This window comes from Curtobacterium sp. MCSS17_007, from assembly GCF_003234175.2.
GTDB lineage: Bacteria > Actinomycetota > Actinomycetes > Actinomycetales > Microbacteriaceae > Curtobacterium.
In genome coordinates this window covers 1-56,496 of the sequence record NZ_CP126257.1, presented here as the reverse complement: position 1 = coordinate 56,496, position 56,496 = coordinate 1, and the positions used below count along the sequence as shown (strand labels likewise).

The window sequence follows — 56,496 nt, the reverse complement described above, 5'->3', positions numbered from 1 at the left end:
ACGCCACGACGTCGGCGTACGACGCGACCGCGACCTCGGTCCCGGGCAGCTCGGGGGCGCGAGCGGCGTCGCGCACGACCATGCGGAAGGACGCGCCCGCCGCGGCGAGGGCGCGGGCGACGGCGCCGCCGATGTTGCCGGTGGCGCCGGTGATGGCGATGGTCATGGTCGCTCCTGTCGTGTGGTCGTGCACGGGGCTCGGATCGGTGGTCAGGTGCGGGGCGCGGATCGGTGGTCGGGTGCGAATCCGTCGGGTCGGTGGTCGGGTGCGGATCCGTCGGGTCGGGTCCGTCAGGTCCGGACCGTCCGGGAGGCGCGGGGCAACGTGGCAGCGACCCTCGCGGCGTTCACGCCGTCGACCTCGAGTGCCCAGGCGCGGGCCGCCCCGTGGTCACGTCCGTGCCGCATGTGCCGACCGACCAGGCGGTCGACGCGGACCCCGTCGTCGACGACGCACGCCCACGTCTCCGTGAACAGGTCGGACAGCGCGGACCAGGGCGTGTCGCCGTCGAGCAGGTAGTTGCCCTCGGAGACGACGAGTCGGGTCGCGCGCGGGACGGCGATGCTGCCGGCGACGGGCTCGTCGACGCGGCGGTCGAAGTCGGGAGCCCAGACGACGTCCTCGTCCGCGGCGACCAGGCGGCGGACGAGCGCGACGTAGCCGGCGGCGTCGAAGGTGTCGATCGCACCCTTGCGGTCGCGGCGACCGAGGGTGTCGAGCGCGGCGTTCGCCAGGTGGAAGCCGTCCATCGGGACCTGCACGGCGGTGCCCGGCCCGTGTGCGGCGTCGACGGCCGCGACCACCCGGCGGGCGAGGGTCGACTTGCCCGCTCCCGGTGCCCCGGCGATGCCGAGCACCGTGCGTCCCGCACCCCCGGCGAGCGCCACGGCCCGCGCGACGGCGGCGTCCACGGAGCGCTCGGTCGGGGTCACCGCTCCATCCTGACAGGGACGGTGGTCCAGCGTGCTCGACGTGCTCAGCGTGCTCGGCGTCCGACCCGGTCCCAGGTCTCGCGCACCGGGCCGGGCGGCAACAGCGCGTCGAGCTCGGCGCCGAGCGTGGCCAGGGCAGCCAGGTGGTCGGGCAGCAGCAGGTCCCACGGTGGTGGCGCGACGCGTTCGAGGGACCGCAGTGTCGCGGTGTCCGGTGCGGTTCCCCACTGCTCGGCGAGGGCGTGCACGAGGACGTCCTGCTCCAGGCGCAGGCCGCGGAGCCGGTCGAGCAGGGCGCGCGCACGGTCGGCGTCCTGGGCGGCCTCCACGAGCTCGCCGAGCAACGCCCGCTCGTCCCAGAGCCGGGCGGACAGGTCGGTGGCCTCGCCGCTCACGGCCGTCGCGCCCATCCGAGGGCGATCGGCACGAGCAGACCGTGCCGGCGGTGGGGCAGCTCGGCGATCGGCACCCACGCGGCCTCGTCGGTCGAGCCGTCGGCCTCGCTCCGGAGCGTGCCGCCCGTGACGGTCGCGCGGAACACGACCTGCACCGCCTTCATCGGTCGGCCGTTGTCGTGCATCCGGCGCTCCTTGGGCACGATGTGGTGCCGGATGCCGAGGAGCGGTCCGCAGGTGGCCTCGTACCCGGTCTCCTCGAGCACCTCGCGGACGACGGCCTGCTCGACGGTCTCGTCGAACTCGACCCCACCGCCCGGCAGCGTCCACGTCCCCGCTTCGGGCACCCGCAACCGGGCCAGGAGCACGCGGTCGCCCTCGGTGATCACGCCGTAGGCGGCGAGCCGGGTGTCGTAGTCCGTGTACTCCATGCGCCGACCATGCCAGGGACCTCGGACGAGGACACCCAGACGCGCCGCCTCCGGAGGGGTGGTGCGGTGCTCGTGCGGTCCTCCGCACCACCGGCGGGCCATCATCGCCTGGCCGGTCGGACAGGCCCCGACCGTCACCCGGCCACGTCCGGTGCGGGGTCGCTCAGGGTCAGCCGGGAACCCGCCGGGGAACCCGGTCGCGGAGGCGTTCCGGTCACCTGCGCTCGCTACCGTCACGTGACCACGACGCTCCCGCCCGTCCCCCCGTCGGCCTCCCGGGAGCGACCCGACCACCCGGACGTACCCGTGACGACCCTGCCGCTCCTCTCTGCCCACGTGCTCGTGCCGCTCTACGCGCTGACCCTGGTGGCCGCGGTCGTCGTCCTCGCCGGCGTCCGCCGGTCGTGGCGCTGGTGCGTGGTGGCGGTCCTCGCCGGCGCCGTGGTCGGGACGCTGCTGTCGTGGTTCCTCGGCGACGTGCTCGACGTCCTCGGGATCCCGCCGACCTGGGTCGACCGCATCTGGACCGGGGTCGTCTGCGCCCTGCTCGGCGTCGCGGTCGTCGGACTGGTCCGCGGTCGACGGCTGACCCGGGTGGTCGCCGCGCTGGTGGTGCCCCTCGCCCTCGTCTCCGGCGGACTCGCGGTCAACCGGGACGCCGGGCTCTACCCGACGATCGCGGACGCACTCGGCCAGTCGCACGTGCCGCCGCTCCGGCTGCCGGACGACCCGGATCCCGGAACACACCGAGCCGACGCTGCGACCTGGCGGCCGCCGCAGGACATGCCCGCACACGGTCGCTACGGCTCGGTGCGGATCCCCGGCGAGGTGTCCCACTTCCACGCCCGCCCCGCGATCGTCTGGCTGCCACCGGCCGCCCTCGTCGAGCACGCGCCCGAGCTGCCCGTCGTCGTCATGCTGTCCGGACAGGGACCCGGGGCCGCACCGGCGAACATCATCGAGGCCGGCCGGATGGCGGACCGGCTCGACGCGATCGCGCACCGGAACCGCGGCCTGGCCCCGATCGTCGTGATGCCCGACCAGCTGGCCCGGGCCTCGAACAACCCGATGTGCGTGGACGGCCCGCTCGGCAACAGCGCCACCTACCTCACCCGCGACGTGCCGGACTGGGTGCACGACCACCTCCACGCCGCTGACCCCGGTGCGGACTGGGCGATCGCCGGGTTCTCGCAGGGCGGCACGTGCGCGCTGCAGCTCGGGGCCGGTCGCCCCGACCGCTTCGGGTCGTGGATCGACGTCTCGGGGCAGATCGGTCCGGTCCTCCAGGGCGGTGACGACACCGTCTCGAGGGGTTTCCGCGGCGATCGTGCAGCGTACGCGGCGGCGCAGCCCCTGCGGGTCCTCGCCGAACGGGCGCCGTACCGTGACTCCGCCGCCTTCGTCGCAGCCGGTTCCGACGACAGTCGGTACGGCCCGGTCGTGCCGAAGGTGGTCGCGGCGGCACGGTCCGCCGGCGTCACCGTCACGGAGCGGGTGATCGAGGGCGGAGGGCACGACTGGCACACCGCCGGCGTCGCCCTGGCCGAGGGGGTCGAGTGGTTCGCGCACCGCACACACCTGGCCCGATGACGAGGACGTGACCGGCTCTCCGCGGTCAGGCACGCGGTCCCCCTGGCCGCGGTCGTCGTCCTGGCGCTGACCGTCGCCGCACGGACGCTCGTCGCCGGCGGTGTGGTCGGCGGCGCTCGAGCGGTCGTTCAGACGGCGGCCGCGGCGGCCGACCACCCGGCGCGCATGCGCGCGACCGCGCGGTCCCACCCGTCGAGCAGGTCGGCGTCGTCCCGGAGCATCGCCTGCAGCTGCAGTCCCTCGAAGAGCGCGACGAGCTGCTCGGCCGCGTGCCGGGGTGCGGCTCCCCGGGGCTCGCGACCGGCGACGACGTCCCGCACGAGGGCGAGGGTCACGTCCTCGAAGAGCATCGTGTACTGCTGCCGGAACCACCCCGACGCCGGGTGACCCGGGGTCGATGTGGCGCTGAGCAGCGCGACCCGGAGCCGCACGAGCGCGGGGTGCTGCTGGCCGCGGTCGAGCCGGGCCCGGAGGTACGCGACGGCCCCCTCCTGCTCGGCGACGCCGCGGAGTGCCTCACGCCCGACCCCGGCCCACCGGTCGACGACGGCCACCACGAGCAGCTCCCACGACGGGAACACCCGGTGCAGCTCGTCGACCGTGACCCCGGCGGACCGGGCGACCTCCTCCGGTCCGACCGCGTGGAAGTCGCCGTCGCGGAAGGCGTCGGCGGCACCGGAGACGATGCGGGAGCGGAGGTCGGCGTCGGGCACGTGGTCGATCCTGCCGACCGGACCGTGCGGGCGCGACCTCCCCGTCCGGGGGCGGGCGGTGTCACGGAACGTCACCGTCGGACACAGTCCGACACAACCCTTCCGAGGCCCCCGCACCGCTGTCACGGTCGTCGGCATGGCGTACATCTGCTTGGTCCTCTCGGGGGCAGCACTGCTCATCAACGGGCTCACCCTGCTCGGTCGGGTGCCCGGCCGCGACAGCGGTGTGTTCAACGTCCTGGTCGGCGGCGTGCAGCTCGTGCTGTGCACGGCCGTCGCCGTCACGGCCGACGGGTCGCTGCCCGTCCTGCTGTCGATCGCGGGGACGTTCCTGTTCGGCCTCACCTACCTGTACGTGGGGCTCGACACGCTCGCGAGCCTCGGATCGACGGGACTCGGCTGGTTCTGCGGCCTCGTCGCCGCGATCGCCGTCGTGTTCGCGGTCACGAACGCCACCGTCGACCCGGTCCTCGCCGTGCTGTGGGCGACCTGGGCCGGGCTGTGGACGCTCTTCTTCCTGCTGCTCGCACTCGGCCTCGACGTCGGCCGCTACACGGCCTGGGCGCTCGTCCTCGCCAGCCAGACGACCACGACGGTGCCGGCGCTCCTCGGGCTCTCGGGTCGGTGGCCGGCCGGGCCCGCGTGGACCGTCGGCGCCGGCGCCGTCGCGGTCATCGTCTTCGTCGGCGCGGCCGTGCTCGCCCGTCGCGGGGCGCGACCGACGGAGGTCCAGCCCGCGCAGACCCCGGTCGTGGCCCAGCCCGCCGCCGCCTGACGACACTCCCCCTCCACGCAGACCGACCCGCACGACGACACGCAGACCGACCCGCAGACCGACCCGCACACCGGAAGGCACACGACATGACCGACACGACCACCGAAGCGCTCGGCACCCACCAGGCCGACGCGCCCGTCGACTACGAGACCCTGGCCGGACGCTTCCGGCCGATCTTCGACCGCATCGCCGCCGGTGCCTCCGAGCGGGAACGGGACCACCGGCTCCCCTCCGACGAGATCCGCGAACTCGCAGCCGCCGGGTTCGGCGCCGTCCGCGTCCCGACCGGGTTCGGCGGCGCCGGCGCCACCCTCCCGCAGCTGTTCCGCCTGCTGACCGAGCTCGCCGCCGCGGACAGCAACATCCCACAGGCACTCCGCGGGCACTTCGCCCTGGTCGAGGACCGCCTCGTCGCCCGGTCCGGCGAACGGGACGCCTGGCTCGAGCGCTTCGGTCGCGGCGAGATCGCGGGCAACTCCTGGACCGAGGTCGGCGCCGTGCAGATCGGCGACGTCATCACCAAGGTCACCCCGCAGGACGACGGCACCTTCCGGATCAGCGGGCAGAAGTACTACTCGACCGGCAGCATCTTCGCGGACTGGATCGACACCTACGCCGAGCGCACCGACACCGGCGAGCGGGTCATCGCGATCGTCGACGCACACCAGCCCGCCGTCACCCACACCGACGACTGGGACGGCTTCGGTCAGCGCACCACCGGCTCCGGGACGAGCACCTTCACCGACGCCGTCGTCCAGGCCGACGCCGTCGTGCTGTTCGACGACCGGTTCAAGTACCAGACCGCGTTCTACCAGGCGGTGCTCCTCACCGTCCTCGCCGGCTCCGTCCTGGCCGCCGAGCGGGAGATCGCGCTGCAGGTCCGGAACCGCAACCGGGTGTTCTCGCACGGCAACGCCGACACCTTCGCCCAGGACCCGCAGATCCTGCAGGTCGTGGGCGAGGTGTCCGCGGCCGGCTTCGCGGCGACCGCGATCGTCGACCGGGCGGCCGAGGCCCTGCAGGCGGCGTACGAGGGGGCCGCCCTCGACGTCGCCGAGGACGAGCGGCGCAACGACCGCGCCGAGCTCGCGACCGCACAGGCGCAGGTCGCGCTCACGACCCTCGCGACCACCGCGACGTCACACCTGTTCGACGCCCTCGCGGCCTCGGGCGTGAGCACGGCGAAGAACCTCGACCGGCACTGGCGGAACGCCCGCACCGCGGGCAGCCACAACCCGTGGGTGTTCAAGGCCCGGATCGTCGGCGACCACGCCGTCAACGGCGTCGAGCCGCCGCGTGTCTGGGCGATCGGCGCCACGCGCCGCGGCTGATCGGGCGACGGCGGGACACCACGTCGAGGAGCCGGGACCGACGGTCCTGGCTCCTCACCCGCGGTCGAACACCAGCGTCTCGTCGTCCGGCGCGGTCACCTGACCGGTGCGCGCGAAGTCCGCCCAGATCGCCCGCAGCGCGCGCCCGCGCCGCTCGACCACCGGCCAGTCCCGCTCCGGCACGAACCGGCTGCCGACCCACGCCGCCCGCCCGCCGAGCAGCAGCGGCAGGTCGCTCATGTGCACCGCACCCACCGGTGCCACCGACGGGTGCCGCAGCAGTCGGTAGACCGTCGCCCGACCGCCGGCGTCCCGGTGCCGTGCGGCGAAGCGCCGGGCATCGCGCCCGTAGATCACCTCGGACAACGGCCGGACGAGCAGCCAGCGCAGCAGCGACCGCAGCGGCCGGGACCGCGCCGCCGTCCGGAGCCCGGGGACGAGCGGCACGTACATGCCCGCCTCGTCGGAACCGGACCCGATGAGCACGTCCACGTCGTGCGCGACGGCGCGCCAGGCCCGGTCGGTGTCGTGCTCGGCGGGCAGCGGCGCGAAGCCGTACTGCGTGCCGAACGGCATCCCGCCCGCCAGGCCGTACCGGCCGCCGGCCTTCGTCGCGAGGGCCTGCCGCTCGAGGACCTCGTCGAGCGACCTGTCCGCCGCGACCGTCCCGACGGCCCGGACCATCGCCCGGTTCATCCGCGCCCGCCCCCGCGAGAGCCCGAGGGGCGCACTCTGCACGATCGCACGACGGAAGAGCCCGTGCGCACCCTCGCTGATCATGAGGTGCGCGATGGCGTCCGCCCCGGCGGACTGTCCGAACGCCGTGACGGAGTCGGGGTCGCCGCCGAACGCCGCGATGTTCCGCCGCACCCACCGGAACGCCTCGACCAGGTCGAGCAGGCCGAGGTTCGCCGGCACCGTCTCGCCGTCACCGAGGAACCCGAGCACCCCGAGCCGGTAGGTCACCGTGACGACCACCACGCGCTGCTCGGTCACCAGGTCGTGCGCGTCGTGGATCGGCAGGTCACCGCCGCCGAGCACGTAGGACCCGCCGTGCACCCAGACCATCACCGGCAGGCGCTCGTCGGGTCCGACGTCCGCGGGCACCGTGATGCTCAGGCGCTGGCAGTGCTCGTCGACCCGCAGGTGGTCCATCGACGGCAGGAGCTGGTCGACGAACTGCGCGCTCGGCTGCGGCGGGACGGGTGCCGGGGTGTCGGCGCGGAACGGCTCGGTGAACGGCGGCTGCGGCGCCGGCGGCGCGAAGCGGTCGGCCTGGGCGTACGGGATCCCGAGGGCGCGGGTCACGTCACCGTCGACCACCGCCTCGATCGTGCCGGCCGGGGTGTCGAAGGAACGGGTGTCGGTGGATCGCACCGGCCCACGCTAGCGACGTGGCCTTGGACGGACGGGCGCGCCCCGCTCAGCGGCAACGCGGAGCGTTGCGCGGGGCGCGCCGACCGAGCCTGCGAGGGAGGACGGTGCCAGCTGGCACCGCGCCTCCCGTCCGTCGTGGCGCGGGCTGTCAGCGGACCCGCTTGATCGGGATGACCACCAGGGCGCCCAGCAGGGCGACGATCCCGGCGGCCCAGCACATCAGCTCGTAGTTGTCGGCGTGGTCGCTGCCGATCTTCAGGAAGAAGAGCGAGATGGCGGGCGCGAGCGACTGCGGCAGCGCGTTCGCGATGTTGATGACGCCGAGGTCCTTGCCGGGCCGGTCAGCGTTCGGCAGCACGTCCACGACGAGTGCGGTGTCGATGGCCGAGTAGATGCCGTAGGCGAAGCCCATGACGACCTCGGCGACGTAGAATCCGGTCACGGTGTCGGCGTGGGCGAGGATCACCAGGCCGACCGCGAACAGTGCCGTCGAGCCACCGACGAAGACCTTCCGGCGACCGATCTTGTCGGACGCCCAACCGGACAGCGCCGCGCTGACCAGGAGCGCGATCGTGTAGAGGAGCACGCCGAACGCGACGGCCTCGGTGGCGTCCTCGAGGTTCTCGATCCCGAGGTGCTCCTGCATGTAGAGCAGGCGGTACGTCGTGAACATGAACGTCGCCAGGATGATCAGGAAGCGCGACCACCACGCGAAGGCGAAGTCGGGGTTCTTGATCGGGTTCGTCCAGAACGACGAGATGAGGTTGATCCAGGTGAACGGCTTGAGCTTGTAGGTCGGCAACTCGTCACGGGCGACCAGGGCGTAGACGACGACCAGGACGATCGCCAGGATGCCCGGGGCGATGAACAGGACCGGCAGGTTCGCGACGAAGAACACCGACAGGTAGGTGCCCGCGAGCACGGCGATGTTCTGCGCGAGGGCGATGATGCTCGACGCCCGGCCGCGCTGGAGCTGCGGCACGTTGTCGGCGAAGCTCGCGAGCAGGGTGGCGAGCGTGGCGTTCGCCGCGACCTGCGCGAGCAGCCAGCCGAGCGTCAGGTTGAGGACGTCGGGCGCGTAGGCGATCCAGGCGAGCGCGATCGCGAAGACCACCACGCCGCCGAGCAGCCACGGGCGGCGACGACCCCAGCGGGTGCGGGTGCGGTCGGACAGCGCGCCGGCCAGGGGGTTCATGAGGAGCGCGCCGAACGCGCCGATCGGGAGCGCGGAGCCGATGACGTTCGCCGCGTCGTCGCCGACCAGGGCCTGCGCCTTGATCTGCATGCTCACGTAGACCGGGGCCATGAGCGCCACGAACAGTCCGAACTGTCCGAGGAACAGGGCGACCTGGTAGCCGATCCCCACCTTGACGGTGCTGACGGGCTGGGTGATGCCCTCTTCCGGGTTCAGCAGTGCGGGGCTGCCGGGTTCGGGTGTGCTCATGACGCCTCCTTGAGTCGATCGGAAACCTTGTGCTGCAAGGTTTTCCGACGGCGAGCATACATCGACCGGGCTGCGTGCGACACGTGTCGTCCAGATTGCCCGCGAACGATGCGCGACAAAAACTACACAGCGGGTGGTTTTTGGGGTAGCGTCGGTCTCGATCTCGCCGGGGAGCATCGATCCTCGACGGGCCCCGACAACCTGACAGGACCGAAGGAGCCCTCTGCCATGCCCACCACCTCTGTGCAGCTGTACTCGCTGCGCGACGCCATCGCCGAAGACCTCGACAAGGCCATCGCCCGGGTGCGCGAGATCGGCTACGAGAACGTCGAGCCGTACGCGTTCGTCGAGCGCGCCGCCGACCTCGAGAAGGCCTTCGCCGCCACCGGTCTGCAGGCGCCGTCCGGTCACGTCGCCGTGATCGACGCCGAGGACACCGCCCCGATCTGGGACGCCGCGGAGCGCCTCGGCATCCAGACCGTCATCGACCCGTTCATCCCGACCGACCGCTGGCAGACCGCCGACGACGTCGCGAAGATCGCCGAGCGCGTCAACGAGCTCACCGCCGAGGCCAGCGCCCGCGGGCTCAAGTTCGGGTACCACAACCACCAGTGGGAGTTCACCAACAAGGTCGACGGTCGCACCGTCTACGACCTGTTCGTCGAGCAGCTCTCGCCGGAGACCGTGCTCGAGGTCGACACCTTCTGGGCCACCGTCGGCGGCGCCGACGCCCCGGCCGTCCTGCAGGCCCTCGGTGAGCGCGTCGTCGCGATCCACGTCAAGGACGGCAAGGTCGACGGTGACATCCTCACCGCACTGCCCTCGTCCGAGAGCGCCCTCATCGTGCCCGAGGCCCTGCAGCGCGCCTTCGAGAACCAGACCCCGGCCGGCCAGGGCGACGTCGACGTGCGCGGCATCCTCGCCGCCGCACCGCAGGCCATCCGCGTCGTCGAGTTCGACGCGTACTCGGGTGACGTCTTCCAGGGCATCACCGAGTCGCTCGAGTGGCTGAAGGGCAACGACAAGTGAGCCGCGTCGGGATCGGCATCATCGGTGCCGGCAACATCTCCACCCAGTACCTCGAGAACCTGACGAAGTTCGCCGACGTCGAGGTCCGCTTCGTCGCCGACGTGCTGCTCGACCGTGCGGCGGCCCAGGCGGAGGCCTACGGCGTCGCCGCGTCCGGCACCGTCGAGGAGCTCCTCGCCCGCGAGGACATCTCCATCGTGATCAACCTGACGATCCCGGCCGCGCACGCCGAGGTCGACCAGCAGATCATCGACGCCGGCAAGCACGTCTGGAGCGAGAAGCCGATCGCGACCGACCACGCGTCGGCCGCAGCGGTGCTCGCATCGGCGAAGGAGAAGGGCCTGCGCGTCGCCACGGCTCCCGACACCGTGCTCGGTGCCGGCATCCAGACCGCACTCCGCGCCATCGCCCGTGGTGACATCGGCGAGCCGCTCACCGCGACGACGCTGTTCCACGTGCCCGGGCCGGAGGCGTGGCACCCGAACCCGGACTTCCTGTTCGCGAAGGGTGCCGGCCCCCTGTTCGACATGGGCCCGTACTACGTCACGACCCTCGTGCACGCCTTCGGTACCGCGTCGCGCGTGCAGGCCGTCTCGTCGAAGTCCCTCGACCGTCGCACGATCGCCTCGGGTGACCGCGCCGGCGAGACCTTCCCCGTCGAGGTCCCCACGCACCACGCCGCGCTCATCGAGTTCGCCGCCGGGCAGTCCGCCCAGTCGACGTTCTCGTTCCAGCACGCGCTGCCGCGCATGGGCTTCGTCGAGATCAACGGCACGCTCGGCACGATCTCGCTGCCGGACCCGAACACCTTCGAGGGCGCCTCGCAGCTCTGGCGCTACGGCCAGGAGGAGCCCGAGACCCTCGAGGCCGTCGGCTCCACCTGGGGCCGCGGTACCGGCGTCGTCGAGATGGCCCGCGCCATCGCCGAGGGCCGTCCGGAGCGCGCGTCGGGTGAGGTCGCGCTGCACGTCCTCGACGTGCTGCTCGGCATCCGCGACGCCGCCGAGTCCGGCCAGGCCGTCACGATCGAGTCGACCGTCGAGCGGCCCGCGCCGCTGCCGGAGGACTTCGACCCGGCTGCCGCGGTGCTGACCGCGGGTGTCGACGCGTAGGTCGCGACCAAGCGTCGGACGGGAGGCGCGGTGCCGGCTGGCACCGCGCCTCCCGTCCGACGCGCTCAACCCTTCACCGCTCCTGCCGACATGCCGGAGACCAGGTTGCGCTGGATGATCATGAAGAACACGACGACCGGCAGCGAGAACAGCACGGACGCGGCCATCTGCCCCGTGAAGTCGGTCCCCGTCGTCTGCGTGGTGAAGGACGCCAGCCAGACCGGCAGCGTGTAGTGCGCCTGGTCCTGCATGAAGGTGTACGCGACGATGTAGTCGTTCCACGCCGCGATGAACGCGAAGACGCTCGTCGCGATCATGCCGGGCATCACCAGCGGGAACAGCACCTTCGTCAGCACCTGCCACGTGCTCGCGCCGTCGATGCGCGCTGCCTCCTCGACCTCCATCGGGATCGCGAGGAAGAACCCGCGCATGACCCAGATCGAGAACGGCAGCACCGCGGCGACGTAGGCCAGGATCAGCCCGGCGTAGGTGCCGGTGAGCCCGGTCTGGTTGAAGATGAGGAACTGCGGGATGAGCAGGGCGGTCCCCGGGAGCATCTGCACGAGCAGGATCACCACCAGGATCGTCCGGCGTCCACGGAACCGGAAGCGCGAGAGCGCCGCCGACGCCAGGATCCCCAGCCCGAGCGACAGCACGACCGCCCCTGCGACGACGATCGTCGAGTTCCCCAGGTAGACGAGGAAGTCGGCCCGCGTGAACGCCGTGACGAAGTTCTCGACCGTCGGGTGGGCGGGCACGAACAGCGGCGTGCTCGTCAGGGCCTCGGACCGTGGCTTGAACGCGGTGTTCACCATCCAGTAGACGGGGAAGATCCACACCACGCAGAAGACCACGGCGATCGTGCTGCTGATCCACCGGACCGGCCGACGACGGCGCCGGATCCGCTTCGTGGCGGCCACGCCCTCCCGCGTCGGGACGGCAGCGGGGACGTCGGCCTCGACGGGCACGCCGGTCGGCATCGCGGTGGTCACAGCTCTTCTCCCGATCGGACGAGGTTCCGGATGTACAGCGCGCTGAGCGCCATGAGGATCAGCGCGGCGATGACGGCGACGGCGGACCCGGTGCCGATGTCGTGCCCGACGAACGCCGTGACGTAGGTGAAGACGCCGAGGGTCGAGGTGGCGCCGTCCGGACCGCCCTGCGAGACGAGCCAGATCTGGTTGAAGACGTTGAAGTCCCAGATGATCGAGAGCATCGTCACCAGGAGCAGCGTCGGCCGGAGGTACTCGACGGTGACGACGCGGTACACCGTCCACTCGGAACCGCCGTCGAGCCGGACGGCCTCCTTCACCTCGAGCGGGATCTGCGTCTCCGCCGCGTACAGCGTCAGGGCGATGAAGGGGACCGCCTGCCAGACGACGAGCATCCAGATCGACGTGTAGGCGAGCCCGGCGCTGTTGCCCCAGTCGGTGTCCGTCACGTCGCCGAAGACGCGCAGCTGGGTGAGGGCCCAGTTGACGACGCCGTAGCCCGGCTGGAACAGCCAGTTCCACACGAGCGACGATGCAACGTTCGGCATGCCCCACGCGCAGATGAGCACGATCGTGACGGCGTACCGCAGCACGACGCCGAGTCGGGTCATGAGGTGCGAGACCCCGGCGCCGATCAGGATGCTGCCGAGGACCATCGCCGCGGTGAACAGCACGGTCCGGACCAGCGAGGCCCAGAACGCCGGATCGCCGAGGATCCGCCCGTACTGCGCCAGTCCGACGGCGTCGTACGCACCGGTGAAGAGCGAGCGCTGGTCGTAGTCGGTGAACGACGTGACGACCAGGAAGACGATGGGGGCGATCGTCACGAAGACGAGCACGAGGCCCGCCGGTGTGAGGAGCCACAGGGGCGCGAACGACCGGGCGGCCCGACGGCGCGGGGTCCGTCCGGGTCCGTCGTCGGGTGAGCGGGTGGGACGGCCGTGTCGCTCCAGGCTCGGGCGGGTGGCTGAGACGGTCACGTCTGGCCTTTCCGTGAGGGTCGGGCGGTGCGGGTCCCGCGGGGCGTGCCGCGGCACCCGCACCGTCCTGCTGGGGTCGTCCTACTGCTTGTTGAGCACGTCGTCAGCGGCCTCGTCGAAGGTCGCGGCGGCTTCCTCCGGACTCTTCGAACCGGAGACGATGCTCGAGAACAGGGTGTTGATGCTCTGGTCGCCCTCGAGGTCGGCCCACCGCGCGTTCGCCGGGGTCGCCTTCGAGTTCAGGGCTGCGGTGAAGAACGCCTTGTTGATGTCGCTCAGGCTCGAGTCCGCGGCCTTGATGCCCTCGGTGCTGTTCGGGATCCAGCCGTTGTCGCCGTAGACGTACTCGCTCTGCACGTCCGGGCTCGCCGCGATCTCGACCCACTTCAGCGCGAGGTCCGTGTTCCTCGACTTCGCCGCGATGCCCCAGTCCGACCCACCGAGCATGACCGGCTGCGTCTTCCCGGACTTCCCCGGGAACGGGAAGGTCCCCATCGTGTCCGCCGTCATCTCCGGGTTCGCCTGCTCGATGAGCCCGAGCGTCCCGCTCGTGCTGAGGATGGCCGAGGTCTTGCCGTCCGCGAAGACCTGGTTCATGTCCGGGCTGTCGGTGTTGAGCGTCGCCGAGGCCTTCGTCGAGTACGCGTTCGCGAACTCCTTGAAGTCCTGCAGCCCCTGCTGCGCCTTCTCGTCACCGAAGCCGGCCTTCCACTCGCCGCCGTCCTCGGTCGCGATCTCGCCGCCGGCGTCCCAGACGAACTGCATGCCGGCGTACCAGTACTGCCCGGGCATGTAGAAGGCCGAGAAGTCCTTCGCGGTGTTCGCCGCCTTCACCTTGTCCAGGGCATCGGTGAGTTCCTCGTAGGTCGTCGGGACGGCCGTGATGCCGGCGTCCTTCCACATCTGCTTGTTGTAGATGACCGACCGGGCACCGGCGAAGCCGGGGACGCCGTAGAGCGATCCCTCGACCGTGGCCGGGTCGGAGAGCCCGTCGAGCCAGGTCTGCCCCTGCGCCAGGTCCTCCTCGTACGGGCTGAGGTCGAGGAGTGCCCCGTTCGCCGCGTAGCTGGCGACCTGGGTGTTGCCGAGGTCGAGGACGTCCGGCGGCGTGTTCGTGGCGAGGGCCGTCGAGACCTTGGTCGTGATGCCGTCCCACTGCTGGACCTGCACCTCGACCTTCGCGCCGGTCTCCTTCTCGAACCGCTCGTTGATCGCGGCGATCGTCTCGTCGGAGTAGTCCCCGGTCATCGCCCACACGGTCAGCGTCTTGCCGTCGCCCTTGACGTCGCCGATCTCCTTGGTGCCGCCGCTGCCCCCGGGACCGGCGTTGCCGGCGCTGGAACAGGCGGTCATCCCGAGGGCGACGGTCAGGGCCACGGCAGCTGCTGCCGCGAACTTCGTCGTACGCATTGCTTCTCCTTGGTGGTCGTTCTGCTGTGGTGGTCGTTCTGCTGTGGTGGTCGGTGCTGTGGTGCTTCAGCTCACGCCGAGCTCCGCGGCGAGCAGGAAGGCTGCTGCACCCCGGAGGATCAGGTCGCTGTTGGTCGATGTGGCCGTCACGGCGAGGTCGTCGCCGACGCTCGCGAGCGTGCGGGCCGAGACGGTGGCGTGCACCGCGTCGACGAAGGGGCCCTCGACCAGGTCGGCCGGCCCCGTCACGACGATCTCGGTGATGTTCACGGCGCTGATGATCGGCGCGAGCACGCCGCCGAGCGTGCGGCCCGCGGAGCGGAGCACGCGCTCCCGCTCGCCTTCGGGTGCGGTGGCGACCCGGTGCGCCAGGTGGTCCGCACCGATCAGCAGTTCGAGGCAGCCCCGCCGCCCGCACGGGCAGGGGTCGCCGTCCTCGTCGATGGTCAGGTGCCCGATCTCGCCGGCCGCGTACCGCTCGCCGAGCACCAGCCGGCCGCCGAGCACCATGCCCGTGCCGACACCGTGCTCGAGCGCGACGACGAGCAGGTCGCTCGCCGGTTCGACCTCGAACGCGTGCACGCCGAGCGCCGCGACGTTGGCGTCGTTGAGCACGTGCACGGGCAGTCGGAAGTGGTCGGCGAGCTGCCGCTGCAGGGGCAGACCACCACCCAGGGCGACCGAGTCGAGGACGGTGCCGGTCTCGTCGATGACGCCCGGGCAGCCGACCGCGATGCCGAGCAGGCGGCGCGGGGTCATCGCGGCCAGCCGCTCGACCAGGCGGATGATGCGGTTGAGGGCCTGGTCGCCGGTCGCACCGTCGACCTCGATCTTGGCGCTGTTCACGACGTCGCCGCGCAGGTTCGTGACGGCGCCGACGAAGTGGTCGGGGAGCGACAGGTCGACGACGACGATGTGGAACGCGTCCACGTTGAGGTTGATGAGGGTCGCCGGCTTGCCGACCCGCAGGTCCTCGCGCGGGCCGAGCTCTGTGACGAGCGCGTCGGCCTCGAGCTCGGCGACGAGGCCCGACACCGTGGGGCGGGTGAGGCCGGACTGCCGCGACAGGTCGGCGCGGCTCATGGCCCCGTCGGTGAAGAGCGTCTGCAGGATGAGCGAGCGGTTGTGCGCCCGGCTGTGCTGTGGCAGCGCTTTGCTCCGCTGGCGTCGGAGCTGCGCGCCGAACGCCACCGGAGCGTCCGTCTCGTTCGTCATCAGTTCTCCCTCGTCGAGCGGTTGCCTTAGTAAAGAGCCCTTCCCAATCCGCTGTCAACCCTCTCTTCAGACCCGTAACAACCGCGTCATACCGGGGAAACACGGCCCAGAAGGACGCTTGCCAGCGTGGAGTAAGACGTGTTTACTAACCCGCATGCGCAGCTTCGACGCCGCGTCCTCGACGCCGAGGCCGGGCACCCCGACGACGGGAGCACCATGAGGATCGGCCTGGACATCGGCGGGACGAAGATCGACGCCGTCGCGGTCTCGCCGTCCGGCACGGTGCTCGACCGGGTGCGCGTCGCGACGGGGTTCGGACCCGAGGTGGTCGTCGCCACGACCCTCCGTGTCATCCGCTCCCTGACCGACCACACCGCGCAGTCCGCCAGCGCCGTCGGCATCGGCATCCCCGGCCTGATCGACCACGAGACCGGCTGGGTCCGGCACGCGGTCAACCTCGGTCTGTCCGAGGTCGCGCTCGGCCCCCTCGTCGCCGCGGCGACCGGGCTGGTCGTGCAGGTCGAGAACGACGTCAACGTCGCGGCGCTCGGAGCCGCACAGGCGATGGGCCTCGACGGACCGCAGGCCTACCTGAACATCGGTACCGGGCTCGCCGCCGGGCTCGTCAACGACCGCCGGCTCTGGCGCGGAGCACGCGGGAACGCCGGCGAGGTCGGGCACATCCCGGTCCTGGTCGACGGCCCGCGCTGCGTCTGCGGCCAGTACGGCTGCCTGGAGACCGTCGCCTCCGGTTCGGCGCTCGCGGTCGCATGGCCAGGCCACGCCGGGAGCACGGCGACGCACCTGTTCGACAGCGCCGACGCGGGCGACCCGACGGCCGTCGCGGTCCGGGACCGCTTCGTCGCCGGCGTCGCCTCCGCGGTGCGCATCCTCGTGGTCACCGCCGACGTCGAGTCCGTGCTGATCGGCGGTGGCCTCGCCAGCCTCGGCGAGCGCCTGCTCGCGCCGCTGCGTGCGCACTTCGACGACGCCGCCCGCACCTCACCCTTCGTCGCGTCGCTCGACCTGTCGGCTCGCGTGCTCCTCGCGCCCACCGACCAGCCGCTCGCCGCACTCGGTGCCGCGTTCCTCGCACCCGAGTCGGCCGTGACCGCCGCCTGACCGCGGTCGTCCGGTCGCCCCTGCACCTTCCAGAGTCCTGTTCCACCGATCGCCGCACCACCGCGGCGGGAGTGAGCACACCATGACCGAGCCGTACCGTCCCTCCGACCCAGCCGGACCGCGACCGCGCGACGGCCTGGTTCCTGCTCGCCGTCACCCGCACGCAGCCGTTCCGCCGGGCACGGGTCCGGTGAGCCGGCGGGGCCTCCTGTTCGGGACCGCCGGTGCTGCCGTGGCACTGGCGGTGTCCGGCTCGCTCGGGACCGCCCGACCGGCGGCAGCAGCGACGGCGGCGGCAGCGGCAGCGCCCTCGGCCACGTCGATCGCCGCCGCGTCGGCGTTCCTCGCCGCCCGGATGGACCAGTACGGCTCCGGCTCGACGCTCCGGGTCCCGCAGAGCTACACGGGCGGTGCCGAAGGGGCGTCCGGGTTCGTGTCGAGCTTCGCCTACGACGACGCGATCGTGATCATGGCCTGGGTGTCAGCGGGCGACGCGACGAGCCTGGGGTACGCGACCGTGCTCGCGGACTCGCTCCTCTGGGCGCAGGCCAACGATCCGTACCGCGACGGACGCACCCGTGCGTCGTACCAGCCGGATCCCTTCCGGACCGCGGACGGCCCGTACATCGGGTCGCCCGCCGCCAACACCGGCAACCAGGCGTGGGTGGGCATGGCGTTGCTCCGCCTGTACCGCGCGACGCAGCAGCCGCGGTTCCTGCAGGGCGCGCTCCGGCTCGCGCAGTGGATCCAGTCGGTCGCGTGGGACGGGCAGCGGTCGCCGGTGGGCTACACGGGCGGACGCGACGGCGGCGACGCCGCGATCACCTACAAGGCCACCGAGCACAACATCGACGTCGGCGCCTTCTTCACGATGCTGGCGAGCATGTCCGGCGACCCGGTGTGGTCCTCCCGAGCACGGTCGGCGTTCTCGTTCGTCGCGGCGATGCGGGACGGCGCGACGGGACGCCTCTGGACGGGCACCGGAGCGGACGGCGTGACCACCAACCGGTCGCCGGTGCCGGGTGACGTGCAGAACTGGGCGTACCTCGCCACGCTCGACTCGCAGTACTCCCCCGCGGTCACCTGGGTGATCACCACCCTCGCGGCGTCGGACGGCGGGTACAGCGGCTCCGCCTACAGCACCGCCGACGTCTCGAAGGTGTGGTTCGAGGGCACGGCGCACCTCGCCCTGGCCGTCCGTGCCCGTGGCGCGACCGGCGACCCGGCCCGGTACACCGCGCTGGTGACGAGCATCGAGGACGCCCAGGCACGCGCACGGAACGGTGACGGTCGCGGGATCGTGTCCGCCTCGAGCGACGGGCTCGTCACCGGCTTCGGCGACACCTACAACCAGACACTCCACCTCGGCGCGACCGCCTGGTACCTGCTCGCAGCCCGCGGCACCAACCCGTTCCGTCTCTGACCCACCACCGGAAGGCAGCTCGCCCATGCTCATCCCCCAGCCTCGATCCCGCGTCGACGGTGTCGGCTCGTTCACGCTCGACGAGCGGACACGTGTCACCGCGGACCCGGCAGCGGAACCCGTCGCCCAGTACCTGCAGCAGGTGCTGCGCGCCTCCACCCGACTCCCCCTGTTCGGCGCCGGTGGTGCGACCGACGTCCCCCTGATCGCGCTGCGGATCGCCGCCGACCCCGCCGATCTGCCGGCCGGCCCCGGCGGCGACCGCAGCGAGGCCTTCCGGCTCGAGGTCACCACGGACGGCGTCACGGTGACCGGTGGTGGGCCCGCCGGTGTCTTCTACGGCGTCCAGGCGCTCCTGCAGCTGCTGCCCGCGGACGTGTACCGACGCGGGCAGGTCCGCACCGACGGGTGGACCCTCCCGGTCACGGTCGTCGAGGACGCACCGGCCTTCGCCTGGCGTGGGGTCATGCTCGACGTTGCCCGGCACTTCCGCACGACGGCCGAGGTCCTCCGCCTGGTCGACCAGCTCGCCGTGCACCGGATCAACCGCCTGCACTTCCACCTCACCGAGGACCAGGGGTGGCGCATCGAGATCAAGCGGTACCCGCGGCTCACCGAGGTCGGATCCTGGCGCACCGAGTCCCAGGTCGGTGCACACGTGCCGGACGCCGACGGCACGCTCCGGGTGGCGGGGAAGGACGGCCGACCGCACGGTGGGTCCTACACGCAGGACGACATCCGCGAGATCGTCGCCTACGCCGCCGACCGGTTCGTCACCGTCGTGCCGGAGATCGAGACGCCGGGGCACGTCCGCGCCGCGCTGGCCGCGTACCCGGAGCTCGGCGTGCACCCGGAGCGGCAGCTCGACGTGTGGACCGAGTGGGGCATCGCGCACGACGTCATGAACGCCGAGGAGCGCACCGTGCAGTTCTTCCGCGACGTCCTCGACGAGGTCGTGACGCTCTTCCCCTCGGACTACATCGGGATCGGCGGTGACGAGTGCCCGAAGGACCAGTGGGAGGACGACCCCCGGACGCAGGAGCGCATCCGGGAGCTCGGCCTCGCCGACGAGGAGCAGCTGCAGGCCTGGATCGTCGGGCAGCTCGCGGCACACCTCGGGTCGCACGGGCGTCGGGCGTTCGGGTGGGACGAGATCCTCGAGGGCGGGACGCTGTCCCCGTCGGCGACCGTCGTCTCGTGGCGCGGGCTGCAGGGCGCGATCACCGCCGCCCGACGCGGGCACGACGTCATCTCGACCCCGGACGACCAGGTCTACCTCGACTACCGGCAGAGCGACCTGCCGAACGAGCCGATCCCGGTGTCGATCGTGCTCACCGTCGACGACGTGTACGCGTTCGACCCGGTGCCGGCGGAGCTCACCGAGGAGGAGCGGGCGCACGTCATCGGCGGTCAGGCGAACATGTGGACCGAGCACGTCGACACCGTCCGGCGGCTCGACTACCAGCTGTTCCCGCGCGTCGTCGCGCTCTCCGAGGCCCTGTGGTCCGCGGACGTCGCTCGCCCCCGGGACGTCGAGGAGTTCCGCCAGCGGCTCGAGCGGCACCTCGAGCGGCTCGACGCACTCGGCGTCGAGTACCGGCAGGAGTCCGGCCCGCGTCCGTGGGAGGAACGGCCCGGCGTCCCCGGTCGTCCGCACAGCCGCGAGGAGCGCGCTGCGTACATCGACGCCGTGACCGCGAACATCGCGGACGGCGCGTAGAGCATCCGGACGGGAGGCGCGTCGCGGGGCCGACACGCGCCTCCCGTCCGTCGGTGGTGTCGGACCGGTGTCGCGGGCGACGCCCGAGGCGGGTTCAGTCGGCCGCAGCGGGGATGATCGACTCGAGCAGCCGGAGCACCCGCTCGCTGTCGACCGCCTCCGGGTCGAGCAGCCACTGCACCTGCAGCCCGTCGGACGCGGCGATGCCGAGGCTGGCGAGGTCGACGGGGTCGAGGTCGGCGCGGATCCGCCCGGCGGCCTGGTCGGCGGCGATGAGCTCGGCCAGGTCGGCCCGCAGGCGGGTGAACCGCTCGCGCATGAAGTCGCGCGTGGCGGGGTGACCCTCCTGCACGGCGTCGGCGGCGAGGGTCGTGTAGAGCTGCACGAGCCCGGGGACGCCGCGGTTCCGCGAGGCGCTCTCCCGCATGTCGCCGATCGCCGAGCGCATCCGGTCGGGGGCGTCCTGCTCGCGGACCTCGTGCTCCCGGTAGACGGCGAGGAGCAGCTCGTCGCGGCTCGGGAAGTAGTGCCGGAGGGCGGCGTGCGTGATGCCGAGGGCGTCCGCGACGGAACGGAGCGACGACGCGTCGACGCCCTGCGCGGCGACCATGCGGATCATCTCGTCGAGGATCTGCGCACGGCGTTCGGCTCCCTTGCGGTACCCGCCGCGCCGGGGCGGGGTCGCGTCGTCGTCGACCTCGTGCGTCATCCCCCCAACTTACCGCTGGAAGGTTTTCGCGCCACCCCGGGGCGCGGGCCGGTCAGGCGTCGTTCGGCTCGGCCGCGCCCTCGGGGTCGACCGTGTACTCGTCGACCGGGGTCGGCGTGCCCTCGGCGAGCGCGTCGGTGATCTGCGACAGGCACCGCGCGAGGATCTCGTTCTCCTCGCTCGACAGGTGGTCCATCACGCCCACCACGGCCTCGTGGAAGCGCGCGTAGGACGAGTCGATCTTCTCGGCGGCCTGCACCGTGGGCTCGAGCACCTGCGCCCGGCGGTCGGTCGGGTGCGGCACCCGCACGATGTCGCCCTTGGTGACGAGGCCGTCGACGATCTTCGTCACCGAGGCGTTCGAGACGTTGAGCATGACGGCGAGGTCCTTCGGGCCCATCGCCCGGCCGTCCCGGTGCGCCTGCAGCATGTAGCGGACGGTGAGGAACTCGTTCTTCGTCAGGCCGCTCTCGGCGCGTGCCTGCTCGAGCTGCTGCTCCTCGGCGTGCTGCAGGCGGAGCAGGGCGTCGACGGCGACCTTCGCGGCCTTCGACCGCGGCTCCCGGGCGTAGAGGTGCACGTGCTCACGGCGGACGACGGTCAGTGGCATCTGCTGGTGGGGTCTCTCTGTCGGGCGGGTCCGGTCGGAGCGGGCGGCTACGCGGTGGGCGCCGTGAAGAAGTCAGCGTACGACGGTTCGCTGCGCGTCGACAGGAGCGAGGGGTCCTGGACGCGGCGTGCCACGTAGGCGTCGATGACGGCCGGGTCGGTGAGTCCGACGCGCGTGTGGGTCGCGGAGACCCGTGACGAGCGCGGCATCCCGGAGTACGTGCTGTGCATGAGTGATCCCGCCTTCCTGCTTCGTTGCCGTCCTGGTCGGACAGCAGGAACTGTTTCACAACGCGAACAATCAGCGCAACGAACCTTCAGTCTTCTGTACGGTTCGCGCGGCCGGCCGGGAGTGCGGGCCGCGGGGACGGGCCAGGATGGGACCCATGGCCTACACCGCCGCGGACGACCGCTACGACTCCATGCCCTACCGCCGGACCGGCCGCTCCGGTCTCGACCTGCCACTGCTCTCCCTGGGCTACTGGCACAACTTCGGCGACGACAAGCCGTTCGAGACGCAGCGGGCGATCAGCCGCCGGGCGTTCGACCTCGGCATCACCCACCACGACCTCGCCAACAACTACGGCCCGCCGTACGGCGCCGCGGAGGTCAACTTCGGCCGCCTCATGCGCGAGGACTTCCGCCCCTACCGCGACGAGATGGTGATCTCGACGAAGGCCGGCTGGGACATGTGGCCCGGGCCGTACGGCCAGGGCGGAGGGTCGCGGAAGTACGTCCTCGCCTCGCTCGACCAGTCGCTCGAGCGGATGGGGCTCGACTACGTCGACGTCTTCTACTCGCACCGCCTCGACGCCTCGACGCCCCTCGAGGAGACGATGGGCGCGCTCCACACCGCCGTGCAGCAGGGCAAGGCGCTCTACGTCGGGATCTCCTCCTACGACGCCGAGCGCTCCCGCCAGGCCGTGGAGATCCTGCGCGACCTGGGCACGCCGCTCCTCATCCACCAGCCCTCGTACTCGATGCTCAACCGCTGGATCGAGGACGAGGGCCTGCTCGACGCCGCCGGCGACCTGGGCTTCGGCGTGATCGGGTTCACCGCGCTCGCGCAGGGCCTGCTCACCGGGCGCTACCTCGACGGGGTCCCGGAGGACTCGCGGGCCGCGGCCGGCAAGTCCCTCGACGCCGGGTCCCTGACGGACGAGGTCGTCGAGCACCTCCGGGCGTTGGACGACATCGCGTCCGAGCGCGGCCAGAGCCTCGCGCAGCTCGCACTCGCCTGGGCGCTGCGCGACGAGCGGGTGACCTCGCTCGTCATCGGTGCGTCGCGGGTCGAGCAGCTCGAGCAGAACGTCGCGGCGCTCGGCAACCTGTCCTTCACGGAGGACGAGCTGCGTCGCATCGACGAGCACTCGGTCGGCGTCCTCGACGTCGACCTCTGGTCGGGGGCCCGTTCCGGTCAGGTCAGCTGACGCCTCGACCCCTCCGACTCGGGTCGGATCGCGGAACGCAACGTGGGCGGTTGCTCGCAGCGGTAGGACGCTGCGTGCTGCCGCCCACGTTGCGTGTTGCGGAAGGGGCGACCGTCAGGACAGGCCGAGGCGCTCGTCGAGCAGCGCCAGGAGCCGCTCACGGAACGGGACCGACGACCAGCCGTGGTCCGCACCGTCGACGACCGTGAGTCGCGCGCCCGGCAGGAGTTCGGCGTAGCGGCGCCCGTACGACACCGGCACGATCGCGTCCTCGCTGCCGTGCACCACGTCGGCCGGCCCACGGTAGCCCGACACCGGCCCGTACACGTCGAGGTCGTCCTGCACGTCGGCGATGAAGGCGCTGCCCAGTGGCATCCCGCCGAAGTCGAACCAGCCGCGCTCCCGCACCGGGGCGAGCGGCTGCCCCTGGATCTCGTCGTGCTTCGTGATGTCGTCCACGACGACACCGGCGGGCGACCAGAGCGTGAGCGTCCTGACGAGCGACGGCACCCGCGCCGCGGCGAGCGCCGACTCCACCGCGCCGAGGCTGTGCGCGACGACGTGCACGCCCTGCCCGCGGTCCGCGGCCCGCACCATGGCGACGACCTGCTCGACCTCGTCGCGGATCGTGATGTCGGCGAACTCCCCGTCACTGACGCCCTGGCCCAGCCGGTCGTGGCTGCGGACGACCGCGCCGCGGGCGACCAGGTGCCGTGCGGTCTGCACGAACAGTTGGTGCCCGCCGAGCGCGCTGTCGCTGAAGCCGTGGACGAGCAGCACGGCCGGTGCGTCGGCGGCGGCGCCGTCCTCCGGCTCCCACTGCCAGCCGCGGATCGTGCGGCCGCCGTGGTCGAGCGTGGTCGGGGTGGTACGGGGGTCGACGCCCCGCAGTGGCGCGGCGGCCATCAGTTCGTCCGGTCCGCCCAGCCGGCCGGCAGGTCGCCGGGAGCGGTGTCGACCACGGTCTCGTCGTCCTCGCCCACGTGCTCGAACAGCGTGATGTGCGCGAACTCCGGTACGACGTAGATCGGGTACGTGGGGCCCTCGTCGCGGTACCGCTGCATCTCGTCCAGGTGGTCGTTCTGGAAGAGCACGGTCTTCGACCCGTCGAGCTCGATCCAGCGCGGGAAGAAGATCGTGCCGTGCAGGACGCGCTGCTCGGGGAGCACGTTGACGACGACGCTCGTGCCGGTCGGCTCGTTCCAGGAGACCTTGTAGACGCCGGCGGCGAGCGCCACGAGGTCGACGGTCTGGTCCTTGACCCAGCGACCACCGACGTGTCCGGTGTGGATGCGGTAGTCGATCGTCGTGGCGTTCTTCACGTACATCTCGTACTGCCAGCCGTTGGCGTACGTGTACACGAAGCGGTGGCCGACGATGCCGGACAGGTCCTGGGGCGGCTCGGGGTGCTCGACGGAGGTCTGGATGGTCATGCAGTCGAGTTTGCTCCCGAATTGGTTTTGTTGCAAACATCCACCGCTGCTAGGTTGCCGTGTGTGCAGGGGACGGACGGCTCGGACGCCACGACACAGGTGGCCCGCAGGCTCAGCGACCGCATCGGCCCCTTCCGCCGAGCGCTCCTCCGGACCTCCCGGGCCGTCGCCGACCTCCCCGACGTCCCGGACGCCCAGGTCGAGGTGATGCGCGCCCTGTCCGACAGCACCACCACTCCCTCGGCCCTGGCGCGGCGCCTGGGCCTCGCCCGGTCGACCGTGAGCAACCTCGTCTCGGCGATGGAGTTCGCGGGCCTCGTCGAGCGCCGGCTCGCGCCCGGCGACGGACGACGGACGGAGCTCCGGCTCACCCCCCTCGCCGAGGAACGCCTCACCGCCTACGACGAGGCCTCCACGACCGTGCTCGTCGAGGCACTCGGACGCCTGTCGAGCGAGGACCGGGACGCCCTCGCCGCCGCGCTCCCCGCTCTCGAGCGCCTCCACCGCGAGATCGCGCACCGCGACGTCTGACAGCACGGGCGCACTCCCAGCGGTCTCCGAGCGGCTTCTTGGCACTCCTGAGGGGAGAGTGCTAGAACGGACGGCAGTTGAGTCGAGGGGACTCAACGAGGACCACGAAGGAGTTGATCTCGATGACGATGCAGTTCGACCCGTTCCGCGAGCTCGACCGACTCGCCGGCTCCCTGCTCGGTGCCGGCGCCGGTGCTCCCCGCTCCATGCCGATGGATCTCTACCGCACCGGTGACCACTACGTCCTCGACGTCGACCTGCCGGGCATCGACCCCGGCTCGGTGGACGTCGACGTCGACGGCTCGGTGCTCACCATCCGCGCGGAGCGCACGCTCGGCGCCCCCGAGGGATCGCAGTGGCTCACGCGCGAGCGCCAGCCGGGCACGTTCGTCCGACAGCTGACGCTCGGTGACCACCTCGACACCGCGCGCATCAGCGCCGCCTACGACAACGGCGTGCTGAGCGTCACGATCCCGGTCAAGGAGTCCGCGAAGCCGCGCAAGATCGACGTCACCACCGGTGGCGGGGCGCAGCAGCTCGCGGTCGGCAGCGGTTCCGCCGAGTAGTCCGGAGGGCGCCGGTGACGACAGTCCTCAACGCGCTCCTCGCCGTGGTGGTCGTGACCGCGGGCCTCGTGGTCACGAGCCTCGATCGCCGGACGGCCGCCCTGCTCGGTGCCGGTGGCAGCACGGTGGGCAGCTTCCTCACCTGGGTCGTCGCTCCGCGGGCGTGGACCGACGTGGCGATCGTGCCCTGGGTCGCGGCCGTGGCCGGGACCGTCGCGTGCATCGCGCTCTGGAGCGCGGTGCGCCTCTACTCCGGCATCTTCGAGCCGACGCGCGCACCGCGTGACGACGACACGGCCGCGCTGGCGACGGTCGGTGCGGAGACGTGACGGCGTGACCACGTGACGGACGGGAGGCCCGGTGCCAGCTGGCACCGGGCCTCCCGTCCGTCTGCGGTCACTTCAGGGGACCGACCGGCGGGACCGTCACTCCTTGTTGAACGTGTCCTGCACGAGCCCCGCGGTCTTCTCGACCACGTTGGGGATCTCGGTCGTGCCGTAGAGACGGACGTCCGGGTGTGTGGGCGGCGGCATCGGCACCGAGGTGGTGGGGCCGTCGTGGTACGAGTACTCGCCCTTGCCGTCGAACGACGGACCGCTCGCCCACGGGCCGTCGGCCGCCGCCTTGCCGTCGGAGAAGTTGAGGTACTGGTAGTTGACCTCCTGGTTCTCCTTCGACTGCGGGAAGTTGCTGGGCACGGGGAACCCCTCGACACCCTTCTCGCGGAGCTCGGCCGCGGCGGTCGCCCACATGTTCTGGTGCATGGTGTCGCGGGCGATGAGGAACGAGAGCAGGTCCCGCACGCCGTGGTCGTCGGTCATGTGGTAAAGCCGGGCGGCCTGGACGCGGCCCTGCATCTCGGCGTTCTCGTTGGCGGTGAAGTCGGCCAGCAGGTTGCCGGACGCGGTGATGTACGAGCCCTGCCAGGGGTTGCCGTTGCTGTCGACCGGACGCGCGCCGGCGCCGGCGACGATGGCGTGCTGCACGTCCGTGCCGCCGACGATCGCGGCGACCGTCGGGTCGTCCTGCAGCGCGTCCTCGGTGATCCCGAGCGGGCTCTTCTCGAGCAGCTGCGCGATCATCGTCGCGAGCATCTCCACGTGGCCCATCTCCTCGGCGCCGATGCCGAACACCATGTCCCGGTACTTGCCCGGGATGTGCATGTTCCACGCCTGGAACTGGTACTGCAGGGCGACGGAGATCTCACCGTACTGACCGCCGAGCACCTCCTGCAGCTTCCGGGCGTAGATCGCGTCGGGCTTGTCCGGGGTCGCCTTGAACTGGAGCTCTTGCTTGTGGAAGTACAACTCGTTCTCCTGTCTGGTTGGTGGTGGTGGTCGCTGGGGGGTTCAGAGGATCGGCGTGCCGCCGGTCACGGCGACGCGGGCGCCGGACACGTAGCTGCCGTCGTCGCTGGCGAGCAGCACGTAGACGGGTGCCAGCTCTGCCGGCTGCCCCGGGCGGCCGAGGGGCGACTGCTTGCCGAACTGCTCGACCTCCTCCGGCGGCATGGTCGACGGGATGAGCGGCGTCCAGATCGGTCCGGGCGCGACACTGTTCACGCGGATGCCGCGCTCCCCGAGCAGCTGCGCGAGCGCGGCCGACAGGTTCGCGACGCCGGCCTTCGTGACGTCGTACGGGGCGAGGTTCGGCTTCGGGTTGTCGGAGTTCACCGAGCTCGAGCCGATGATCGACGACCCCGGGCCGAGGTGCGGCAACGCAGCCTTGACCAGGTGGAAGTAGGCGCTGAGGTTCGTCGCGAGGGTGTGGTCCCACTCCTCGTCGCTGATCTCCTCGATGGTCTCGTGCGTCATCTGGTACGCGGCGTTGTTCACGAGGACGTCCAGACCGCCGAGCTCCTCGACCGCGGTGGCGATGATCGAGCGGCAGGTCGCCGGGTCGCTCACGTCGCCGGGCAGGAGCACGGCCTTCCGACCGGCCTCCTCGATCCACCGCTTGGTGTCCTGCGCGTCGTCCTCCTCCTCGGGGAGGTAGCTGATCAGGACGTCGGCACCCTCGCGAGCGAACGCGATCGCGACCGCCTTGCCGATGCCGCTGTCGCCGCCGGTGATGACGGCGCGCTTGCCGGTGAGCTTGCCGGAGCCGCGGTACGACTGCTCGCCGTGGTCCGCCGTCGGCGTCAGGTCCTGGTCGCTGCCCGGGGGCTGCTGCTGGTCGGTCATGTGACTCCCTGTCCTCGCGGTTCGGTCGGGCCGCACGCGGGCGGCCCGGTCGTCGGAGCCCACGGTCGGCCTCCGGCTCTGGGTGCCCGTCCGGTGTGGACGGATCGCGCGGTCGCCGTGTCCGGATCGCGCAGGCGGGGTGCACGCGGACGGTGTCGGTGTCGATCGCACACCCGGGTGCCCGGGCAGCGGACGATCGATCCGGCCCGCCGTCGCTTCGTCCTGCAGGACGACCCCCTTCGTCCCTCCGCCCGATGCCCCGGTACCGACCCGCGCGCCAGGCTCGGTGGCATGGAGAGTTCGACCAAGCACGTGATCGCCACCCTCGCCACCTGCGCCGCGATCGTCGCGGTCACCGCCGCGGCACTCGTCGCGATGTCGCCCGTCCCGTGACGGACGACCTCCGACCAGCGGTGCGGCGCCGGCAGCGCAGGCGGGCAGGGCCACCACCCGCCACCGGTCGACGGGGCCGTGCGAAGATCGAGCCGTGACGGACCGGCGCACGTTCCTCCGGCCGCTGCGGACCCGGTCGATCGTCGTCGACGCCGTCTGGGCGGGGATCGCCGCGCTGGTCTTCAGCGCGCCGATCGACCTCGAACTCGAGCACGCCAGCCCCTTCGCGGTCGTCACCGCCTGCGTCGCGATCGCCCTGCGCCGGCTCACGCCGAGCGGTGCCATGGTCGTGACGGTCGCGCTCGGCGCCGTGCAGGTCACCGGTGGCGAGCGTCCGTCGCTCGTCGACCTCGCCATCGCCGTGGTGATCGGGACGGTCGCCGTCGTCGGGACCCGGACCGAGGCCGTCCTCGCCGGACTGCTCGCCGTGGTGGCCGGAGCGAGTGCATCCATGTACCTCTCCACCACCGGTTACCGCTACGCACTGCTGCTGAACGGTCCGAGCGACCAGGTCGCCCTCGTCCTTGCGGCACCGGCCCTCGTGCTGCTCTCGGTGTGGGCGGCGGGTCTCGCCGGTCGTGCCGTCCGGTCGCAGAACGCCGAGGCCCGGCGCCGTGCCGACGCCGAGGCAGCCGCCAGTCGCGCCGAGGCCGTGGCCAACCGGGCCGAGGCCGTCGCCACGCGTGCGGTGGACGAGGCCGAGGCCGAACGCATCCGCGCCGACATCGCCCGCGACGTGCACGACGTCGTCGGCCACTCGCTCGCCGTGATCATCGCCCAGGCCGACTCGGTGCCGTTCCTCGACGACGAGGCACGCATCCGCGAGGTCAGCGCCACCATCGCGAGCACCGCGCGCAGCTCCCTCGTCGAGGTCCGCCAGGTGCTCGGGCACATCGACGGCTCCGACGCCGCGACCGACCCGACGTCGTTCGAGGAGATCGTCCGCGGCATCCGCGAGGCGGGGGTCGACGTCGAGCACGCCGTCCGTGGGACCGCGCGGCCGCTCGGTGCGGTGCACGGCACGGCCGCTCGACGGGTCCTGCAGGAGATGCTCACGAACGCGCTGCGCCACGGGGTGCCCGGCGGTGCCGTCGAGGTCCGCGAGACCTGGCGGTCGGCGGACCTCGTCCTCGAGGTCGAGAACGGCGTCCCGACGAGTGCGCTCCCCGTGGGCGGCGAACTCGGCCTCGAGGAACTCGCCGTCGCCACGGGCGAGCACCCGACCGTTGCGTCGACCCGGGGTTCCGGCCGTGGCCTCACCGGCATGCAGACCCGACTGACCACCATCGGCGGCTCGTTCGACGCCGCCGTGCTGGACGCCGTGTTCTCCGCGCGCGCCCGCATCCCGTTCGACGTCCGAGGGGGGACGACCCGGTGACCGACCCGATCCGCATCCTGCTGACCGACGACCAAGCCCTGTTCCGTGCGGGGTTGCGCGTCGTGCTCGACGCCCAGCCCGACATGGAGGTCGTCGGCGAGGCGTCCGACGGCGCCGAAGCCCTGGACCGAATCCGCGAACTCCGTCCGGACGTCGTGCTGCTCGACATGCGCATGGCGGGGACGGACGGCGTCGAGACCGTGCGGCAGCTGTTCTCCGGCGCGTTCCCGGGGCCGCTCCCCCGCGTCGTGGTGCTCACGACGTTCGGCCTCGACCCCGCCGCGGCCACCGCGATCCGGCTCGGCGCGAGCGGGTTCCTGCTCAAGGACACCACGCCGCCGTTCCTGTTCGCCGCCGTGCGGGCCGTGCACGAGGGCAGCTCGGTGATCGCGCCGAACGACCTGTCGCAGCTGTTCGGCGCCGACGTGCAGCGGGCACCGGCCCCGCAGCCGGAGGCCTTCCAGACCCTGACGGACCGGGAGCGCATCGTCTTCGGGTGGGCGTCTCGCGGCCTGTCGAACGCCGAGATCGCGGCGAAGGAGTTCGTCACCGAGTCGACGGTGAAGACGCAGATCTCGAGCATCCTCGGCAAGCTCGCACTCCGCGACCGGGTGCAGCTCGTGGTCTACGCGCACGACCACGGACTGGCGGGCGCGCGGGAGGTCTGACGAGCGGTCCCGGTCACACGGTCAGTGCCGCCGCCTCGTCGAGCACCGCACCGACCGCCGCCGGGTCGTGCGCGAAGCGCCCGAGGAACAGTCCGCCGATGCGTCCCGCCCCGCGGGCGAGCAGGCCGGGCCCGGCACTGCCGCCGTAGAGCACCCGCGACCCTGCGAACGCGGGCCGGTCAGCCAGATGACGTTCGGTCGTACACGCGGTCGCGCAAGCCGATCTGGGTGATCCGGGCGGAGCCGAAGCCCGGCATCGTGCTCGTCATGCGCTCGATCCTAGAGAGTGCAGGATGCTCGCCCCTGCGCGGGGCCCGGCGGACGGTGGTGCTCGCCCCCGCGAGACCCACCGGTACGCTCCGACCGTGTTCCTCGTCGCCGTCGCCGCTGTCTTCGCCGTCTCCTTCGCCGTGTCACGCCGTCGCGACCCGCGTCTGCTCCGCAACGGCGTCTTCCTGACCGCGGCGGTCGTGTTCGGCGTCCTCGGTGCGCTCTCCGTCGCAGCGGACCGCTCCCCCGTGGCACTCGCCCTGCTCGCGCTGCTGATGCTCGCCCTGCCGGTCAGCGTCGTGGTGTTCGGTGTCGCCCTCGTCGCGAACGGTGTCACGATGCTCCGCAAGGAGGGCAGGAGCCTCGGCAACCAGCTCTCGCTGATCGCCGGGGTGCTGGTCTTCGCGCTGCCGGTCCTCGCCGTCCTGGTCGTCGTCTGGTTCGGCACCGTCGGGGTGACCGTAGCCGCGCTCGTCGCCCTCGTGTCCGCGTACGCCAGCGCGGCGTTCGTTTCCTTCGCCGTCTACTCCGTCGTCTACGGGCGGATGCGGCACGGAGTCGTGCCGACGGCGGTGGTCGTGCACGGTGCCGGGCTCCGACCGGACGGCACCGTGACACCGCTGCTGCGCGGCCGGCTCGACCGAGCGCTCCGGGTCTGGCGGACCGAGACCGCGCGCGGCAACCGCCCGTTGCTCGTCCCCTCCGGCGGACAGGGCGGGGACGAGGCCCGGTCCGAGGCGGATGCGATGGGCGAGTACCTCCGCACCCAGGGCGTGCCGGCGGAGGCACTGCTGCTGGAGGACCGATCGACCACCACGCGGGAGAACATCGAGCGGTCCGCCGTGCTCCTGCGGGGAGCGGGCCGGCCGGGGCCCCTGCTCCTGGTGACGAGCGACTACCACGTGCTCCGGACGGCGTCGCTCGCCCGACGTCTCGGCGTCGACGCCCAGGTCGTCGGCGCACGGACCGCGCGCTACTACGTGCCGAGCGCGTTCCTCCGCGAGTTCGTCGCGCTGCTGGTCGAGCACCGCTGGGTCACCGTGGTCGCCCTCGGACCCTTCGTGGTGCTGGCGGCGGCCGTCGTCGTCGGTCAGCTCACCGACCTGGTCCCCTGACGCGTCGAGCCGCTCCGGGACGGACGGGAGGCTCGTGGCGGCGGTGATCCGTGCCTCCCGGCCGGCGCGACGGGGCCGGGCCCACGGGGCCGGCGCACGACGGCGGCCGGAACGCGAGAAGGCCCCCGGATTCCTCCGGAGGCCTTCTCTCTCTCCTGGTGCGCGAGGGGGGACTTGAACCCCCACGCCGTTTCCAGCACACGGACCTGAACCGTGCGCGTCTACCAATTCCGCCACTCGCGCCAGCCCGGCAACACTAGCACGCATCGAAGGGGCTCCGTGACCACGCACAGACGGGCAGGAGCGCCACCCACTACCATGCAGTGGTCCCTGACCGACGAACACGGAGACACATGGGCCTCTTGGACAGCTTCGAGCGAGGGTTGGAGCGCGCCGTCAACGGCGCGTTCGCGAAGACCTTCCGCTCCGGCGTGCAGCCCGTCGAGATCTCCAGCGCCCTGCGGCGGGAGCTCGACACCAAGGCCGCCGTCGTCTCCCGCGAGCGGATCCTCGTGCCGAACGAGTTCACGGTGCGGCTCGCCCCGCCGGACCACTCACGCATGAGCGACATCGGCCGACCGCTCATCGACGAGCTGTCCCAGATGGTCCAGCAGCACGCGGTCGCGCAGAACTACTCGTTCTCGGGTCCGGTCTCGATCACCCTGCAGCAGGACGGCACGCTGTCCACCGGGATCCTGGAGATCGACTCGTCCACCGTCCAGCGCGACGTCGCCTGGGTGGCCGTGCTCGACATCGGCTCGCAGCGACACCGGCTGCACCGTGGGCGCACCGTGATCGGTCGGGGCACGGACGCCGACATCACCGTCGCCGACACCGGCACGAGCCGCAAGCACGTCGAGCTGATCTGGGACGGCAAGCATGCCCAGGCGAACGACCTCGGCTCCACGAACGGCTCGAAGTTGAACGGCGAGCGCTTCCAGCAGGCCATCGTCGAGCCCGACTCCACCATCGAGATCGGTCGTACCCGTATGGTGTTCCGGGTGATCCCCGAGAGCGACGGAGGTGCTCGATGACCACGGGACTGACCCTGCTCGTCCTGCGCTTCGCCTTCCTCGCGGTGCTGTGGCTGTTCGTGTTCGTGATCGTCTTCGCCCTGCGGAGCGACCTGTTCGGCCAGCGCGTCCGCACCATCCCGACCGACCCGAAGGCCGGCGCGTCCGGTCCGACGACCCCCGCCGTGCCCGCGAACGCCGCGGTGGCACCCGCGGCGGCAGGCGCCTCCACCGAGCTCATCGGCCGACCGAGCGGCGGGCAGCAGCCCACCGCGGCCACCGGTGTCCCGACCCGGCTCGTCATCACCGAGGGGTCGCGCGAGGGCCTGGAGATGCCCCTCGGGGGCGGCCCGATCACGATCGGACGCTCCAGCGAGTCGAACGTCGTCATCCGCGACGACTACACCTCGACCAACCACGCCCGCCTCGACCTCCGCGCCGAGGGCTGGGTCCTGTCCGACCTCGAGTCCACGAACGGCACGTTCGTCGACGGTCAGAAGGTGACCGCCCCCGTGACCGTCGCGGAGCGGACGCCGATCACGATCGGGACGACGACGTTCGAGCTGCGGCGGTAACCGGGACATGACGGCTCGCACGCTGAGCGCCGCTGTGTCCCACGTGGGGCGCATCCGCGCCAACAACCAGGACTCCGGCTACGCCGGCACGCACCTGTTCGCGGTGGCGGACGGCATGGGCGGACACGCCGGCGGCGACGTCGCCTCGGCCATCGCCATCCGCCGGATCCGCGAGGTCGACCGGGAGTTCCCCTCGGCACACGACGCGGAGTTCGCCCTGCAGTCCGCGCTCATCGCCGCGAACCAGCTCATCACCGAGACGGTCTTCGAACACCAGGAGCTCACCGGCATGGGCACCACGGTGTCCGCGCTGATCCGGGTCGGCGAGCAGATCGCCATCGCCCACATCGGCGACTCCCGGATCTACCGGATGCGCGACGGCGAACTCCAGCAGATCACCTCGGACCACACCTTCGTGCAGCGCCTGGTCGACAGCGGGCGGATCACCCCGGAAGAAGCCGCCGTCCACCCGCGCCGGTCCGTGCTCATGCGCGTGCTCGGCGACGTCGACGCCGCGCCCGAGGTCGACACCGCCGTCATGGACATCCAGACCGGCGACCGCTGGCTGCTCTGCTCCGACGGCCTGTCGTCGTACCTGGCCGAGGAACGGATCCGCCACGCCCTCGCGTCGAACATGGACGCCAACCAGGTCACGCAGCGCTTGGTCAAGGAGACCCTCGACCACGGTGCGCCGGACAACGTGACGGTCGTCGTGATGGACGTCACGGACACCGAGCCCGAGGACGACGACGACGCGGCGACGACCGTCGGCTCCGCGGCGGCACCGCTCACGTTCGAGGCGTCGACCGGTCGCAAGCCGATCCGCCTCCCCACGATCCTCCTCCACCCCCTCAAGGTCACCACCGCACCCGAGGACTCGCACTTCGAACCCGAGTCGGACCAGTACTTCGCCGAACTCATCGCCGAGGACCGTCGCCGGCGCATCCGGCGTCGCGTCGCGTGGTCCGTCGCGCTCGTGGTCGCCGTCGCCGCGCTCGTCGGTGCGGTGTTCCTCGGCTGGCGGATCACCCAGGCGCACTACTACGTCGGGGTCGACCGCGGCACGGTGGCGATCTACCAGGGCGTCCAGCAGTCGATCGGCCCGATCGCCCTGTCCGACGTGTACGAGGACACCGACATCACGGTGTCGTCGCTCCCCGACTACACGCGCGAGAACGTGCGGTCGACCATCAACGCGACCTCGCTCTCGGACGCGCGCGACATCGTCGACCGCCTCCGCAAGGCCGCCGAGACCGGCCAGGACCAGGCGGGCACCGGCGGTGACGGCGCGTCGTCGTCCTCACCGTCACCGTCCCGCTCGGCACCGCCGTCGGACAGCGCCTCGCCGTCCGCCAGTCCGGAGAACCGCTGATGAGCACCGCGACCGCGCAGTCCTTCACGCAGGCGATCACGATCAAGCTGCGTGAGCCCGCGCGCGCCCGGAACCTCGAGCTCGTGCTGCTCGTCATCGCCTGCGGCATCTGCGCCGGCGCCATGGTGCTCGTGCAGCTCGGTACCAAGGGGCGCATCTTCGACACCGGCGTGCTCTGGGTCGGCGGTGGGATCCTCGGGCTCGCGCTGGTCATGCACGTCGTGCTCCGCGTCGTCGCGAAGCACGCCGATCCGTTCATCCTGCCGATCGCCCTCGTGCTCAACGGCATCGGCATCGCGGAGATCTACCGCATCGACGTCCACAACGGGCTCACCGGCTGGGACGCCATCGGCGTGAAGCAGATCGTCTGGACGATGCTCGCCATGGTCCTGGCGACGATCACGCTGATCGCGGTCCGCAACCACCGGTTCCTGCAGCGCTACCGCTACATCTTCATGGCCGCGACGATCGCGCTGCTGCTCCTGCCGATGCTCCCCGGCATCGGGGCGAACGTCGGCGGCGCCCGGGTCTGGATCCGCATCGGTCCGTTCTCGTTCCAGCCCGGCGAGCTCGCGAAGATCACCATGGCACTCTTCTTCGCCGGGTACCTCGTCACCGCCCGGGACTCGCTGTCGATCGTCGGCAGGAAGTTCGCGGGCATGACGTTCCCGCGGGCCCGCGACCTCGGTCCGATCCTGGTGATGTGGGCGTCGGCGATGGCGGTCCTGGTGTTCCAGCGGGACCTCGGCACCGCGCTGCTGTACTTCGGTCTGTTCCTCGTGATGATCTACGTGGCGACCGCCCGGCTCGGCTGGGTCGTCATCGGTCTCGGGCTGTTCATCGGCGGTGCGCTGGTCGCCCAGTCCGTCCTCGTCTACGTCCGCGGACGCTTCGAGCAGTGGCTCGACCCGTTCAACCAGGAGATCTTCGACCGCCAGACGCAGGGCAGCTACCAGCTCGTGCAGGGTCTCTTCGGGTTCGCGAACGGCGGCATCACGGGTACCGGCCTCGGCCAGGGACGCCCTTACATCACCCCGGTCGCGAACGCCGACTACATCGTCGCGTCGCTGGGCGAGGAGCTCGGGCTCATCGGTGTCTTCGCGATCCTGGCGCTCTTCATCGTCCTGGCGTCGCGTGGTCTGCGCGTCGCGTTCATGGCGCAGGACGACTTCGGCAAGCTGCTCGGCGTCGGCTTCGGCTTCATCATCGCGCTGCAGGTCTTCGTGGTCGTCGGCGGCATCACCCGGATCATCCCCGTGACGGGTCTGACCACACCGTTCATGGCCGCCGGTGGTTCGTCGCTCATCGCGAACTGGATCATCGCGGCGATGCTGCTGCGACTGACCGATTCGATCCCCGCGGAACAGCGCGTCCAGCAGGGCGCGGTGCCCACCGCCCGTGGCCGTTCCGGACGCGGTGCGACGACCAGGAAGGAGCGCTCCCGGTGAACCGACAGCTCCGTGGCGTCTCGACCGTCATCGTGCTCATGTTCGTCGCGCTCTTCGTGTCGACGACGTCCATCCAGTTCTTCGCGGCCGACACGCTCCGTGCGGACTCGCGGAACTCCCGCACGATCCTGGACAGCTACTCGACCAAGCGCGGTGCCATCCTGGTCGACGGGAGCCCCATCGCCGAGTCCACCCCGTCGGACGACCAGTACCAGTACCAGCGGAAGTACACGAACGGTGCGCTGTACTCGGCCGTGACCGGGTACTTCACGATCGGCCAGGGCAACACCGGCATCGAGAGCGCCGAGAACGCCGTGCTCTCCGGCAACTCCGACGCCTCGTTCTTCCAGAACCTCAACGCGATCCTCACCGGACAGGACGTCCAGGGCGACAACGTCAACCTGACGATCGACCCCGCCGTGCAGCAGGCCGCGTACGACGCCCTCGGTGAGAACAGCGGCGCGGTCGTGGCGATCCAGCCGAGCACCGGGAAGATCCTGGCGATGGTGTCGAAGCCCACCTACGACCCGAACGCGCTCACCTCGCACGACACCGCGCAGGTGAAGCAGCAGTACGACGCCCTGCTGCAGCAGACCCCGACCCCGCTGCAGAACCGCGCGATCGGCGGTGACCTGTACACGCCCGGCTCGGTCTTCAAGCTCGTCGTGGCCTCCGCCGCGCTCAAGGACGGCAAGTACTCGCTCGACTCCGAGTTCCCCAACCCGTCCAGGCTGCAGCTCCCCGGCACGAGCTCGTACATCAACAACGCCGAGGGCGGCTCCTGCGGCGGCGGTGAGACCGTCAAGCTCCGGACGGCGATCCAGTACTCGTGCAACATCCCGTTCGCGGAGCTCGGGCAGAAGCTCGGCTACGACACGATCAAGTCCGTCGCCGACGAGTACGGCTTCGGTGACGCCATCGAGGTGCCGATGCGTGCCACGGCGAGCCAGTACCCCGACGTCGACTCGACCGCCCAGCTCATGCTGAGCGCCTTCGGCCAGGCCAGCGTGCGCGTCTCGCCGCTCCAGATGGCCATGGTGTCCGCGGGCATCGCGAACGGCGGCAAGGTCATGCAGCCGTCGCTCGTCGACTCCATCACCACGAGCGACCTCAAGACCGTCGAGTCGTTCTCGCCGAAGCAGTACAGCGACCCGCTGTCCGGCTCCGAGGCGGCCGACCTGACCGAGGCGATGCAGAGCGTCGTCAGCGACGGGACCGGCACCAATGCCAAGATCGACGGTGTCGACGTCGCGGGCAAGACGGGCACGGCTGAGGGCGGTACGGGCGACCCGTACACGCTGTGGTTCACGGGGTTCGCCCCGGCGAAGAACCCGGAGGTGGCCGTCGCGGTCGTCGTCGGGAACGGCGGCGGACTCGGTCAGTCCGGCGTCGGCAACACGGTCGCGGCTCCGGTCGCGAAGAAGGTCATGGAGGCGGTGCTGAACAAATGAGACCCACCAGCGGACTCACCTTCGGTGGGCGGTACCAGCTCTCCTCCCGGGTCGCCATCGGCGGCATGGGTGAGGTGTGGCAGGCGACCGACCTCGTCATCGGCCGGACCGTCGCACTCAAGATCCTCAAGGACGAGTACCTCGGCGACCCCGGCTTCCTCGAGCGCTTCCGCGCCGAGGCTCGGCACGCTGCGCTCGTCAACCACGAGGGCATCGCCAACGTCTTCGACTACGGCGAGGAGGACGGCAGCGCCTACCTCGTGATGGAGCTCGTCCCCGGCGAGGCCCTGAGCACGATGATCGAGCGGGAGCACACGCTGCCCGTCGACAAGGTGCTCGACATCGTCGCGCAGACCGCGAACGCCCTGCAGGCAGCGCACGCCGTCGGCCTCGTGCACCGCGACATCAAGCCGGGCAACCTGCTCATCACGCCCGACGGGCGGGTGAAGATCACCGACTTCGGCATCGCCCGCATCGCCGACCAGGTGCCGTTGACCGCGACCGGCCAGGTGATGGGCACCGTCCAGTACCTGTCGCCGGAACAGGCGAGCGGGCACCCGGCGTCGCCGTCGACCGACATCTACTCGCTCGGCATCGTGGCGTACGAGTGCCTGGCCGGACGTCGTCCGTTCACGGGCGAGTCGCAGGTCGCGATCGCGATGGCGCACATCAACGAGCAGCCGCCACCGCTGCCGGGTGACGTGCCCGAGCCCGTCTCGGCACTCGTGCTGTCCTGCATCGCGAAGAAGCCGGCGGACCGGCCGGCGACGGCCGCCAACCTCGCACGTGCCGCCCAGGCCCTGCGCCGCGGTGACGTGGCCGCCGCCACCGTCGCGGTCCCCGCGGTCGGCGGGGCCGGCACGGTCGCGTTCAACCCGCCGCAGAACCGGGGCGACGACGCCGCGACCGCCCTCATCGGCACGCAGGCCGGCGCGGTCGCCGGGCCTCCCGGGACCCCTCGCTCACCCGCCGGTCCCGAGGACGAGGAGCCGGCGAAGAAGCGCGCCTGGATCTGGTGGCTCGTCGGCGTCCTCGCCGTGCTCCTGATCGGCGGCGTGATCGCTGCGTTCGCACTCGGGGGCTCGGACGAGCCGGACCCGGCACCGACGTCGTCGAAGCCGACGCCGACCCGCTCCGCACCGTCCTCGACGCCCACGCCGACCGTTGCCCGCGTGTTCCTGAACAAGAGCGACTACGTCGGACGCAGCACCGACGACGCCCGTGCGGACCTCCAGGGGCGTGGGTTCGAGGTCACGGTCCAGGACGGCAGCCCCGCGCCGACGGCGGGCCAGGCGGAGACGGTCGCCGACCTCACTCCGACCGGCAGCGTCGTCGAGGGCACGCTCATCACGATCACGCAGTACACGACCCCGCCGACGGCCAACAAGCCGAACACGCCGGTAGCCGGCACCGTGTCCGACTCGGGCCAGGTCACCTTCAGCTGGTCCGCCGCGACCTGCCCCGACGGCTACTCGGTGTCGAAGTACACCTGGACCGTCACGGGCGGGAAGGACGCGTCCGGCGCGACCTCCGGAGACACGAGTTCGACGGCCGTGACGATCCAGGCAGACGCCGTGAACGACCAGGTGTCGTTCTCGTACACGGTGACGTGCGGCTCGCTCGCTGCATCCGAGTCCTCCGACGCGGCGACCGCGACGTGGGAGCAGGCAGAGGACCCGACGCCGTCGGGCACGCCGACCCCGAGTCCGACCGGCCGCTAGGACACGAGCTGATCGTCACCCGAACGGGGGCTGTCGACACCGTTGTGTAACGGTTCGTCGGCAGCCCCCGTTCCAGCGTTCCGGCAGGAACGGCTGCCGTACACTGTCCCGGACGGACATTCGGAGGAGTACGTGCCAGAAGGTGTGACCGCGGGGATCACGCTCCTCGCCAACCGCTACGAGATCGGTGACGTCATCGGTCGCGGGGGCATGGCGACGGTGCACGTCGGGACCGACACCCGGCTCGGCCGCAAGGTGGCGGTGAAGCTCCTCAAGCCGAGCCTGGCCAACGACCCCGCCTTCCGCATCCGCTTCCGGCAGGAGGCGCAGGCTGCCGCCCGCATGGCCCACCCGACGATCGTGCGCGTGTACGACGCCGGCGAGGAGACCGTCACCGAGGCCTCCGGCGCCGAGGTGCAGGTGCCGTACATCGTCATGGAGCACGTCGACGGCAGGGCGTTGTCCGACGTGCTCGAGGACGGCCCCCTCGCTCCGGACGAGGCCGTGCGGATCACCGAGGGCATCCTCACCGCGCTCGAGTACTCGCACCGGGCCGGTGTCGTGCACCGGGACATCAAGCCCGCCAACGTCATGGTCACGCACAACGGCCAGGTCAAGGTCATGGACTTCGGCATCGCCCGGGCCATCACCGACACCTCCGCCACGGTCGCACAGACCACCTCCATCCTCGGCACCGCGTCCTACTTCTCCCCGGAGCAGGCACGCGGCGAGACCGTCGACGCCCGCACCGACCTCTACTCCACCGGCGTGCTGCTCTTCGAGCTCCTGACGGGTCGTCCGCCCTTCATCGGCGACTCCCCGGTCGCGGTCGCGTACCAGCACGTCAGCGAGCAGCCCGTCGCACCGTCGACGATCTCGTCGGACGTGTCACCGGCGCTCGACGCCGTGACGCTGCACGCCCTCGTGAAGGACCGGACGCGGCGGTTCCAGAACGCGGCCGAGTTCCGGACCGACCTGCAGCAGGCCGCCGCCGGCAAGGTCCCGGTGTCCACGCGCACGCTGCAGCAGAACGCCGCGCACGACGCCTCGACCATGCTCTTCGGCGTGAACCCGCGCACGACCTCGAACCCCGCGGTCGCCTTCCGCGAGCTCGACGACGACACCGCCGAGCACCGCCCGCAGCGCACGCAGAACCGTCCGCCGGTCGCGTGGATCTGGCTCGGCATCATCCTGACCGCGGCCGTGATCGCAGCGGTCGTCTTCTTCGTCGCCAACCTGCAGCCCGGCAAGGCTCCGGTGTCCTCCTCGGTGTCGGTGCCGAACGTCGTCGGGGTCACGTGGGACTCGGCACGCCAGGAGCTCGGCAAGCGGGACCTCACCGCCGTCGAGGTCGGCGAGAACTCCGACGACGTCGCGAAGGGCACGGTCATCCGGACGGAACCGGGCTCCGGCACGAACGTCGCCCGCAAGCAGAGCATCCGCGTCGTGGTGTCCCTCGGCCCGGAACAGGTCGCCGTGCCGGACGTGACGAACCAGACGCAGGACGCCGCGCAGCAGGCACTCAAGGACGCCGGATTCGAGGTCGGCGCCATCAACTCGGACTACTCGCCAGACGTCCCTGAGGGCACGGTGCTCAGCAGCGACCCCGGCTCGAGCACGCAGCTCGAGAAGGGCTCCGTCGTCAACCTGACCGTGTCGAACGGCAAGGTCAAGATGCCGAACGTGACGCAGCAGCCGATCTCGGCCGCCAACTCGACGCTCGCGAACCTCGGGCTCACCGTGGTGGCGTCCCCGACCTACACGTGCACGGGCAGCACCGTTGTCCAGCAGAGTGCGCCCGAGGGTGAGATCGCCCAGGGCAGCAGCGTCACGCTGACCTACTGCGCCGCAGCCGCGCAGCAGCCGTCACGAGCACCGTCGGCGCCTGCGCAGGACGACCAGGGCGACGGTGGCGAGGACGGCGGCGACGGGCAGTAGCCTGCCCGACGACGTCCCCTGACAGCGCTGCTGGCGCTGTCACCGGCCCGCGTCGCGGGCACAGGGATCGATCGCGGTCGCAGGCCTGGGTCGCGGTCGTCCATGCGCTTCGTCATCGCCGGCGTGGACCGAGGCCGTCATCGTCCGGGAGGCACGGGGACCGTCCCGAAGCCGGTACCGGCACCCCGTGGTCCCGTCCGAGACGGGTCGGTACGTCCGCCGCAGGACCCAGCGTCGAGCGCGACCCACCGCGTCGAGCACAGCCCGTCCGGTCGGGCAGGACGCGCCCGGTCGAGCGCAGTGTCTCAGGAGCGGTGCGCAGCGATGAGCGGGTTGAGCGAGGCGGCACGCTCCGCCGCGCCGTCCAGACCGGTCGTCTCGAGCCAGTTGCCCACCATCCGGTAGCCGCCCTCGGTCAGGACCGACTCGGGGTGGAACTGCACGCCGTACACCGGGTGGTCCTTGTGCTCCACACCCATGATCACGCCACCGCCCGTCCGCGCCGTCACGGTGAGCTCGTCGGGCACGGTGCCGTCGACGATCGCGAGCGAGTGGTACCGCGTCGCGGTGAAGGGGTGCGGCACGCCGGCGAAGAGCACGCTGTCGTCGTGGTCGACCTGCGACGTCTTGCCGTGCATGAGCTCCTCGGCATGCGTCACCGTCGCTCCGAGTGCCTCGGCGATGGCCTGGTGCCCGAGGCACACCCCGAGCAGGGGCGTCTCCGCCTGGATCGCCGCTCGGACGGTCGGGATCGAGATGCCGGCGTCCGCCGGGGTGCCGGGCCCGGGCGAGAGGAGCACGCCGTCGTAATCGGCGATGCGCTCGGCGATCTCTGCCTCGGGGAAGGCATCGTTGCGGACGACGTCCGTCTCCGCCCCGAGCTGCTGCACGTAGCCGTTGAGGGTGTAGACGAAGCTGTCGTAGTTGTCGACGACGAGGATCTTGGTCATGGTCGGATCACCGTACTCGTGGGGGATGTGCGCAGGCTCCTGAGGGTCTTCCCACACACTCGGTGACGGTAGGATACCGGCCATGGCCAAGGACAAGGACCGCACCAAGCCCGCCCGGAGGACCCGAGCCGACTCGGTCGACACGGCGGGTGACCAGCCCAACCCCGTGTGGTTCAAGCCGGTCATGTTCGGCTTCATGCTCGTCGGCCTCGCGTGGGTCATCGTCTTCTACATCTCGAACACGACGCTGCCCGTGCCGTCGCTCGGGTCGTGGAACATCCTGATCGGTTTCGGCATCATGTTCATCGGCTTCCTCATGACGACCCGGTGGCGCTGACCGCAGCTCCGCACACACTCGACGCCCGTCGTACCGATCGGTACGGCGGGCGTCGTCGTTCCTCCCGGCCTCCGTCCGCTCATGGGCGGAGGAGCTACTGCCGCCCGCTCTCCACAAGCCCGCGCAACGGCCCAGCAGTTCCTCCACACGACTGCGTGGCTTTTCCACAGTTGTCCACACTTTCCACACGCTCTTCCACACCCGTGTCCCCGACTTATCCACAGCGCAGTCCACAGTGGGGATAATCACACCCGTGTAACTCACTGGTTTCTCCACAGCTGTGGACAACTGGCCGCTGCTCATGTGGACAACCCCGCAGCAGAACACACCGGAACGCCGAACGCCCCGTCACACCTGGTGTGACGGGGCGTCCTGGAGCGGAGTGTCCGGTCGTCAGCCGATCGCGTAACCACCGATGCTGATGTACGCGGCGCCGATGCCGGCGACGAGCAGGACCGCCTCGGCCACCAGCAGACCGATCTGCAGACCACGCTGCCGGACGTTGCGGGTCTTCGAGAAGACGAAGCCGGTGACGAACCCGAGGACGATGCCACCGACGTGGGCCTGCCACGAGATGTTCGTCCCGGGCAGGAACCCGACGACCAGGTTGAGCCCCATGATGACGAGCAGCTGGACGGCGTTGTAGCCGAGGCTCCGCTGGATCACGAAGAACGCCGCGAACAGACCGAATATCGCGCCGGAGGCGCCGACGACCGGCGTACCCGGCGTCAGCAGCGAGACCGCGAGGTCACCGCCGAGCCCCGCGAGGAAGTACAGCGCCACGAAGCGCCACGTCCCGAGCAGGTTCTCGAGGATCCGCCCGAAGATGAACACCGCGAGCATGTTGAAGCCGATGTGGAAGATCGACGAGTGCACGAAGAGCCCCGTGACGAGACGCCACGGCTGCGTTCCCACCAGGGGCGTCCAGTAACTCAGCCACTGGTTGACGATCCCACCGGACAGCAGGTTCAGCAGCCAGACGACGACCGAGACGGCGATGATCACCGTCGTCGCCTTCTGGTCGAGCATCGCGAAGCGTCGCCGGGCGACGGTCAGCCCGCTCGGCGCCCCGGACGCGCGACGGTTCGCCTGGAACTGCGCGCGCTGCTCGCGCACGCACTCCGGGCAGTGCACGCCGACGGCGGCCGGCGTCTGGCACTCGGTGCAGATCGTTCGTCCACACCGTTGGCACAGGATGAAGCTCTGCCGGTCCGGGTGCCGGTAGCAGGAGCCGTCCCGCCCCGAGGCCTGGTCGGTCACCGGGTTCAGACGTCCTCGACGTCGATGCTCTCGATCACGACGTCGTCGACGGGCTTGTCGCGACCGTCGGTCGGCACGCCCTCGATCGCGTCGACGACCGCGCGGGACTCGTCGTCCGCGACCTCGCCGAAGATGGTGTGCTTGCCCTGCAGCCAGGGGGTCGCCACCGTCGTGATGAAGAACTGCGAGCCGTTGGTGCCACGGCCGCCCTGGATGCCGGCGTTCGCCATGGCCAGGATGTAGGGGTTCTGGAAGGTGAGCTCCGGGTGGATCTCGTCGTCGAAGCGGTAGCCGGGGCCGCCGATGCCCTGGCCCAGGGGGTCACCGCCCTGGATCATGAAGTCCTTGATGATGCGGTGGAAGACGACGCCGTCGTAGAGCTTGTCGGTCGAGACCTTGCCCGTGCCGGGGTGCGTCCACTCCTGCTTGCCGGTCGCGAGGTCGACGAAGTTCTTGACGGTCTTCGGAGCGTGGTTGCCGAACAGGTTGACGCGGATGTCGCCCTTGTTCGTGTGGATCGTTGCGACAGCGGTGTGCAGAGACATGTTCCGATTCTCGCATGTACTCCTGACGGTGACACGGATCACACAGCCGACGATCCGTGACCTGTCAGGGTGCTCGGTGGCAGGATGGGGTCACGCCGATCCGATGGAGGTACCAGATGACGACGATCGAGATCCCGCGCAAGCGTCGGAAGCAGATCAAGAAGCTCAAGGGCAAGACCGCCTCGCTCCTCGGCGAGCAGCGCAAGGTCCTCGAGCACGCGAACGCGATCCTCGCCGAGGCCCGTTCGCACGCTGCCGACGCAGCCCGCAAGGACATCGCCCCCCGCGTGCAGAACGCGATCGACAACGGGATCCGTCCCGCCGTCGCGACGGGCGTGCACGCAGCGGCCTCAGCCGCCCAGAGTGCTTCGCACCGCTTCCAGACCGAGGTCGTCCCCGGCCTCGTCGCGACCGCCGGTTCGGTCATGAGCGTGAAGGACCTGGCGAAGGACCCGCGCGTCAAGAAGATCGTGAAGGACGCCCAGAAGAAGGGCTCCAAGGCGAAGAAGGCCGCGGCGAAGGTCGCGCCGGGCCAGCAGAAGAAGGGGCTCGGCTTCGGCGGGGTCGCCCTCATCGTCGTCGGCGTGGTCGCCGTCGCCGGTGCTGCCTACGCCGCGTACCAGACGCTCCGCGCCGACGACGACCTCTGGGTCGCCGACGACGCCGACTCGGCGGACAAGCCCGCCGCCTGACCTCCCGGTTCGTACGAAGGGCCCCGGCACACGCCGGGGCCCTTCGTCGTCTCCGCTGCTGCCCGGTGGGAGTGCGCCGAGGTCTGCCGGTCACCGAGCGGGCACGTTCTGCCACGCTCGACGCTGCCGACCGCCGAGAAGCACCCGTCCGGTGGCACACACGCGGGTGCCCTCCCCGCTCGGGACGCCGGCAGCACCGACGGGCGGGGAGTCACCGGTCGCCGGAGGCGTCCGTCTCCGTCGCACGACGCGCCGCACGCAGCCGGCCAGGTCGCACGACATGCCGTCCGATCGCTCGCCGAACGGCACGTCCTGCAACCAGAACGGCCACCGCACAGAAGCAAGCACCGCACAGAAGCAACGCCCGTGGCGGAGGTAACCACCGCGGAGCGGCGCGCCGAAGGCGCTGACGAACCCGACGACCGGACCCGGCGGAGTGAGGAACGAGCGGAGCAGAGTCCACCCTGAGGGAGTGGAGCCTGGGAGAATCGAACTCCCGACATCCTGCTTGCAAAGCAGGCGCTCTACCAACTGAGCTAAGGCCCCGAGAGGACCAGCGTACCGGCCCCGGAGGGAAGTGGTGGGGCTACAAGGACTTGAACCTTGGACCTCTTCGTTATCAGCGAAGCGCTCTAACCGCCTGAGCTATAGCCCCTCAGACCAGATGAAAGCCTACCGTACCGATGTCGCAGAACGAAATCGAGCGGCGGCTGTCGTCCAGCCCGGGTGTGTCAGTTGTTCGTGAAGCCCACGAGCAGACCGCCCGTGATCCGCACACTGAGGTTGTAGAGGACACTCACGATCGCGCCGAGCACGGTGCCGACGACCACGTTGAGGATGCCCACCACGACGGAGAACCCGAGGACCTGCCCGAGGGAGAACTGGTCCATGATCGAGTAGCCGTTCTGGCCGGTGACGTCCTTGAGCAGTGCGTCGATCTGCGTGAAGACGCCGGTCTGGTTGAGGATGACCCACACCAGCGCCGTCGCCACGACGATCACGATCGACCCGGCCAGCGCGATGAGGAAGCTCAGCTTCACCATCGACCAGAAGTCGAGGTACACCAGACGCAGGCGGACCTGCCGGGTACCGGTGGGACGTTTCGCCTTCTTCTGGAGCTTCTCGGCGACACTACTCATTGTTCGACTGGTCCTCTCCGGCCTCGTCCTCGACAGGCTCGGTGTCGGCGGGGTCGGCGGGTTCGGGCGCCGCTTCGTCAGGGCTCACCGTCTCCACCGGGCCCGCAGGCTCGATCTCAGGCTCGGCGTCGTCCTGGTCGTCCAGGTTCCGCTCGCTGTTCCGGGCCACCGCGATGATCCGGTCGTTCTCCGCGAACCTCGCGAAGACCACACCCATCGTGTCGCGACCCTTGGCGGGCACCTCGGACACGGCAGACCTTACCACCTTGCCCGACTGCAGCACGACGAGCACCTCGTCGTCCTCGCCGACGATGAGCGCGCCCACCAGGTCGCCCCGGTCGGCGGCGAGCTTGGCCACCTTGATGCCGAGGCCACCACGGCCCTGCACGCGGTACTGGTCGACCGACGTGCGCTTGGCGTAGCCACCCTCGGTCATCACCCAGACGTAGCCGTCGTCGGACACCACGCGCGCCGCGAGCAGCGAGTCGTCGCCGCGGAAGGACATGCCCTTCACGCCGGAGGTGGACCGACCCATCGGGCGCAGCGTGTCGTTCGTCGCGGTGAAGCGGAGCGACATGCCGTGCTTCGACACGAGGAGCAGGTCGTCGGTCTCGTCGACGAGCAGCGCCTGGCGGAGCTTGTCGCCCTCGCGCAGGTTGATCGCGATGATGCCGCCGGTGCGGTTCGTGTCGTACTCGGTCAGCGCGGTCTTCTTCACGAGACCCTGCTCGGTCGCGAGCACGAGGTACTGCGCGGCCTCGTAGTCACGGATGTCGAGCACCTGCTGGATCTGCTCGTCCGGCTGCATCGCGAGCAGGTTGGCGACGTGCTGGCCCTTGGCGTCGCGGCTCGCCTCCTGCAGCTCGTACGCCTTGGCGCGGTACACCCGGCCCTGGTCGGTCAGGAAGAGCAGCCAGTGGTGCGTCGTCGTCACGAAGAAGTGCTCGACGATGTCGTCGGCACGGAGCTGCGCGCCCTTGACGCCACGACCGCCGCGGTGCTGCGAGCGGTAGTTGTCGCTGCGCGTGCGCTTCACGTAGCCGCCGCGGGTGATGGTGACGACCATCTCCTCCTCGGGGATGAGGTCCTCGATCGACATGTCGCCGTCGTACCCGAGCATGACCTCGGTGCGACGGTCGTCGCCGAAGCGGTCGACGATCTCGGTGAGCTCGTCGCCGATGATCGTGCGCTGACGGGTCTCCGACGCCAGGATGTCCTGGAAGTCAGCGATCTTGCGCTCGAGCTCCTCGGCCTCGTCGTGGATCTTCTGGCGCTCGAGGGCGGCCAGGCGACGGAGCTGCAGCTCGAGGATGGCGCGCGCCTGGATCTCGTCGACGGACAGCAGGTCCATCAGGCCCGTGCGGGCTTCCTCGACGTCGGGCGAGCGACGGATGAGGGCGATGACCTCGTCGAGCGCGTCGAGTGCGGCCAGGTAGCCGCGCAGGATGTGCGCACGCTTCTCGGCCTCGCGCAGGCGGAACCGGGTGCGGCGGACGATGACGTCGATCTGGTGGTCGACCCAGGCGGAGATGAACCCGTCGAGCGCCAGGGTGCGGGGCACGCCGTCGACGATCGCGAGCATGTTCGCGCCGAAGTTCTCCTGCAGCTGCGTGTGCTTGTACAGGTTGTTGAGGACCACCTTCGCCACGGCGTCGCGCTTGAGCACGATGACCAGGCGCTGACCGGTGCGGCCGGAGGTCTCGTCGCGGATGTCCGCGATGCCGGCGAGCTTGCCGTCCTTCACGCCCTCGGCGATGCGGATCGCCAGGTTGTCCGGGTTCACCTGGTACGGCAGCTCCGTGACGACCAGGCAGGTGCGACCCTGGATCTCCTCGACGTTGACGACCGCACGCATCGTGATCGAGCCACGACCGGTGCGGTAGGCGTCCTGGATGCCCTTCGTGCCGAGGATCTGTGCACCGGTCGGGAAGTCCGGACCCTTGATCCGCTGCATGAGCGCGGCGAGGAGCTCCTCACGCGTCGCGTCGGGGTGCTCGAGCGCCCACTTCGCGCCCTCGGCGACCTCGCGCAGGTTGTGCGGCGGGATGTTCGTCGCCATGCCCACCGCGATGCCCACCGAACCGTTGACGAGCAGGTTCGGGAAGCGCGCCGGCAGGATCGACGGCTCCTGCGTGCGCCCGTCGTAGTTGTCCTGGAAGTCGACGGTGTCCTCGTCGATGTCCCGGACCATCTCCATGGCGAGCGGCGCCATCTTGGTCTCGGTGTACCGCGGGGCGGCCGCACCGTCGTTGCCCGGAGAGCCGAAGTTGCCCTGGCCGAGCGCGAGCGGGTAGCGGAGCGACCACGGCTGCACCAGGCGGACGAGCGTGTCGTAGATCGCCGTGTCACCGTGCGGGTGGAACTGGCCCATGACGTCGCCGACGACGCGGGAGCACTTCGAGAACGCGCGGTCCGGCCGGTAGCCACCGTCGAACATCGCGTAGATGACGCGGCGGTGCACCGGCTTCAGGCCGTCGCGGACCTCCGGCAGCGCGCGTCCGACGATGACGGACATCGCGTAGTCGAGGTACGACCGCTGCATCTCGAGCTGCAGGTCGACCTGCGAGATGCGGTCGCCGGAGACCACGATGTCGCCTACCTCGCCGTGCACGATCTCGGGCTGCTCGTCGGCGCCGTTCTCGTTGTCGTCAGCCATGTGGCTTGGTCACCTTTCTGGTGGCCCTCCGGTCGTCGGCCGGGAGGCACTGGTTCCGTCGGTCGCGCCGGGCGCGACCACAGGGGGTCGGGACTGGTCGACGCGGCTGGCACCGCGCCTCCAGGCCGGTACTAGATGTCGAGGAAGCGGACGTCCTTGGCGTTCTGCTGGATGAACTGGCGACGCGACTCGACGTCCTCGCCCATCAGCGTCGCGAAGACGCTGTCGACCGCTGCGGCGTCCTCGAGCGTGACCTGCAGGAGCGTGCGGGTGTCCGGGTTCATCGTGGTGTCCCAGAGCTCCTTGTAGTCCATCTCGCCCAGACCCTTGTAGCGCTGGATCCCGTTGTCCTTCGGGATGCGCTTGCCGGCGGCGATGCCCGCCTGCATCAGGGCGTCGCGCTCCCGGTCGCTGAACACGTACTCGTGCGGCGCGTTCGACCACTTCAGGCGGTACAGCGGCGGCTGCGCGAGGTACACGTAGCCGCGCTCGATGAGCGGACGCATGTAGCGGAACAGCAGCGTGAGCAGCAGCGTCGTGATGTGCTGGCCGTCGACGTCCGCATCGGCCATGAGCACGATCTTGTGGTAGCGCGCCTTGTCCGGGTCGAAGTCCTCGCCGATGCCGGCACCGAACGCCGTGATCATCGACTGGATCTCCTGGTTGGCGAGCGCGCGGTCCAGACGGGCCTTCTCGACGTTGAGGATCTTGCCGCGCAGCGGCAGGATCGCCTGCGTCATCGGGTTGCGCCCCTGCACGGCGGAACCGCCGGCGGAGTCGCCCTCGACCATGAAGATCTCCGACAGTGTCGGGTCCTTCGACTGGCAGTCCTTCAGCTTGCCGGGCATCCCGCCCGACTCGAGCAGGCCCTTGCGGCGCGTGGTCTCACGGGCCTTGCGGGCGGCGAGCCGGGCCTGCGACGCCTGGATCGCCTTGCGCACGACGTCGCGCGCCTGCGCCGGGTTGCTCTCGAACCAGTGGGTGAGCTCGGTGCCGACGACGCGCTGCACGAAGGACTTCGCCTCGGTGTTGCCGAGCTTCGTCTTCGTCTGGCCCTCGAACTGCGGCTCGCCGAGCTTCACGGAGATGACGGCCGTCAACCCTTCGCGGATGTCGTCACCCGTGAGGTTGTCGTCCTTCTCCTTGATGATCTTGGTCTCGCGGGCGTACCGGTTCACCAGGCTCGTCAGGGCTGCGCGGAAGCCCTCCTCGTGGGTGCCGCCCTCGTGCGTGTTGATCGTGTTCGCGAAGGTGTGGACGCTCTCCTGGTACGAGGTGTTCCACTGCATGGCGATCTCGAGCGCGATCTTGCGCTCGGTGTCCTCGGCCTCGATCGCGATGACGTCGGGGTGGACCAGGTCCACCTTCTTCTGCGCGTTGAGGTACTCGACGTAGTCGGGCAGCCCGCGCTCGTAGCGGAAGGAGTCCTTCCGCGACTCCTCGCCCTCGTCCGGGGTGCGCTCGTCGGTCAGGCTGATGCGGAGGCCCTTGTTGAGGAAGGCCATCTGCTGGAAGCGCGTGCGGAGCGTCTCGTAGTCGAACTCGACGGTCTCGAAGATGTCGGCGTTCGGCCAGAACGTGATCGTCGTGCCGGTCTCGTCGGTCTCCTCGTCCTTCGAGACGGGGGCGACCGGGACGCCGTCGGTGTAGCTCTGACGCCAGACGTGACCCTGGCGACGGACCTCGACGTCGAGCTCGGAGCTCAGGGCGTTCACCACGGAGGAGCCGACACCGTGCAGACCGCCGGACACCGCGTACCCGCCACCGCCGAACTTGCCGCCAGCGTGCAGGACGGTGAGGACGACCTGGAGCGTCGAGACGCCCTCGGCCGCGTGGATGTCGACCGGGATGCCACGACCGTTGTCGACGACGCGGACGCCACCGTCCTCGCGGATCGACACGTCGATCGTGTCGCAGTAGCCGGCGAGGGCTTCGTCGACGGAGTTGTCGACGATCTCCTGCACCAGGTGGTGGAGACCGCGGGGACCCGTCGAACCGATGTACATGCCCGGGCGCTTGCGGACCGCCTCGAGCCCCTCCAGCACCTGAATCTGGTCTGCACCGTACGATGGTTCCGTCCGTGGAGCCTGCTCGGTCTCGTCCTGCGGGATCGTCCGGTCGTCGTCAGATTCTGATGTCATGTCGGGATGGCTCCTGCCTGCGCGCGGAACACCCGCACACTGCACTCGCCAGTCTACCGCAGGGACCCCTCTTCCGAGGGCTCATCCGCCCGCTGGACGGGTGTTCTTCATCCCTGAGGACGATTTCGTCTCGTCAACCGTAGGTGTCGCGGGGGCCGCGCCCCTGGACGGTCCTGGGGCCGCGTTTCCAGGTGGGGACGTCGGGGCCCGAAACCCTGATCGACTGCACGCCCGCTCCCGGGTGCCGCTCGGCGATGGTCGTCGTGATCGTCGCGCGCATCAGCCGGAGCTGTGTCGCCCATGCCGTCGAGTCGCAGCGGATGACCAGCGTGCCGTCGTCGATGGTCATCGGTCGCGAGTGCTTCGCCAGCTCGTCCCCGACGACCGCGGGCCAGTCGACGAAGAGCTCCGAGCGGGCGAGCGGCTCGGTCCAGCCGAGCTCCTGCGCCAGCGAACCGACGACGTCCCCGAGCCCGCGGGGCTCTCGGCCCTTGCCGTAGGGCACGGTGTCGGCGTCGAGCTCGCGGGACCGTCGGCGCCGGGCGTCGACGGTGCGCAGCGACGGGTCGCCGAAGACCGCCCGGAGGTGTCGGTAGACGCGTGCCGGTTCGGAGGGCTTCCACGGCTTCGGCATCAGGAAGCGGCCTCCGTACCGGAGGCACGTGCCGCGTCGGCTGCGATCGTGCCCGCCTCGTCGGTCACGATCGTGCCCGCCTCGATCCGCACCGTGTGCGCGGCGAGCTGCGCCGGCACGTCGCCGAACACCGCGGCCGTGATGAGCACCTGCTCGTAGTCCGCCACCGCCGCTGCGAGTCGTTCACGCCGGGACTCGTCGAGCTCGGCGAACACGTCGTCGAGGATGATGATCGGGTCGCCGAGCGTCGACTCCGAGCGGAGCACGGCCGCGCTGGACAGCTTGATCGCCAGCGCGAAGGACCAGGACTCACCGTGACTGGCGTAACCGCGGGCAGGTAACCCGTTCAGCTGGAAGAGGACGTCGTCCCGGTGGGGCCCGACGAGCGTGAGCCCCCGGTCGAGCTCGTCCCGACGACGACGCGCCAGTGCGTTCCGGAAGGCGTCGGCCGCAGCGGCGACGGACACCGGCTCGTCCGGTGTCCCGAGCACGGGGTCGGTCGCTGCGGCGTCCTCGGGGTCGCCGCCGCGGACGCTGAGGACCCCCGAGATCGTGGCCTCGTGGCGGGCACCTGCGACGGTCGCGTACGCGTCCGTCACGAACGGCGCGAGCCGTCGGGTGAGGTGGTCGCGCGCCGCGATGATCTCGGCACCGAACGCGACGAGACGGTCGTCCCAGACATCGAGCGTCGCGAGGGACCCCGATCGGGCACCGGAGGCGCGGGCCGACTTCAGCAGCGTGTTCCGCTGCTTGAGCGTCCGGTCGTAGTCGGCGAGGACACCCTGCATCCGCGGCGCGATCTGCCCGAGCAGCTCGTCGAGCATGCGTCGGCGACCGGACGGTTCGCCGCGGACGAGCGCGAGGTCCTCCGGGGCGAACAGGACGCTCGTGCAGTACCGCGGGAGCTCGCGTGGCTTGATCGCGGCCCGGTTGACCTGGGCGCGGTTCGAGCCGGTGCGGTTGATCTGCACCTCGGCCAGGATGCTGCGGTCCTCGTGCGCCAGGCGTGCACGGACGATCGCCGCGTCGCACCCCTGTCGCACGAGGGCCGCGTCGGTCGGCACCCGGTGCGAGCCGAGGGTCGACAGGTAGCCGATGGCCTCGACCAGGTTGGTCTTGCCCTGGCCGTTCCGGCCGACGAACAGGTTCGGCCCGCGTGCCAGGTCGACGTCCGCCTCCCGGTAGTTCCGGAAGTCGGTGAGTTGCAGGTGGTCGACGTGCACGCGGGCCGAGACGAGCTCAGGTGGTTACCTGAGCTACGCCTTCTTGACGGCGTGGCCGCCGAACTGGTTGCGGAGCGCCGCGACGGCCTTCATGGTCGGGGACGCGCTGCCCTGACGCGAGACGAAGCGCGCGAAGATCGACGCGGAGATGGTCGGCATCGGCACGGCGTGCTCGATGGCCTCTTCCACCGTCCAGCGACCCTCGCCGGAGTCCTCGACGTAGCCCTCGATGGCGTCGAGCTTCGGGTCCTCGTTCAACGCGAGGACCATGAGGTCGAGCAGCCAGGAACGCACGACGGTGCCGCGCTGCCAACCGGCGAAGACCGCCGGGACGTCCTTGATGATGTCCTTGGCCTCGAGGAGCTCGTAGCCCTCGCCGTACGCCTGCATGATCGCGTACTCGATGCCGTTGTGGACCATCTTGGCGTAGTGGCCGGCGCCGACGGGGCCGGCGTGCGAGAAGCCCTCCTCGCGGGGGCCCTCGGGGCGGAGCGCGTCGAAGACCGGCATCGCGAACTCGACGTCCTCGGGGGCGCCGCCGACCATGAGGCCGTAGCCGTTGTCCTTGCCCCAGACACCACCGGACACACCGGCGTCCATGTAGCGGATGCCCTTGGCGCCGAGCTGCTCGGCGTGGACGGTGTCGTCCAGCCACTTCGAGTTGCCGCCGTCGATGACGAGGTCGCCCTCGCCCAGGACCTCGGCGAGGTCGGTGATGACGTCGTCGGTGATCTTGCCGTGCGGGACCATGACCCACACGAGCTTCTTGCCCTCGGGCAGGGCCGCGGCGAGTGCGCCGAGGTCGGCGACGTCCGAGACGGCGGGGTTGGCGTCGTAGCCGGTGACCTCGATGCCTGCGTTGCGGAGACGGGCACGCATGTTGTTGCCCATGCGACCGAGGCCGACAAGACCGATGTGCATGATTTCCTCTTCTGTTCGTCGTCGCGCTGGTGGCCAGTGGCGCGTCAGCGCAGTGGTACGGCTGTTGCGCTTACCGCAGCAGGAGATTGGGCTGCAGCAGGTACCGGTATCCGTCCGTCGCCGGGGCCTCCTGCGAGGTCTGGCCGGTGATGAGCACCGGGCCCGGCTTGTTGGGGTTCTCCGTCTTGGTGAAGGAGATCCGGACGAACTCGGAGTGCACCGCGTTCAACCCGTCCAGGAGGAAGGCGGGCTTCAGCGAGACCACCGTTTCCTCACCGGTCAGCAACGCACTGATCGACTCTGACGCCTGCGCTTGTTCGGAACCGATCGCCTCGAGCGTGAGCCCGTCGACCGAGAAGGAGAACCGGAGCGCCGCTTCGCGCTCCAGGACGAGGGAGACCCGTCGGACGGCCTCGACCAGCTCCGCGGTGTTGATCACCGCGTGGTCCTCGACCGTCTCGGGGAAGAGCCGGCGGACCGGCGGGTAGTTGCCCTTGATGAGCAGCGAGGTCACGGTCTTGTCGTCGGCGTGGAACGCGATGAGCTCGCGGTCCGAGGTGCCGCTGATCGAGACCGACACCGTGGACGCCGAGCCGAACGTGCGGCCGACCTCCTGCAGGGTGCGGGCCGGGACGAGCGCGTGCAGCGGGTCGGAGCCGACACGGCCCGAGTCCCACGCGATCGTCCGGACGGCGACGCGGTAGCGGTCGGTCGCGATGAGCGACAGGTCGTTGTCACCGACCTCGAGCTGGACGCCGGTGATGACGGGGGTGACGTCGTCGCGGCTGGCGGCGACGGCGACCTGGGACACGGCCTCGGAGAACGCGTCGCCGGGGATCACACCGGTCTGCTCACCGATCTCGGGGAGCGTCGGGTACTCCTCGACCGGCATGGACAGCAGCGTGAAGTGCGCCGAGCCGCAGGTGACGGAGATCTTCGAGTCCTCGGTCGTGAAGGTCACCGGGGCGTTCGGGAGTCGGCTCGCGATGTCGTTGAGCAGTCGGCCGGAGACGAGGACGGTGCCGGGGTCGTCGATCTGCGCCGTGATCGAGGTCTGCGCCGAGACCTCGTAGTCGAACGACGACAGCGTGAGGCGGTCGCCCTCGGCGTGGATGAGGACGCCGGACAGGATCGGGAGGGTCGTGCGCTGTGGGAGGAGCTTCACCGCGAAGGAGACGGCTTCGGAGAAGACGTCCCGGTTGACCTCGAACTTCACAGCTGGGACCCCTGTCGATCGGTGCGGACTGTCCGGCCGCCCCATTGTGGCACAGCGGAGCAGGGCCCGGATTTCTTGTCATCCCGCCGTCCACAGGGTTGGCCCGCGGAACTTCATCGTTAACCAGGATCAATGGTGTTAACGCCTGTGCACAGTGTGGATAACTCTGTGCATCCCGCTTCTCCACCGGGAACTACACACGTGTGAGTTGTGAGTGGGGTGTTGACGCCGTCTGGATGAACAAATCTCATCTATCCACTTCCATCCCCAGTCTCCACAGGTGGGTACAGAACTGTGAACAACAGGACCGCGTGTCATCCACAGTTATCCACAGGCTTTCCACACTGGGGGAAACTCGGCGCATGGAACCGTCTCAGATGGTGGATGCGCGCCGAGGTGGGCCGATCCGGGGGCGTGTGACGGGCCTCCCGGCCGGTTGCCGGATCGACAGGAGACGGACGGGAGGCACGGTGCCTTCCCGCACCGTGCCTCCCGTCCGTCAGGCGGTCCCGCCCGCGCGTCAGCGGTAGCGGCGGTCCTGCTTGATGCGGCTGGTCAGCTCGGTCACCTGGTTGTAGATCGACCGACGCTCCTTCATCAGCTCGGTGATCTTCTTGTTCGCGTACATGACCGTCGTGTGGTCCCGGTTGCCGAACAGCTGCCCGATCTTGGGCAGGGACAGGCTCGTCATCTCCCGGCACAGGTACATGGCGATCTGCCGCGCGGTCGCGATCGCCTGGGAACGCGAAGACCCGTAGAGGTCGTCGACGGAGAGCTTGAAGTACTCCGCGGTGTGGTTGATGATGTCCGTCGGCGCGATCACGTTGTCGTCGTCGAGCGTTATCAGGTCCTTGAGGACCGTCTGCACCAGGGCCATGTCGACGGCCGTCCGGTTCAGGCTCGCGAATGCCGTGACGCGGATGAGCGTCCCCTCGAGCTCCCGGATGTTGCTCGACACCTTCGACGCCATGAACTCGAGGATGTCGTCGGGCACCTGCAGGTGGTCGGACTGCGCCTTCTTGCGGAGGATCGCGATGCGGGTCTCGAGGTCCGGCGCCTGCACGTCGGTGATCAGGCCCCACTCGAAGCGGGAGCGCATGCGGTCCTCGAAGCCGGTGAGGTGCTTCGGCGCGACGTCCGACGTGATGACGACCTGCTTGTTGTGGTCGTGCAGCGTGTTGAACGTGTGGAAGAAGGCCTCCTGCGTGGAGTCCTTCCCCTGCAGGAACTGGATGTCGTCGATCAGCAGGATGTCGATGTCGCGGTAGCGCTGCTGGAACTGGTTCGACCGGTTGTTGGCGATCGAGTTGATGAAGTCGTTCGTGAACTCCTCGCTCGACACGTAGCGGACGCGGATGCCCGGGTACAGGCTCTCGGCGTAGTGGCCGATCGCGTGGAGCAGGTGGGTCTTGCCGAGGCCCGAGTCACCGTAGATGAAGAGCGGATTGTACGCCTTCGCCGGAGCCTCGGCCACCGCCACCGCCGCTGCGTGCGCGAAGCGGTTCGACGAGCCGATGACGAAGTTGTCGAAGTTGTACTTCGGGTTGAGGCGCGACTCCGGGCGGCCGCCGGTGCCCGGGGAGTCGATCTGGCTCGGGACGAACGGCGCCTCGATGTACTGGCGCGGAGCGGCGCTCTGCTCGACCGGCTGCTGCACCGGCTCGGCGTACTCGGGCACGTGGCTGGGGACGACGGACTCGACCCGGGGCTCGGAGGCCATGTCGGGGTTCACCGTGATGGCGAAGTTCGCGACCGAGTCGTCACCGACGCGTGCGACCGCCTCGGTGATGGGGATCCGGATGCGCTGCTCGAGCATGCCGCGGGTCAGGTCGTTCGGGACCTCGAGGTAGAGCGTGCCCGCGAGGACGCCCTTCGGCTCGACGAGGTTCAGGAAGCCGTGCAGCTGCGGCGTGATGCGGTCGTCCTCGGAGAGGAGGCCCAGGACGGATGACCAGAGGTCCTCGACGGGGTCGGCCGGCATCGTCAT

At 70.6% G+C, this 56,496-nt stretch carries 54 protein-coding genes and 3 tRNA genes (1 of these 57 only partly in view); 24 read left to right on the top strand and 33 right to left on the bottom strand.

Features of this window, described 5'->3' with window-relative positions; translation table 11 throughout:
- From DEJ22_RS00285 to DEJ22_RS00270, 4 genes are all read right to left on the bottom strand, one after another.
- A protein-coding gene (locus DEJ22_RS00285; protein WP_111228089.1) for an NmrA family NAD(P)-binding protein crosses the window boundary here: on the bottom strand, positions 1-166 show its beginning. 668 nt of this gene lie to the left of the window's left edge; 166 of the gene's 834 nt are visible here — the first part of the coding sequence; the start codon lies at positions 164-166; its stop codon lies beyond the left edge, outside the window.
- Between the two features lie 125 nt (positions 167-291).
- Positions 292-933, bottom strand: a complete 642-nt coding sequence (locus DEJ22_RS00280; RefSeq protein WP_111228090.1) for a nucleoside/nucleotide kinase family protein — start codon at positions 931-933, stop codon at positions 292-294.
- A 44-nt stretch (positions 934-977) separates the two neighbouring features.
- A complete protein-coding gene (locus DEJ22_RS00275) occupies positions 978-1,328 on the bottom strand; it encodes a hypothetical protein (protein ID WP_146241803.1) in 351 nt (116 codons plus the stop codon).
- The gene (locus DEJ22_RS00270; protein ID WP_111228092.1) at positions 1,325-1,759 is read right to left on the bottom strand and encodes an NUDIX hydrolase; all 435 of its coding nucleotides are present in this window, start codon (positions 1,757-1,759) and stop codon (positions 1,325-1,327) included. Before DEJ22_RS00270 ends, DEJ22_RS00275 begins: the two co-directional genes overlap by 4 nt.
- Positions 1,760-1,996: 237 nt before the next feature.
- On the opposite strand from DEJ22_RS00270, the gene DEJ22_RS00265 reads away from it, so the two are divergent.
- Complete coding sequence (locus DEJ22_RS00265; protein ID WP_181430963.1) at positions 1,997-3,349, top strand: alpha/beta hydrolase; 1,353 nt, start codon at positions 1,997-1,999, stop codon at positions 3,347-3,349.
- A 128-nt stretch (positions 3,350-3,477) separates the two neighbouring features.
- On the opposite strand, the gene DEJ22_RS00260 is transcribed toward DEJ22_RS00265, so the two are convergent.
- Positions 3,478-4,062 carry a TetR/AcrR family transcriptional regulator gene (locus DEJ22_RS00260; RefSeq protein ID WP_181430964.1) on the bottom strand — a complete coding sequence of 195 codons (585 nt, stop codon included), beginning with the start codon at positions 4,060-4,062 and terminating at the stop codon, positions 3,478-3,480.
- Positions 4,063-4,198: 136 nt separating this feature from the next.
- On the opposite strand from DEJ22_RS00260, the gene DEJ22_RS00255 reads away from it, so the two are divergent.
- Positions 4,199-4,837: an AmiS/UreI family transporter gene (locus DEJ22_RS00255; protein ID WP_258379715.1), complete on the top strand. Its 639-nt coding sequence runs from the start codon at positions 4,199-4,201 to the stop codon at positions 4,835-4,837.
- Positions 4,838-4,923: 86 nt separating this feature from the next.
- The gene (locus DEJ22_RS00250; protein WP_111228095.1) at positions 4,924-6,168 is read left to right on the top strand and encodes an acyl-CoA dehydrogenase family protein; all 1,245 of its coding nucleotides are present in this window, start codon (positions 4,924-4,926) and stop codon (positions 6,166-6,168) included.
- Between the two features lie 54 nt (positions 6,169-6,222).
- Here the strand turns inward: DEJ22_RS00250 and DEJ22_RS00245 are convergent, their stop codons facing one another.
- Together DEJ22_RS00245 and DEJ22_RS00240 are read right to left on the bottom strand one after the other, a co-directional pair.
- Positions 6,223-7,545: a carboxylesterase family protein gene (locus tag DEJ22_RS00245; protein ID WP_111228096.1), complete on the bottom strand. Its 1,323-nt coding sequence runs from the start codon at positions 7,543-7,545 to the stop codon at positions 6,223-6,225.
- A 148-nt stretch (positions 7,546-7,693) separates the two neighbouring features.
- Positions 7,694-8,989, bottom strand: coding sequence for an MFS transporter (locus DEJ22_RS00240; protein WP_111228097.1), 1,296 nt, complete (start codon positions 8,987-8,989; stop codon positions 7,694-7,696).
- 228 nt (positions 8,990-9,217) lie between these two features.
- On the opposite strand from DEJ22_RS00240, the gene DEJ22_RS00235 reads away from it, so the two are divergent.
- Together DEJ22_RS00235 and DEJ22_RS00230 are read left to right on the top strand one after the other, a co-directional pair.
- Positions 9,218-10,018, top strand: a complete 801-nt coding sequence (locus DEJ22_RS00235) for a sugar phosphate isomerase/epimerase family protein (protein WP_181430965.1) — start codon at positions 9,218-9,220, stop codon at positions 10,016-10,018.
- Positions 10,015-11,130: a Gfo/Idh/MocA family protein gene (locus DEJ22_RS00230; RefSeq protein WP_111228099.1), complete on the top strand. Its 1,116-nt coding sequence runs from the start codon at positions 10,015-10,017 to the stop codon at positions 11,128-11,130. Before DEJ22_RS00235 ends, DEJ22_RS00230 begins: the two co-directional genes overlap by 4 nt.
- 65 nt (positions 11,131-11,195) lie before the next feature.
- On the opposite strand, the gene DEJ22_RS00225 is transcribed toward DEJ22_RS00230, so the two are convergent.
- From DEJ22_RS00225 to DEJ22_RS00210, 4 genes are all read right to left on the bottom strand, one after another.
- Positions 11,196-12,122 (bottom strand): carbohydrate ABC transporter permease, encoded by a 927-nt coding sequence (locus DEJ22_RS00225; RefSeq protein WP_220033804.1) that lies wholly within the window; start codon positions 12,120-12,122, stop codon positions 11,196-11,198.
- Positions 12,119-13,102 (bottom strand): carbohydrate ABC transporter permease, encoded by a 984-nt coding sequence (locus DEJ22_RS00220; protein WP_111228100.1) that lies wholly within the window; start codon positions 13,100-13,102, stop codon positions 12,119-12,121. The genes DEJ22_RS00225 and DEJ22_RS00220 overlap by 4 nt, the downstream gene beginning before the upstream one ends.
- Before the next feature lie 81 nt (positions 13,103-13,183).
- The gene (locus tag DEJ22_RS00215) at positions 13,184-14,512 is read right to left on the bottom strand and encodes a sugar ABC transporter substrate-binding protein (RefSeq protein ID WP_111228101.1); all 1,329 of its coding nucleotides are present in this window, start codon (positions 14,510-14,512) and stop codon (positions 13,184-13,186) included.
- A 66-nt stretch (positions 14,513-14,578) separates the two neighbouring features.
- The gene (locus DEJ22_RS00210) at positions 14,579-15,727 is read right to left on the bottom strand and encodes an ROK family transcriptional regulator (RefSeq protein ID WP_111228102.1); all 1,149 of its coding nucleotides are present in this window, start codon (positions 15,725-15,727) and stop codon (positions 14,579-14,581) included.
- 216 nt (positions 15,728-15,943) lie between these two features.
- On the opposite strand from DEJ22_RS00210, the gene DEJ22_RS00205 reads away from it, so the two are divergent.
- The 3 genes from DEJ22_RS00205 (at position 15,944) to DEJ22_RS00195 (ending at position 19,992) form a co-directional block, all read left to right on the top strand.
- Positions 15,944-16,849: an ROK family protein gene (locus tag DEJ22_RS00205; RefSeq protein ID WP_111228103.1), complete on the top strand. Its 906-nt coding sequence runs from the start codon at positions 15,944-15,946 to the stop codon at positions 16,847-16,849.
- Between the two features lie 190 nt (positions 16,850-17,039).
- Positions 17,040-18,272 (top strand): hypothetical protein, encoded by a 1,233-nt coding sequence (locus DEJ22_RS00200; protein ID WP_111228104.1) that lies wholly within the window; start codon positions 17,040-17,042, stop codon positions 18,270-18,272.
- 25 nt (positions 18,273-18,297) lie between these two features.
- Complete coding sequence (locus DEJ22_RS00195) at positions 18,298-19,992, top strand: beta-N-acetylhexosaminidase (RefSeq protein ID WP_111228105.1); 1,695 nt, start codon at positions 18,298-18,300, stop codon at positions 19,990-19,992.
- Between the two features lie 94 nt (positions 19,993-20,086).
- Here the strand turns inward: DEJ22_RS00195 and DEJ22_RS00190 are convergent, their stop codons facing one another.
- The 3 genes from DEJ22_RS00190 to DEJ22_RS00180 are packed head-to-tail and all read right to left on the bottom strand — an operon-like array spanning position 20,087 to position 21,541.
- Positions 20,087-20,701: a TetR/AcrR family transcriptional regulator gene (locus DEJ22_RS00190; RefSeq protein ID WP_111228106.1), complete on the bottom strand. Its 615-nt coding sequence runs from the start codon at positions 20,699-20,701 to the stop codon at positions 20,087-20,089.
- Positions 20,702-20,753: 52 nt separating this feature from the next.
- Complete coding sequence (locus DEJ22_RS00185; protein ID WP_111228107.1) at positions 20,754-21,311, bottom strand: MarR family winged helix-turn-helix transcriptional regulator; 558 nt, start codon at positions 21,309-21,311, stop codon at positions 20,754-20,756.
- Positions 21,312-21,358: 47 nt separating this feature from the next.
- Positions 21,359-21,541, bottom strand: a complete 183-nt coding sequence (locus tag DEJ22_RS00180) for a hypothetical protein (RefSeq protein ID WP_111228108.1) — start codon at positions 21,539-21,541, stop codon at positions 21,359-21,361.
- Positions 21,542-21,696: 155 nt separating this feature from the next.
- Between DEJ22_RS00180 and mgrA the strand changes: the two genes are divergently transcribed.
- Positions 21,697-22,740, top strand: a complete 1,044-nt coding sequence (mgrA, locus tag DEJ22_RS00175; protein WP_111228109.1) for an L-glyceraldehyde 3-phosphate reductase — start codon at positions 21,697-21,699, stop codon at positions 22,738-22,740.
- A gap of 114 nt (positions 22,741-22,854) precedes the next feature.
- On the opposite strand, the gene DEJ22_RS00170 is transcribed toward mgrA, so the two are convergent.
- Both DEJ22_RS00170 and DEJ22_RS00165 read right to left on the bottom strand, forming a co-directional pair.
- A complete protein-coding gene (locus DEJ22_RS00170) occupies positions 22,855-23,646 on the bottom strand; it encodes an alpha/beta hydrolase (RefSeq protein ID WP_111228110.1) in 792 nt (263 codons plus the stop codon).
- On the bottom strand, positions 23,646-24,173 hold the full coding sequence (locus DEJ22_RS00165) for a phenolic acid decarboxylase (protein WP_111228111.1): 528 nt from the start codon (positions 24,171-24,173) through the stop codon (positions 23,646-23,648). The genes DEJ22_RS00170 and DEJ22_RS00165 overlap by 1 nt, the downstream gene beginning before the upstream one ends.
- 63 nt (positions 24,174-24,236) lie before the next feature.
- Between DEJ22_RS00165 and DEJ22_RS00160 the strand changes: the two genes are divergently transcribed.
- The 3 genes from DEJ22_RS00160 to DEJ22_RS00150 all read left to right on the top strand — a co-directional run bounded on the left by DEJ22_RS00160 (position 24,237) and on the right by DEJ22_RS00150 (position 25,599).
- Positions 24,237-24,704, top strand: a complete 468-nt coding sequence (locus tag DEJ22_RS00160) for a MarR family winged helix-turn-helix transcriptional regulator (protein WP_111228112.1) — start codon at positions 24,237-24,239, stop codon at positions 24,702-24,704.
- A 122-nt stretch (positions 24,705-24,826) separates the two neighbouring features.
- Complete coding sequence (locus tag DEJ22_RS00155; protein WP_111228184.1) at positions 24,827-25,270, top strand: Hsp20/alpha crystallin family protein; 444 nt, start codon at positions 24,827-24,829, stop codon at positions 25,268-25,270.
- Between the two features lie 14 nt (positions 25,271-25,284).
- Positions 25,285-25,599 carry a hypothetical protein gene (locus DEJ22_RS00150; RefSeq protein WP_111228113.1) on the top strand — a complete coding sequence of 105 codons (315 nt, stop codon included), beginning with the start codon at positions 25,285-25,287 and terminating at the stop codon, positions 25,597-25,599.
- Positions 25,600-25,695: 96 nt separating this feature from the next.
- On the opposite strand, the gene DEJ22_RS00145 is transcribed toward DEJ22_RS00150, so the two are convergent.
- Together DEJ22_RS00145 and DEJ22_RS00140 are read right to left on the bottom strand one after the other, a co-directional pair.
- On the bottom strand, positions 25,696-26,577 hold the full coding sequence (locus DEJ22_RS00145; protein WP_111228114.1) for a manganese catalase: 882 nt from the start codon (positions 26,575-26,577) through the stop codon (positions 25,696-25,698).
- A gap of 42 nt (positions 26,578-26,619) precedes the next feature.
- Positions 26,620-27,453, bottom strand: a complete 834-nt coding sequence (locus DEJ22_RS00140) for an SDR family oxidoreductase (RefSeq protein WP_111228115.1) — start codon at positions 27,451-27,453, stop codon at positions 26,620-26,622.
- A gap of 487 nt (positions 27,454-27,940) precedes the next feature.
- On the opposite strand from DEJ22_RS00140, the gene DEJ22_RS00135 reads away from it, so the two are divergent.
- Together DEJ22_RS00135 and DEJ22_RS00130 are read left to right on the top strand one after the other, a co-directional pair.
- The gene (locus DEJ22_RS00135) at positions 27,941-29,224 is read left to right on the top strand and encodes a sensor histidine kinase (protein ID WP_111228116.1); all 1,284 of its coding nucleotides are present in this window, start codon (positions 27,941-27,943) and stop codon (positions 29,222-29,224) included.
- Complete coding sequence (locus DEJ22_RS00130; RefSeq protein ID WP_111228117.1) at positions 29,221-29,892, top strand: response regulator; 672 nt, start codon at positions 29,221-29,223, stop codon at positions 29,890-29,892. Before DEJ22_RS00135 ends, DEJ22_RS00130 begins: the two co-directional genes overlap by 4 nt.
- Positions 29,893-29,905: 13 nt before the next feature.
- Here the strand turns inward: DEJ22_RS00130 and DEJ22_RS00125 are convergent, their stop codons facing one another.
- Entirely contained in the window at positions 29,906-30,046 is a 141-nt protein-coding gene (locus DEJ22_RS00125) for a hypothetical protein (RefSeq protein WP_502862043.1), read from the bottom strand.
- A gap of 211 nt (positions 30,047-30,257) precedes the next feature.
- Between DEJ22_RS00125 and DEJ22_RS00120 the strand changes: the two genes are divergently transcribed.
- Entirely contained in the window at positions 30,258-31,277 is a 1,020-nt protein-coding gene (locus DEJ22_RS00120; protein WP_146241804.1) for a YdcF family protein, read from the top strand.
- Positions 31,278-31,433: 156 nt separating this feature from the next.
- Here DEJ22_RS00120 and DEJ22_RS00115 read toward each other — a convergent pair.
- A tRNA-Leu gene (locus DEJ22_RS00115) sits at positions 31,434-31,520 on the bottom strand.
- 110 nt (positions 31,521-31,630) lie between these two features.
- Here DEJ22_RS00115 and DEJ22_RS00110 point away from each other — a divergent pair.
- The 7 genes from DEJ22_RS00110 (at position 31,631) to pknB (ending at position 40,795) form a co-directional block, all read left to right on the top strand.
- The gene (locus DEJ22_RS00110; protein WP_111228119.1) at positions 31,631-32,311 is read left to right on the top strand and encodes an FHA domain-containing protein; all 681 of its coding nucleotides are present in this window, start codon (positions 31,631-31,633) and stop codon (positions 32,309-32,311) included.
- Positions 32,308-32,865 carry an FHA domain-containing protein FhaB/FipA gene (locus DEJ22_RS00105; protein WP_111228120.1) on the top strand — a complete coding sequence of 186 codons (558 nt, stop codon included), beginning with the start codon at positions 32,308-32,310 and terminating at the stop codon, positions 32,863-32,865. Before DEJ22_RS00110 ends, DEJ22_RS00105 begins: the two co-directional genes overlap by 4 nt.
- Positions 32,866-32,872: 7 nt before the next feature.
- Complete coding sequence (locus DEJ22_RS00100) at positions 32,873-34,237, top strand: Stp1/IreP family PP2C-type Ser/Thr phosphatase (protein WP_111228121.1); 1,365 nt, start codon at positions 32,873-32,875, stop codon at positions 34,235-34,237.
- Entirely contained in the window at positions 34,237-35,685 is a 1,449-nt protein-coding gene (locus tag DEJ22_RS00095) for an FtsW/RodA/SpoVE family cell cycle protein (RefSeq protein ID WP_111228122.1), read from the top strand. Before DEJ22_RS00100 ends, DEJ22_RS00095 begins: the two co-directional genes overlap by 1 nt.
- Positions 35,682-37,136, top strand: coding sequence for a peptidoglycan D,D-transpeptidase FtsI family protein (locus DEJ22_RS00090; protein WP_111228123.1), 1,455 nt, complete (start codon positions 35,682-35,684; stop codon positions 37,134-37,136). The genes DEJ22_RS00095 and DEJ22_RS00090 overlap by 4 nt, the downstream gene beginning before the upstream one ends.
- Complete coding sequence (locus tag DEJ22_RS00085; protein WP_111228124.1) at positions 37,133-38,857, top strand: protein kinase domain-containing protein; 1,725 nt, start codon at positions 37,133-37,135, stop codon at positions 38,855-38,857. Before DEJ22_RS00090 ends, DEJ22_RS00085 begins: the two co-directional genes overlap by 4 nt.
- A gap of 132 nt (positions 38,858-38,989) precedes the next feature.
- Positions 38,990-40,795, top strand: a complete 1,806-nt coding sequence (gene pknB / locus DEJ22_RS00080; RefSeq protein WP_258379716.1) for a Stk1 family PASTA domain-containing Ser/Thr kinase — start codon at positions 38,990-38,992, stop codon at positions 40,793-40,795.
- Between the two features lie 305 nt (positions 40,796-41,100).
- Here pknB and DEJ22_RS00075 read toward each other — a convergent pair whose 3' ends face one another.
- A complete protein-coding gene (locus tag DEJ22_RS00075) occupies positions 41,101-41,745 on the bottom strand; it encodes an anthranilate synthase component II (RefSeq protein ID WP_111228126.1) in 645 nt (214 codons plus the stop codon).
- 82 nt (positions 41,746-41,827) lie between these two features.
- On the opposite strand from DEJ22_RS00075, the gene DEJ22_RS00070 reads away from it, so the two are divergent.
- A complete protein-coding gene (locus DEJ22_RS00070) occupies positions 41,828-42,082 on the top strand; it encodes a cell division protein CrgA (protein WP_111228127.1) in 255 nt (84 codons plus the stop codon).
- 393 nt (positions 42,083-42,475) lie between these two features.
- Here the strand turns inward: DEJ22_RS00070 and DEJ22_RS00065 are convergent, their stop codons facing one another.
- On the bottom strand, positions 42,476-43,198 hold the full coding sequence (locus tag DEJ22_RS00065) for a rhomboid family intramembrane serine protease (protein ID WP_349775151.1): 723 nt from the start codon (positions 43,196-43,198) through the stop codon (positions 42,476-42,478).
- A gap of 149 nt (positions 43,199-43,347) precedes the next feature.
- Positions 43,348-43,887 (bottom strand): peptidylprolyl isomerase, encoded by a 540-nt coding sequence (locus DEJ22_RS00060; RefSeq protein WP_111228129.1) that lies wholly within the window; start codon positions 43,885-43,887, stop codon positions 43,348-43,350.
- A 116-nt stretch (positions 43,888-44,003) separates the two neighbouring features.
- Between DEJ22_RS00060 and DEJ22_RS00055 the strand changes: the two genes are divergently transcribed.
- Positions 44,004-44,579, top strand: coding sequence for a hypothetical protein (locus DEJ22_RS00055; RefSeq protein ID WP_111228130.1), 576 nt, complete (start codon positions 44,004-44,006; stop codon positions 44,577-44,579).
- Positions 44,580-45,052: 473 nt separating this feature from the next.
- Here DEJ22_RS00055 and DEJ22_RS00050 read toward each other — a convergent pair.
- The 10 genes from DEJ22_RS00050 to dnaA all read right to left on the bottom strand — a co-directional run bounded on the left by DEJ22_RS00050 (position 45,053) and on the right by dnaA (position 56,496).
- A tRNA-Ala gene (locus DEJ22_RS00050) sits at positions 45,053-45,125 on the bottom strand.
- Positions 45,126-45,157: 32 nt separating this feature from the next.
- Positions 45,158-45,234, bottom strand: a tRNA-Ile gene (locus DEJ22_RS00045).
- Positions 45,235-45,310: 76 nt separating this feature from the next.
- Complete coding sequence (locus DEJ22_RS00040) at positions 45,311-45,718, bottom strand: DUF3566 domain-containing protein (protein ID WP_111228131.1); 408 nt, start codon at positions 45,716-45,718, stop codon at positions 45,311-45,313.
- On the bottom strand, positions 45,711-48,374 hold the full coding sequence (gyrA, locus tag DEJ22_RS00035; RefSeq protein WP_111228132.1) for a DNA gyrase subunit A: 2,664 nt from the start codon (positions 48,372-48,374) through the stop codon (positions 45,711-45,713). Before gyrA ends, DEJ22_RS00040 begins: the two co-directional genes overlap by 8 nt.
- 131 nt (positions 48,375-48,505) lie before the next feature.
- Complete coding sequence (gene gyrB, locus DEJ22_RS00030; RefSeq protein ID WP_111228133.1) at positions 48,506-50,515, bottom strand: DNA topoisomerase (ATP-hydrolyzing) subunit B; 2,010 nt, start codon at positions 50,513-50,515, stop codon at positions 48,506-48,508.
- Positions 50,516-50,648: 133 nt separating this feature from the next.
- Complete coding sequence (locus DEJ22_RS00025; RefSeq protein ID WP_111228134.1) at positions 50,649-51,149, bottom strand: DciA family protein; 501 nt, start codon at positions 51,147-51,149, stop codon at positions 50,649-50,651.
- Complete coding sequence (gene recF / locus DEJ22_RS00020; protein ID WP_111228135.1) at positions 51,149-52,372, bottom strand: DNA replication/repair protein RecF; 1,224 nt, start codon at positions 52,370-52,372, stop codon at positions 51,149-51,151. The genes DEJ22_RS00025 and recF overlap by 1 nt, the downstream gene beginning before the upstream one ends.
- Positions 52,373-52,405: 33 nt before the next feature.
- Positions 52,406-53,293, bottom strand: coding sequence for a phosphogluconate dehydrogenase (NAD(+)-dependent, decarboxylating) (gnd, locus tag DEJ22_RS00015; RefSeq protein WP_111228136.1), 888 nt, complete (start codon positions 53,291-53,293; stop codon positions 52,406-52,408).
- A gap of 70 nt (positions 53,294-53,363) precedes the next feature.
- A complete protein-coding gene (dnaN, locus tag DEJ22_RS00010; protein WP_111228137.1) occupies positions 53,364-54,509 on the bottom strand; it encodes a DNA polymerase III subunit beta in 1,146 nt (381 codons plus the stop codon).
- A gap of 520 nt (positions 54,510-55,029) precedes the next feature.
- Positions 55,030-56,496 (bottom strand): chromosomal replication initiator protein DnaA, encoded by a 1,467-nt coding sequence (gene dnaA / locus DEJ22_RS00005; protein WP_111228138.1) that lies wholly within the window; start codon positions 56,494-56,496, stop codon positions 55,030-55,032.

Bases quoted from the DNA above. Each gene is read 5' to 3' on its own strand.
- DEJ22_RS00155 (WP_111228184.1), top strand. From the start codon at position 24,827: ATGACGATGCAGTTCGACCCGTTCCGCGAGCTCGACCGACTCGCCGGC.
- gnd (WP_111228136.1), bottom strand. From the start codon at position 53,293: ATGCACATCGGTCTTGTCGGCCTCGGTCGCATGGGCAACAACATGCGT.
- DEJ22_RS00215 (WP_111228101.1), bottom strand. From the start codon at position 14,512: ATGCGTACGACGAAGTTCGCGGCAGCAGCTGCCGTGGCCCTGACCGTC.
- DEJ22_RS00255 (WP_258379715.1), top strand. From the start codon at position 4,199: ATGGCGTACATCTGCTTGGTCCTCTCGGGGGCAGCACTGCTCATCAAC.
- DEJ22_RS00240 (WP_111228097.1), bottom strand. From the start codon at position 8,989: ATGAGCACACCCGAACCCGGCAGCCCCGCACTGCTGAACCCGGAAGAG.
- DEJ22_RS00025 (WP_111228134.1), bottom strand. From the start codon at position 51,149: ATGCCGAAGCCGTGGAAGCCCTCCGAACCGGCACGCGTCTACCGACAC.
- DEJ22_RS00165 (WP_111228111.1), bottom strand. From the start codon at position 24,173: ATGACCATCCAGACCTCCGTCGAGCACCCCGAGCCGCCCCAGGACCTG.
- dnaA (WP_111228138.1), bottom strand. From the start codon at position 56,496: ATGACGATGCCGGCCGACCCCGTCGAGGACCTCTGGTCATCCGTCCTG.
- DEJ22_RS00250 (WP_111228095.1), top strand. From the start codon at position 4,924: ATGACCGACACGACCACCGAAGCGCTCGGCACCCACCAGGCCGACGCG.
- DEJ22_RS00055 (WP_111228130.1), top strand. From the start codon at position 44,004: ATGACGACGATCGAGATCCCGCGCAAGCGTCGGAAGCAGATCAAGAAG.
- DEJ22_RS00235 (WP_181430965.1), top strand. From the start codon at position 9,218: ATGCCCACCACCTCTGTGCAGCTGTACTCGCTGCGCGACGCCATCGCC.
- DEJ22_RS00105 (WP_111228120.1), top strand. From the start codon at position 32,308: ATGACCACGGGACTGACCCTGCTCGTCCTGCGCTTCGCCTTCCTCGCG.
- gyrB (WP_111228133.1), bottom strand. From the start codon at position 50,515: ATGACATCAGAATCTGACGACGACCGGACGATCCCGCAGGACGAGACC.
- gyrA (WP_111228132.1), bottom strand. From the start codon at position 48,374: ATGGCTGACGACAACGAGAACGGCGCCGACGAGCAGCCCGAGATCGTG.
- DEJ22_RS00180 (WP_111228108.1), bottom strand. From the start codon at position 21,541: ATGCACAGCACGTACTCCGGGATGCCGCGCTCGTCACGGGTCTCCGCG.
- DEJ22_RS00085 (WP_111228124.1), top strand. From the start codon at position 37,133: ATGAGACCCACCAGCGGACTCACCTTCGGTGGGCGGTACCAGCTCTCC.
- DEJ22_RS00070 (WP_111228127.1), top strand. From the start codon at position 41,828: ATGGCCAAGGACAAGGACCGCACCAAGCCCGCCCGGAGGACCCGAGCC.
- DEJ22_RS00060 (WP_111228129.1), bottom strand. From the start codon at position 43,887: ATGTCTCTGCACACCGCTGTCGCAACGATCCACACGAACAAGGGCGAC.
- DEJ22_RS00110 (WP_111228119.1), top strand. From the start codon at position 31,631: ATGGGCCTCTTGGACAGCTTCGAGCGAGGGTTGGAGCGCGCCGTCAAC.
- DEJ22_RS00190 (WP_111228106.1), bottom strand. From the start codon at position 20,701: ATGACGCACGAGGTCGACGACGACGCGACCCCGCCCCGGCGCGGCGGG.
- DEJ22_RS00095 (WP_111228122.1), top strand. From the start codon at position 34,237: ATGAGCACCGCGACCGCGCAGTCCTTCACGCAGGCGATCACGATCAAG.
- DEJ22_RS00270 (WP_111228092.1), bottom strand. From the start codon at position 1,759: ATGGAGTACACGGACTACGACACCCGGCTCGCCGCCTACGGCGTGATC.
- DEJ22_RS00185 (WP_111228107.1), bottom strand. From the start codon at position 21,311: ATGCCACTGACCGTCGTCCGCCGTGAGCACGTGCACCTCTACGCCCGG.
- mgrA (WP_111228109.1), top strand. From the start codon at position 21,697: ATGGCCTACACCGCCGCGGACGACCGCTACGACTCCATGCCCTACCGC.
- DEJ22_RS00140 (WP_111228115.1), bottom strand. From the start codon at position 27,453: ATGACCGACCAGCAGCAGCCCCCGGGCAGCGACCAGGACCTGACGCCG.
- DEJ22_RS00210 (WP_111228102.1), bottom strand. From the start codon at position 15,727: ATGACGAACGAGACGGACGCTCCGGTGGCGTTCGGCGCGCAGCTCCGA.
- DEJ22_RS00170 (WP_111228110.1), bottom strand. From the start codon at position 23,646: ATGGCCGCCGCGCCACTGCGGGGCGTCGACCCCCGTACCACCCCGACC.
- DEJ22_RS00100 (WP_111228121.1), top strand. From the start codon at position 32,873: ATGACGGCTCGCACGCTGAGCGCCGCTGTGTCCCACGTGGGGCGCATC.
- DEJ22_RS00040 (WP_111228131.1), bottom strand. From the start codon at position 45,718: ATGAGTAGTGTCGCCGAGAAGCTCCAGAAGAAGGCGAAACGTCCCACC.
- DEJ22_RS00075 (WP_111228126.1), bottom strand. From the start codon at position 41,745: ATGACCAAGATCCTCGTCGTCGACAACTACGACAGCTTCGTCTACACC.
- DEJ22_RS00205 (WP_111228103.1), top strand. From the start codon at position 15,944: ATGAGGATCGGCCTGGACATCGGCGGGACGAAGATCGACGCCGTCGCG.
- DEJ22_RS00195 (WP_111228105.1), top strand. From the start codon at position 18,298: ATGCTCATCCCCCAGCCTCGATCCCGCGTCGACGGTGTCGGCTCGTTC.